Genomic DNA, 52,735 nt, shown 5'->3' with positions numbered 1-52,735 from the left:
CCGACGAGAAGCCATACCGGCGCCGTGATGCCGGCGAGGCCCGCGACGAATGCCGTGAAGACGCCCGCCAGTGCTCCCGTGACACCAGCCGCTGCGGGCACAAGAGCACCGGACGCAGCGGTCATGCCTGCAATCATGCGCGTGGATGCCGCGGCATTGCCAACGCCGGACATGCCGGCAATCATCCGCGCCGATGCGGCGCTTGCCGCCGCAGCCTTGTCCGCCGATCGCGCCGCCATCGAGAATCCGGTGAAGGCTGCCTGCCCCGCCGCACGACTCCGGCGACCGAACAGGCTGGCCGCCGCCGTCACGGCGCCGAGCGCGCCGCCGATGCCCTTCAGGCCGGCTATTGCCGTGGCGAGATATGCCCCGCGCATCCAGAAGAAGCTGAATTGCGCTGCCAGCGACGCGACCCGCAGGGCGACAAGACCGGCGGTCAATGCGACCACCGTCGACGTCAGGCGGGGGTTGGCGTCGGCGAAGCGGGCGATGGCAAGCGCTAGCGGGCCGAGAGCGTCCATAACGCCATTAAGCGCCGGAAGGAGCGCCGAGCCTATAGCGATGCCTGCAGCCGTAGCTTTGTTCGCGAAAAGCTGCATCGCGTTCGCTGAGGTCTTTGCACGCTCCTCGTATTCCCGCTGTGAAGACCCGAGGTAGTCGGACCGACGTGATACAGCGGCCAACGCCTTGTCATACAGCTCGATGTTGGCGATCAGCGGCATGAACCCGCGCGCTTCCTCGCCGAAGGCACCGAACGCCGTCGTCATGCGCTTGGCCGGATCTTCGATCTTAGACAAGGCTACGAGGACTTCGCGCAGCGCGGCGACTGGATCCTTGCCGAAGGCCTTGGCAACGTCGGCTTCGTGCATGCCGAGGTCACGGAAAGCCGCAACCTGACTCTTCGCTGCCGAATTGCCTCTCGACATCATCTTGACGACGTTGCGGAACGATGTCGCGGCCACCTCCGCTTCGGCGCCGGACGCGATCATCGCCGAGCCGAGCGCGGCCGTCTGGGCGGACGTGAAGCCGCCCATCTCGCCGACAGAGGCAATCCGCTTCATGTACTCCACGAGGTCCGGTGCGGCCGATGCCGATGTGTTCGACAGGTGGTTGATCACGTCCGCCAACTCGGACGTGCCCGCGACGGACAACGAAAGTTGCGTCTTGATCTCTGCCAGGGCCTTGCCGGTATCTCCGGCCGCCATATCCCACGCGACGGAGACTTTCGACGCGATCTCTGCGAAACCCAGAAGCTCCTCACGCGCGATATCCGACTGCCCCGCCTCCGCGACGATGGCTGCAATGCCCTCGGCCGCGATGGGCAACCGTGTCGACATCTCAATGATGTCAGCGCCCATCTCCTTGAAGGCGGTAGGCGTAGGGAAATCGACGACCTTGCGGACGTCGGCCATGGCACTTTCAAATTCCATTGCCGCCCGGATGGGGCCGCCAATGGCGTAGGCGAGTGTCCCGGCTACAGCCACCGCCTCGACCATGCGGCCACGCATGGCGTCCATCTGGCGGTTGTTCGCCGCTAGGCGCCCCTGCAGATTGTCGACGGCGCCGGCGATGCCGCGCGCGGGGGCAGTCACCCGGTCGATCAGACTGAGGATCAACTGGGAAGTGAGCGTGGCCATGCGAAATCCTTGACGCTCAGTGCTGAGCACTTACCCTGCGGAAAAACAGGAGAGGTTCATGTTCAAGTCGATAATCATCGCCATCGCGCTTCTTGTCTCCGCACCAGCTTGGGCAGATGCTCTCTCAGAGGGGCGTGACGCGATCGAGCTTCATTTGGTAAAGGCAGGGCGCTGGAATGCGGTCGTCTGCAACTCGCAGGACATCGGCGGCAACCAGTTTGTGTATTGTCATCCCGTCTTGGACGACAGCTTCGGCGGACTTTTTGCTGTTACCGCTGATGGGGATCGACCGGTCGTGCACCCGGTCAATGGCAAGGCCAAGCAGTATATGCCTGATGAGGCCATCAGCGCAGTGGACGGCAGCAAAGTTGCCGTACGGCCATGGACAGGTGAACCCGTGTCCATACCCGACATTCTCAGCGGCTTTCAGAGCTAACCTCGCCGGCCCTTCGGCGCCTCAGCCTTAAGCACCCGCCCGAGCGACCGTTGGTATGCCACCAGCTTGTCGATGTCCCATTCCTCGACGGCATCGATAGACGTGTTCAGGTGGCGGGCGATCGACGTGATCAGATCCCGCCACTGGAACGCTACGCCGTCGCCTTCGCCTTCTCCATCGCCGCCCTTGCCGACTTTCCCATCAGGGGAACGATCGCCTCCCCGACCTTCTCGATGTCCTCGATGTCGAGCTCCTCAGTCACCGCGACGTCGACCCCGGCAAGCGCGGCGAACATCAGGTAGCCAGCCCGCGCCTTGTTCGGCTCGTCCTCGGCCACCAAAGCGTCCTTCGCCTTCATCCGGCGGAAGGTGAGAGAGCCGATTTCGCGCCCGTCGAAGGTGACGGGAAAGTCGAGATCGACGGTGACGGACTTCTGCTTGTCCGCCATCGGTCAGGCCCCCAGTGCCGAGCGTACGCCGGCGAACAGATCATCGCCGTTGCGGCGGATCACCCGCTCCCAGAAGTCGAAATAGATCAGCTCCTCGCCGTCCAGCACGAACTCGAAATGGGTCACCTCGTTGAAGGCGTAGTTCGAGCCCTGCATTTCGGCGGGGTCGCTCTCATCCGGCTCCCACGACGTGACCGCGCCCTCGATGATGCCGCGCGCGGGAATGTCGCGGTTGGTCTTCTTGTCGCGATACGCGGCCGCAAACGTCCAGCGGTCGACGACGCCCATGCCGCGGAAGACTTCCCGGTCGATGCCCTTGGCCGAGAAGGTCGGCTCGAGCGCCTCGATGCGCGGCTGGGTGAAGTTCACCGCGCCGACGCCGCCACCAGGCGAGTGCTCGCTGGTGACGAAGTTGACCGGCGGGATGGTGAGCGTCGCGATCGTGGTCGCGCGCGACGTTCCGGTTTCGGTGGCACGACGAATGTCGACCGCCGTGAGCATGAGAAGGGGCTGCTGTGCCATGGATCTGTTCTCCTTCAGGCGACGGTGTTGAGGCGGGAAACGATCTCGGCGACCAGGCCCTCGACCGCCGGGCGATACCGGCGAATGTCGGTGTCGGCGCGCTTGAACACCGGCGCCGGCTCGATGCCGAGATCGAGCTTGATGCGGCCGAGCCGGATCTGCTCCGGCGAGTTCTGGTCGGGGATGAAGACATCCTTGTTGTAGCCGAGGATGTCGTCCGCCGCCTTGTGGTCGCGGAGCATGAACAGGATCGAGTTGATATAGGCCTCGACCAGGTCGGCGGTGATCTTGCGGCCGAGGAACTGCCGGGTGATCTGGATGAGCTTCACCGTGATGTAGTCGGCGCCGCGCACCTGGTGGATCTGCTGCCACAGCTCGCCGGTGTCGGTGTTGTCGATACCGATGAAGACGAAGCCGCCATCGGCGACCGCGCCGTCGACATTGACCTCGCCGGAGGCGACGATCGAGACATTCGCCTCGAGCATCATCTGCCCCTCGGTCGAACCGTCGAGCAGCGAGAACGGCAGCTTCCGCGACAGGCCCGCCAGACCGTAGATCTGCTGGTTGGCGATCGGGTCGAAGGGCCGCCCCTCGTTTTCGTTGTCGATGCGCATGAACAGGCCGAGCACCCGCGGGCCCATCGGCCGGGTGACGATCTCGGTGCCCTCGTAGACGCGGGCTGCGATGCCGACCGGGATCAGCCGCTGCGAGGCCATGGTCTCGCGATCGTCGATCGCCAGCGCCGCCGACGTCGGGTCGACGTCGACGACCGCAATCGCCAGGAGCGTCTCGGCGGCGATCGGCAGAGCCGCGACAACCGGATTGGTCGTCTGGGGATCGGCGCGCCAGGCGGTGCGGCCCGCCCAGATCAGCCGCGGCGTGCTGTTGGTCTCCGACGGGATCGAGGCGACATCGGCAAGCGCGGCAACGATGTTGGCGGCGGTCGCCGGAACGTCGAGGCCCTCGGCGACGCGCACCACCGTGACGTCGGCGCCGCGATTGACGCCGGTGAGCTGGGCGCCGATGCCGGCAACCGCATCGGCGAGCGGCCCGGTGCCGAGCGCGGCGATATAGACCGGATCGCTGGTGGAGAACCGCACGGCCTGGCCGAGCGGGAAGATGACCTCGTCGGCATCCTCTGACGTCTCGATCAGAAGCGCGCGGGAGAAGTCGGCGCCGAGAACCGGTACCGGCTCGTCCATGGGACGGGAAAACTGCATGCCGAAGATGGGGGCCGACATTGGGCGCTCCTTTCAGATTGATGACCAGGCAAAGAAAAGGGCCCCCCGATTGGCGAGCCCTTAGTTTCGTGTGGCGGCAGGTTCAGCGCTGCCGGCGGTGGAAGATCCAGCCGAAGGCCGCGACGCCGGCGAGCATCACTGCCGCCATCGGCCATCCGACAATCGACGCGACGCAGAGCGCCATCTCGATATCTGCCTCGAGGCGGTCGCCGCCGAGCCCGTAGGCGAGATCATGCGCGGCACAGCATGCCGACCAGTCGACGTCGCCCAGGCGGTCTGGCCAGAGCGTGCAGTGGTCAATCGCCGGACGGGGCATCGGGCTGCCACGGCGCCATCACGTCGGCGAAAGCGTCGTCGATCGCGGCGGCCGTGACCACGGCACCGGAGACGATCGCCGCCTGCACTTCGCCTTCCCGCTGAAAACAAGCGAGAACGTGCAGGCGCGCCGCGACCGCCATCTCCTGCACCTGGGCATTCGTCACCAGCTCGAAACCATGCGGGAACTTCCAGGGGCTGGGATCATCACGCACGTCGAGTCCGACGGCCTGCAGCTCGGCCATGTATTTTGCCTGGCTGCGTTCGTCCGTCGGCAGATCCCAGCCGTTCCAGACGGTGCCGGCAGTCTCGGTGCGCCAGCGCCGATCGGCGGCATGGGCAAGAGCCGCCTCCGGCGACAGCTCATCGGACGCGGCAGCGGGCGGGACGAAGAGGCCGTCCAGCCGGGTCCAGCCCTGCCTGGCTTCATCGGGCACCTCTTCCGAAGCCGCGATGATGTCGGCATGGAAACTATCCTCGAGCGCGAACCCCTCCGGCGGCACGAGGAAGTCGACGATCATATCGTTGACGACGTAAGCGATCTTCATCGATCAATACTCCAGAATGAGCTGGCCCGGGCCGCCGGCCCCGCCCGTGTTGACGCCGCCGGCACCGTTGCCGCCGAGACCGGGATAGAGGCCACCGATGCCGCCGCCTCCGCCGATGGGCGGGAGGTTGACCGCAGAGATGTTGAAGCTGCCGCCGCCGACGCCGCCCTGGGGGCCGCCGAGCGTGCCGGTGCCACCGACACCGCCCTGCATGTTCACCTGACCACCCGAGGCGAAGCCCGGCCCCACCGTCGAGTTGGGCGAACCGGAACCCGCCGGCGCGCCGATACCGCCCGGCGCAGACGCAAAGGATGCGAAGGACGTGAGGCCGCCATTGCCACCTGGGGAGCCGGCGGGCGCCGCGGCGCCCGCCGCGCCCACGACGATCGCGTAGCTCGTCCCCGGCACGACGGGATAGACGCCGTCGAAATAGGCGGCACCGCTGCCGCCGGAGGCAGCCCACGACGCGTTGCTGCAGCCGCCGCCGCCGCCGCCGCCGCCCCGGCCGTAAACGCGGACAAGCGTCACGTCATCCGGGCAGACCCATACGTGTGTGCCGGGGCCGTAGACGATCATCAGCCCCTTTGCGATCTTCCGGACTTGCTCCTTCAGGCCGCCCGGGGTGACGGCCCGGCCGAGATCCGCCATCGCGGCCGTTTCAGCCGGCGTCGCCAGCTCGACAAGACCGATGCGGGTCTCGGTCGCCGTTCTTGCCAGAAGCGAGGCGGGCGTGATCCCGCGACTCGCGTCGGTGCCGGCGACCACTTCGGCGGCTGTCGCCAGCTCGACAAGGCCGGTTCGCGTTTCCGTCGCGGTCCGGCTCGAGAGAGCTGCGGGCGTCAGCGCCTTCTCAGCATCCATGCCGGTCTGCGCATCGGTGTTGGACGCCAGCTTGACGTCGCCGAGAGAGTTCGCGGTGGCCTGTAGGCCCCCGATCACAAACCAGCCTGAGCCGCCGGCATAGACCAGTTCAAGGATGGCCGTCGGCGGGATAGCACCTGACTGAAGGGTGAACGGCGCGTTCGAGTTGCTGACGTTCTGAGCGCCAAGACCGTTGACGTTCAGCGTCACGGCGCCGGTATTCTGAGCCGTCACCCTCACCCGCAGAGACATGCCGATGTAGAGTTCGGTCGGTGCCGGGTCCAGCGTGACCGTCAGCGCGTTGGCGGTACCGCCCGCAGTGACATATTCCATCTTGCGCCGGGCATCGGTGAGGCCGAGCGGATGGACCCCTAGGGCCTGCGAGGCCCCGGCAAGCGCCTCGGCCCGCGTCGCCAGCTCGACCAAACCCTTCCTGGTCTCACTGGCCACCAGCTCGGTGAAGACGCCGGACAGCCGCATGAAGACGCGACCGTCGGGCAGGCCGACGCCGACGCCGTTGCGCGGCGTGATCAGTGCCCAGCCGGCGGACGTGAACTCGGCAACCTTGTTGGCATGCCCTGCCCAGGATCCGGTGGCGCCGGTCGGGATGACATAGGTGTCGCCGATCGCCGGCGAGGCCGGCGGCGCCGCCGTCGTCACCGAGATGACCGGGATCCACGGCAGCACCGAGAGCCGCTGCAGCGCGACCGCCATCGAGGGGTCGACGGTGATCGCGACCGCGGTCGCGTTGGCGACCTGGATCTGGATGCGCAGCGTTCCCTCGACGACCTGGCCGCTGGAAGGGATCGGCTTGTTGATCGCCGGATTGACCCGGGCAATGGCGATCAGCGCGCCGGTGTCGTCGAAAAGCCCGGCCTCGGTGATGGTGTAAGGACCATCCGCCGCCGCCAGATAGATATCGGCATAGAGCGTATTGAGCGCGCCAGCCACGACGCCCTGCCCGGAAATCGACTTCCGGGCGACCTCGCTGTAGAGGGCGGTCTCACCGCCAGACGGCGCGGTGGCGCCGGAGCCGATGGCAATCGAGACGAGATTGATGGACGTCTCGGCAGCGAGGGCTGCCGCGATCTTCTGCGCGCCAACCGTCGTGATGAGGGCATAGCTGATCTGGGCCATTGCGCGCTATTCTTTCGGATTGATGGTGTGCGTCAGGAGGCCCGCGGTGATAGCGCCAGCGAACAGCTGGCCACCGATGGTCTCCCCGGTGAACTGGAAGGGCTGCACCGTCCATGCGAGCGACGTCCGCTCATGGGCATGGAAGCCGAGAGGCCCGGCGAAGGGGATGGTCGCCCGCGTCGTGAAAATGCGGCTCTTCGGCTTCGACGAGCGCACCGCCTCGATGGCCTGGATCTGCGTCGCAAGGTCGAAGACGGGGCCGCCGTCTGCGTAGATGATCTCGACCCGGAACGTTCCCCGGCGAGACGGCGGGGTCTCCTCCCACCATTCGACGATCGTGGAGTCGAGGTCGAAGGCATCGAGCGCCCGGCGCACCGCGCCACGCGTTCCCTTCAGCCGATGCACCATCGGCGAGGCGGCGATCATCTTGCGCTTGCGCGCCTCCGGCCAGGCCGGATCCCAGACATCGACCGATAGCGCCCAGGCGAGCCACGGCAGCAGAACCGTCGGGCACCGCCACGGATCCCAGGCCGTGGCGATGACGCGCGGATCGGCATCCGCCAGCGCCAGAAGCTCGACCGTCAGCAGCGCCTTCTCGATCGGCGAGGCTTCCCGCGGAAGGATGGCGGCAGCGACCGCACCGGCGGCCGTGACGCGCTCGGCCGTCGTCACGTCCACGACCCTTCCGACTGCACCGCATGGATGGTGACGCCGGTACAATTCGGCGCCTGCTTGGATCCGCCGGCGACGTCGGTCGTCGGCGAGATGCCGGTCACGGCCTCGACGCCAGAGACATAGGCCGCGCCGAAGATGCCATGCACCTCGGCCTTCACGCCGACCCGCCGCCGCTTGTCGACATAAGACCGGACCGCCACCTCGGCCGCCGCGATCAGCGGTGCCGGGTCGGCGCCCCGCGCATAGGTGATGGTCATCTCCACCGCATAGTCGACGACGGCCGCCGGCTCGATCCGGACATTGTCACCGATCGGGCGCACGTCCCGCGCCGAGGCCGCCGCATAGGCGCGGTCCAGGAGGCTCTGGTCGCACGGCCCATAGGCGACGGCGGGAAGGATCACCACCAGGACTTCGGGCGCGATGACCGGATCGCCATTGCCGCGCCCGGCAAAGGGCGTCGAGCGCGCTCCGACCGAATAGGCATCGGCGTGGAGGCCGGCGCTATAGGTGGCCGCGTCTTCTTCCGAATAAGCCCAAGCGTCGGCGATGTCGGGAACGCCGTCCAGCTCGAGCACCTGGAACACATAGGCGCCGAGCGGGCCCGCGGTGGAGAATGCCTCCGAGGCGAGCGCGACGCGATCGCGAAACCGGTCGTCGCTTTCGACGATCACGTTCCCCTGCTCGTCGACGTCGCTCTGCCGGGAAAGCAGCTCGTAATAGGTGGCGGCTATATGGTCGAGATCGCCGCCGCCGGCATTCGCCAGCGAAACGGCGCGGACCTTCTCGTTGACCAGCTGCCGGAACAGCATTTCCTCGTAGCCGCCGCCGCGCGCCACGGCGACCATCAGCGGCGAGGCCTCGATCGTCGTCACGTCGTAATCCAGCCCGAACTCCGACAACGCGAGCTTCAGATACTCGCCCCGCCGCGCGCGGATTTCCTCGAAGTCGACCTCGAGCACCGCCGGCATGGGGCCGAGGGCGGCGAGGTCCGCCTGGACGAAGCGGCTCATGTCGTTACCTCGATAATTCCTGTTGCACCCGCCGTGAGCGCGAAGCTGCGCACGCCCTCGACCGTCTCGTCGCCGAGGTGCCCGCGCGGGCGCCAGTCGACCTCGATGCCGATCGTGGCGATGCCGGCGCGCAAAGCGTCGACACCGCCCTCGACGTCGACCCGGCGGACCCGGAAGCGCGGCTCCCAGAGATCGATGGCCGCGGCGAGCAGGACGCGGAACACCCCGAACAGCTGCGGCGTCATCAGCCGCCCGAGCAGCGGCAGGACCGCGGCTCCGAACTCGCGCAACATCACCAGCTCGCCGACGCGGGTGGTGAGGATGACCTCGACCGACTGCAGCGCCGAGGCGTAGTTATCGATGACCGCCCCCGTGCGCCGATCGAAATCCATGGCGTCAGTCGGCCTTCTTGTCGGCCTGGGGCTTGGCATCCCAGGACTTCGGCCGCTTGCCGCCCTTCAGCGCCAGTCGCTCATGCTGCAGGTCGTAGGCGGCAGCCTTCGGCGACAGCTCCATCTCGGTGCGCTTGCCGACCCGCTCGCCGGCAATCCACGGGACGCCAGGCTTCACGTCGTACGTCTTGCGCCCATCGTCGGTCGCGGCGGTGCTGCCCCCGGTTTTTGCCGTGGTCCGTTCCATTGCAAAGCTCCTAGCTTGGCTTCGGGTGATGCCCGCGGGAATATCCCTACGGGCCGATGAAGACGTTCGGGCTGCCCCCGGCGGCGGCGCTTCCGCACGCCACAGGATCGCCGGTGCGGGCCGCCTGCTTGCCGTTGCAGAACACCGTCGGCGAGCCGGCAGCGAGAACGCTGGCGTGCGTTTCAGGGATCTGCGGACAAGTGTGCGCATTCCAGGCATCGCCCTGCCGATGCAGCGCAATCCCGTTGACGAATACGTTCGGGCTCGCCGCCGCGTTGGGTCTCGGCGGCCAGCACCCATGGCCGGTGCAGGCCATCCCGAGGACGTGAGCAGCGGGCATCAGTTCAAGTCGATCCGCGGCGAGTTCATCACTATGCCGTCCGACGAAATGACGACGGACGTCCCTCCGGTGGTGATCGTCAGCGCCCCGCCGGCGACCACGATCCGGACGCCTGCGTCCTCGAAGACGTTGGCTGCCATGTTCTGGTTCGGACTGGCGTTCTCGGCCGAGTAGCCGCCGCGGAAGACGAGGCCCTGACGCATGTCGCCGGTCGGGCTCATCACGCCGACGATCTGCCCCTTCTTCAGGGGAACACTGGTCTTGCCCGTCTCCGGATGTGGTAGCCACGGCGATAGCCACGGCTCGCCATCGGCGCCCTCCCCCAGCTTCAGGCGATAGCCCTTGGCAGCGTCGATCTCCTCGACCGGTCCTAACTTCAGGCTGTTGCCGAACGCTGTTTTCAGGGCTTCGATGTCGGCCTTCATCCCGATGATCTCGGCGAACATCAGACGATCTCTCTCTCGTCGCCGACGCCGTCCACCTCCACCGCGCCAACAATGAACTCCGGCGTCTCGCGCAGCTCGTCCTGCGCGATCGGCCCGCGTCCCAAGGCCAGTAGCTCTGCCGCCGTCATGCCGTGCCGGCGCTGCAGTATTTTCCAGTCGGGATCGCTACCGCCGACAATGTCGAGCATGGCCTGTGCCTGTGCCTGGTAGACCGGGTCTGCCGACGCATCCAGCATGGCGAAGAACCGCGCCAGGGGGGTGCCGGGATCAATCGGCTCGCCGCGCACGGGATCGTCGATCAGGTCGACGGTGATCCGGGTCTGGTGGCCGGCCAGCCGCTGGCCGTCATCGGAGTTCCGCTTGCCTCCGATCTCGACCTTCGTGACGCGGTAATGCAGGCCGCGATAAATCTCCGCCCACTCGTTGTCCGGGTCAGACAGCGCGTCGATGATCTGCCGCTGCACGAGGTCGAGAAAGAATTCGAAGTTCTGATCGGAGGCGGGGATGGCTACGCCGACGATCTGCGAGACCCCGGTCTGTTCATCCGTTTCGGTCATCGCCATCGAGATGCCGGCCTCGATGACCAGGACGCACGATCCGTTGTCGACCAAACTGCGACCCGTCATCCCTTCGACGGTGCCGTTGTCGGTGTAGACGCTGACGAAGGGACGATCCTCGTCCGTCCGCATCGTACCGTCAGCGGCGATGTCGAGGGCGCCGTTCGGACTGTCGAGGACCTTGGAACCGACGAGGGTGTGGCCCTTGATGGCTTCGACGGCGGCAATGCGTAGTGCGATCCGTGCAAGGCTCATATTTCGCCAAGCTCCATTACAAGGCGCGTCTCGCCCCGGTCATCGACCCGAAGAACCTCGAACCACGGTTGCCCGCGGCGGGAGATCGCCCGCACCCGGTCGCCAACCTTGATCGCCGGCCCCGCGTAAAGAGCGGCGTCAATGGACAGCTCCGCCTTTCCAGCCGCAAGCTGGGTGCGCCAGCCCTGAGCCCAGCCTCCCGCCACGTTCGTTTCGTTGCCGCCTCCGACACGAAGAAGCGCCTCGACTTCGACAGCGGGCCTCGCGGGATCAACGGCGCCGCTCTTGAGGAACGACAGCCGCACCGGCTCCGCGAATACACTGTCCACAGACGCGAGAACTCGATCGCGGATGGAGTGATGACGCGCAACGACGGGCATGGTGACCTCCGGATCGAATGGAAGGGCCGGCGCGAACCGGCCCCGCCGCTACTGCGCTTCGAGCGCCTTGATAATCTCGGCCTTGGTGTCTCCGGCCTTCACCTCGACACCGCGCTTCTCCGCCTCGGCGACGAGCTCGTCCTTCGTCATGGCAGACAGATCGGCCGAGCCATTGCCCGAAGAGTCCTGCGACTGCACCGAAGGATCCGCGACGGCTTTGTCCGCATCGACGTTGACGTGCTTGTGGGTGCCGGCGGACACGGCCGCAGCCGCTGCGCCGTAGCGCATCGTCTCGACCTCTCCCGACTTCTTGTTCTTCACCTGCATGGGATCATCCTCCTCAGTTGCTCGTCGTCAGCTTCACGAGAAGCTTCGGACGCTTGACGATGGGGAGCGGGTTCGACTGGCTGTGGATCTTCACCCAGCGCTGGAATTCGGGATCGATGGCCGTGCGGACATAGATCTCGTCGCCCATCGTGTTGACGGTGTCGATGAAGTCCGCTGGCGCCCAATAGGTCCGGAACATGTCCGTCGTGCCGAGCGGGAAGGCGATGGCCTCGCCAGCCGGAACGAAGCGCCGGGTGGCGTAGGTGCCGTCTTCCTGCAGGTAGGTGGCCGAGCCTCGGTATTCCTCGATCGTGAGACCCTGGAACGGGAAGCCGCGGCGAACGTCCTGCCGAAGCGGATTGTTGGCGCCATCGTAATATTTGAAGATGTCCTCGACCTTCGCGTGGCCGATGAACTTCTCGTACCATTCGGGCGATGCCAGGACATGAACGCCCGACATCACCTCGCCCATGAGGTTGTCTTCGATGTAGGTAACAACCTCGCGGGCCTTCGCCTTCACATCGGTGGCCGCAGTGCCAAGCACGAAGTCGACCGTCTTCTGCGTCACGCCGAACTCGTTGAAGAGGTTCAGCAGGGACGAGCCGTCGTAGTCGAGGATCTCGCCGCGAAGGGCGCTCATCCGCATGTGCTCGAGCGTGATCGCGTGCTTGCGACGCATCGTGATCTGCTTGCGGTTGACGAGGCTCTGGACCGACTCCAGGACGCCGTCCGCCGCAGTGCGGGCGATGATGTTCTGCACGTCGTCCGCCCGCACGAAATCGTCGTGAGGGATGTGGAACGTGGAGAACTGGCGGGCGCTGCGCTTCTCCGGCATCCCGAGCGAGGACGGCGCGCCGCGCTCGCGGGTGGGCAGGAGGTTGAGCGTGCCGTTCTCGAACTGCACCGCCACGGTGGTCGTGGTGATGGGCTCGCCGACGAACAGGCCAAGATCGTTGATCCGGCCGTAGTCGTTCGGGACGATGTTGATCGCCGCCGTCAGCGACGTCGACGAGAACGCCGCGTTGCCAAAAATGTCGAGGATGGGGTTCATCGGTTATGCTCCTTCGCGCACGAGGATCGGCGGATTGAGCGCGCCGAGAGCTGCATGGATGGCGGCCCGCTCGGCGGACGTATCGACGTCGGCGCCGTACTTGAGGCCCTGGTGAACGACCTTCGCCTTGCGGGCGACGATCACGGCAGCGGCGTCGGCCGAGGTGGCGTCGACGAGACGCATGACGATCCCGGCGGCATTTTGGCTGCCATCGACCGCGGCAACGGTGACCACTGCGTACTTGCCGGAGGCCGTGATCTTGCCGACGACGGTGCCGCTGTCGACGATCCCTGCGCCGGAGGCGATGATCACCTCCTCCACCGAGTAGTCGTGCTCGTATTCCTTCAGCCAGTCGCTGGGGTACCGGCCTTCACTGATGAGAACGGACATTTATGCGACCTCCTTCTGGCCGAGCAGCTTGCGCATGTTGGCGACCATCGAGGGCGCCTGCGCAGTGGTGGGGGACGTCTTGCCGGTGAGACCCTGACCGTTCAGACGGCGTGGCTCATTCTCGGCTTCGACCTTGCCGGACGCGGCGAGGATGGCCTTGGCGGCCTCGGCCTTCACACCGGCATCCGCCAGCGCCTTGGCCTGCGGCTCGCGCCCCTTGGCCTCTTCCAGGGCCATGATCGCGTCGGTGTTCTCACGGGCCTGCTTCTCGGCGCGGAGCGTTTCCAGCTCTTCCTGAAGCGACGCCGTGGTGTCGGCATCCTTGGATGCCTTCATCTCCGCCTTCAGGGTCTCGATCTCGGCGGCGAGTGCGTCCGCCCGATCCTTATCGGTCATGGGGATCTCCTGTGATTGACCGGGTGTTGCCGCGGCGGACGCCGTCGGCTGCTTGGCCGCGCGAAGCGTCCAATCCTTCTCCCGCGCCCGCGCAACGAGGCGGTCGGGCGCGTGGGCGAATATCTTCTGGTCGGCATACGGGAAGGCTGGCGCGGCTTCGGCAAAGTCGATGACATCTGCCGACTTGCGGTCGGCGAAGCCTGCCTCGATCGCCTCGTCCGCACCGAAGTAGGTGGTCGCGCTCATCCAGGCGCGGACCTCTCCGTCCGTCTTGCCGGTACGCTCGACATAGACCTCGGCATAGGCATCGAGGACCAGGCGCTGGTACTGCGCAGCGCTCTCGACGCCTTTGCTGTCGGCGAAGAAAAGGGTGATCTGCGGCTCGTGCACCATCCACAAGGCGCCTTGGCACATGACGATCTCGTCGGCGGCGCATGCGATGATGGTGGCTGCTGACATGGCAACGCCCGTCACGACGACGGTGGTCTTGCCTGCCCTCATCTTGATCGCGTTGGCGATGCCCTCGCCCTGGTCGGTGAACCCGCCCGGGCTGTTCAGGTGAATCGTCAGATCGCTATCGCGACCGGCACGGGCGAACGCCAACAGAACGTCGGCGTGCGTGAAGTAGTCGTCGAAAATGTCGAAGCCTACGGCCCCGACCAGGTGAAGGTCGGATCCGTTGAGAATGCAGGCCATGCGGCCCTCCTCGTCAGTAAGGCCGCGCCCTTGCGGCGAGAGCGTATCGCGACCGCCTGCCCTGCGACTTCGCGCACTGGCGCTCGGCGTATTGGATCGCGGCCTGAAGGTCGGCCGCCGATACCTTCGTGTAGCGGGCCATGTCGGCGCCGAAGCGCGCTTCCTCGAGCATGTCGCCGGAGACGCGGGCGAACTCGATCTCGCGGAGCTGGGCCACCCGCGCGCACCAGTCGATGTCGTCGGCCATCAGGCGTCTTCCCTTGCAGGCTCGCGACGGCCAGGCGCAGCCGCGCCATCGGGTCCAGCACCGCCGCCGCGAGGCCGCCCAAACGGTACCGGGATGCCCGCGGCTTCCATCACCTTGATCTCGCGCTCGATGGCAGTGAGCAGTTCCTGCGGGTTCTTGCCCCGGGCAATCGCCTCGTCGGCGTGCGACGACAGGCCGAGCTCCATTAGGATCTTCGACGCCAACGCATCCTTGTACGGATCGGCTGAGGGCTTCTCCGGTCCCTGGAACTCCGCCTGAAATACCGCCTCGGGATCGCGCAGGAACGCCTGGTAGCCGCCTTTGAAGGCGATACGCCCTTCGTAGATGCTCTCCTCGAGCCACTGCTCGAAGATCGCCTGGACGAACGGCACCACGATGCGCTGGCGACGCCGCATCACCATAGGCCATATCGACGCGACAGCCATGCGGACCGAGGAATAGTTTGCGTTAGAGTGGTCCCCGGTGAAGCTCTCGAACGTAACGCCGAGGCACCGCGCGATCTCCCGCTGCAGGTTCTGGGCGAACGGCACGTAATTGTTCTGCGGCGCCGAGGCCGTCACCATCTGCAGATCTTCGCCGGGGCCGAGATGAGCGACGCGCGCCGGGTCGGTGAGCGACAGGGTGCCGCTTTTCAGCGCCTCGAAGCGGGCTGCCCACACCTCGACAAGATCGGCGCGGACGCCGTCGACCGTCCGGGCCCACACGATCGGGTCATAGCCTTCAGGGACATCTGTATCGACGAGCGACTGGATGGCCTCGAAGGCTTCCGTGCTTGCCTCCGGGCTTTTGATAATCGCCGCGAAGGCTTGCTGCATCAGCGCGACAGCCAGTGTGGCGTCGGCGAGCTGGTCCGACTGTGCCGCCACCTTCAGGATCGGCGACATCGGCGAGATGCCGCGTCCGGCGTTCAGATGTTCACCTCGGTCCATGACGTGAATGACATCCTGCGCCGGCACGTCATGGTCGATCTCGAGCCCGCCCTCGCGGATGCGGAACCGGTACTTTTGGGGACGACGGACCGCGTCTCGGAATATCCCGCCTTCCAGCCCCTCGAACTCACGCGTCGTGCGTGGGCAGCGATGCGGGGCGACCAGCGAGACCTTCAGGCCGGTGCGGGCGCCCATCGCCCGGCGCTGGCTATTGGTGAGCCGATCCAGAACTCCGAACCCTTCGCCATAGGCGAGATAGGATCGCAGGATAGCGTCGCTCATCTCTGCGATCGTCATCTCGCCGCCGAGGTCGCATTCCTTCGGGTTCCACGCCCACTGCAGCCAGGCTGCCTCGACCGCGCGACACCAGGCGTTCGCCTCGTCGTCGCTGTAGCCGAAGCCGGCCAGCCGGGCGCGGCAGTTGAGCTTGAGCTCGACACCGATCGTGTCACAGACGATCTGGGAGACGGCACCCGACAGCCACCCGCTGTTGTGGATGAAGTCCAGCGCCAGCGCCGACGCACGCTCCGCGGCTTCGTAGACGTCGACCTTAGCGTCCCGAGTGACGGCACGGCGCATGTTGAGGAGGCCAGTTCGATCGCCGCGGAGGTGGCGGGCGGTAGCTCTGGCCGGCCGGGGCTGAACCGGCACCAGCGCCGTCGAGTCCGCACGCGGAGAAGCTGAGGCCCCCGCTTTCACGCGGACCCGAGGCTTTGCATCGCTCATTCAGGGTATCCTATCGGTACATGTTCCAGCGTGGCCGCTGGCGAACAGGGCGCGGCGGCGGCGTTATCTGCACCGGCTCTGCGCGATCGGCCTCGGTTTCAGGCGCTTCCGGTTCGTCGGTCGCACGTTCGGGCACTTTGGGCGTAGCCGGCTGAGACCGGAGCTTCACCGGGAGCGAGAGACGGGCTGCAAGTGCGTAGACGAGGCAGTCCCATGCCTCATTCCGGCGCCCGACCGTTTTCGGCTCCCACTTCCTATGCGGGAGCTTGTTGACGTACTTGATCACCGCGTGCTCGGCGGTCAGCTGCTCGAAGTAGTCGCCGCTCAGCCCCTCTGCGGGGAAGTGGATCGCCCGCGGGTTCGGTCGGTCTTCCTGCGGCAGTATCGCGAGTCTCGACGAGAGATCGTCCTTCGCCGTGTCGACGCCCACCGTATACGGCTTGTCGCCGCTGTTCTTGGTGCGCGTAGGGGTCTTCGACCAGATCTGCCGCGGCTGCTTCGGGTTCGCATTCCCGCGTCCGATGATCGGATAGACCCGGCGCCGTTTCCGATCCCTGCAGAACTTGTAGACCATCTCGGAGCGATGGCCGGCACTATCGATGCAGCCGGCCTGCGCCACCAGCACCCGGCCAGATTCGGTCTTGAAACGGGACGATATCACCGCGTCAAAGCGGTCCCACACGTCGATCTTGGACGTGTCGCCGATCTCGACATGGTGAACCGCGACCCACGCCTCGTCATCCATGCCCCAGGCGACGAAGGTGATTTCGATGCGGTCGTTCTGTGTGTCGGCGCCGTAGGTGATCAGCCTCACATCGTCAGGCAGCGTCTCGTCATTGTACGGCTCGCACCGCGCCCGCAAAGCCTCAGGGTCGGTGATCTCAAAGGCTTCCTGGTGCGGCTCCCCGAGAACCAGGTTCGTGAACGTCTTGCGCTGCGACGGGTCGCGGTAGACCCGCAGCCACTCCTCGGCCAGATACTGCCAAGCCGCGTTGGGGAACAGCGAGTAGGCCGCCCAGATGTGGAACCCTGCATGGCCGGTGGATGGCTTGGCGGCTACCCACTCGCCGTTGTCGATCATCCGGGGCTTGTCGTGCTCCTCGATCCGGCAGCCTTTCGCTTCGCAGCGGAAGTGCGCGGTCTTCGGAAGATGCTGCCCGTCCTCCGCCTTGTCCCATTTAAGGTTTTCCCAGCGCAGCGTCTGCTTGTGACCGCACCTGGGGCACGGCACGAAGTAGCGCCGCTGGTCGCTCTCCTCCCAGGCTTTCTGGATGCGGCTGACGCCATCGATCGTCGGGGTGGATCCCAAGATGATCTTCCGGTTCCAGAACGATTCCGATCGCTTTGTTCCGAGCGCGATCTGGTCGCCTTCGTCGCCGGCCCCCTGCGCTGGGTAACCGTCAACTTCGTCGAATGCGATGATGCGCGCCGTGATGCGCCGAAAGCCGCCCGGGCTGTTGGCGCCGACGAAGGAGACCGACGAGCCGTTCCGGAACACCCGCTTCAGGATGCGCTGATTGGAATCCTTCGCCTTCAGATCGCCTGCGATCTCCGCCAACACGGGCGTATCGCGCAGCATGGGAGCGACTTCTGTCCGACTATAATCCTCCGCGTCCTCGACACGCGGCTGCACCACGAGAACCGGCGAAGGGTCCTGGTGAATGAAGTACCCGACGATGTGGTCGAGGATCTTCGTGTACCCGACGCGGGCGCTCTTCATCACGCTGATCTGGCGCACCGACGGATCGGTCACCGCGTCCATCATGCCGTTCTGATAGGCGAAGGCGACGAACTTGCCGGCGTCCGCGCTCGTCTCAGGCGACAGATAGGCGAACTCGTCAGCCCACTCGCTCAGCGTCAGGATCGGCGGGCGACTGAGTGCCTCCGCCCGGCCCCGCCGAAGTCGGTCACGAAGCCTTTGCAAGCCTCCGCTGCATGTCTCTTCGTAACTCGTCAGAGCCAACGCTTCCATGACCGTCAAGCGTCAACTCCTCGAGCGCGGTCGCGATCTCACCGTCGATCAGCGCTTTGATTTCTTCCGCCGATCGAAGAGCCGCGGCACGGGGCGCAATCTTCGATGAAATGTTCAGCAGCTTGTTGCGGACCAAGCTGTATTCCCCGACGACGGCCATCACGACGTCGTCTATCTCGACGACTGCGGCGATGGCCTTGTCCAGTTCCAGCCGCCGCATCAGCGCGAGGCTGTTCTCCTTGATCCGCTCCGCTTCAGCCTTGGAAAACACCGACCGGCCGTCAAGACTGAACTCCCGCGCAGGTTCTGTCGCCTTCTGCTCCTTGCGGGCAGCCGCGGCATTTTTGCCCGCAGTGCCCGCACCTGCCCGCGTTCGCGTTCGCCAGTCCGTTCCGACTAAAGCGGGATCGAGCGAACCGTCTGTAAAGGCGACGAGATGGCCGCTCTTCAGCTTGCGGCGGACGATGCTGTCGTCGCACCCGTCACGCCTTGCGAACTCGCGGATTGAGATGCCTTCAGCCATTCCTGAACCGTCCGAACATCGCCCGCCACTTCCTGAATTTCGCGAGGAAGCCCGACGGCGCGATCAGTCGTCCCCAGCGATTTCTGAATCCCCTACGCTGCAAGGTTTTGCGGGCACCAATTAGAGGTCGGCACCTAGACGAATTCGGCGGGTCGCCGCCGTATAGGGCCATTTTCGATGGGCACGGTCCCTGATCCGGGGGGGTATGCTGCATTGCACTCCACCCCGTCACAGGTCACGTCAGCACCCCCTTGGTGACGAGCCGGATGTGCCGAGCGACCTTCTCGCTCAGCTTGGCCTGGCCTATCCGCTGGAACGCATCCGCTGTCGCGCCCTTCACCATCTCGTCGGGGATCCGGACGTCTGACTTCATCGTTTCGAAGTCTCGGCCCCATCGTGTGCCGCGGGTCGGGCGGAAAACCTGGCCGCCCAAGCCCAGCTCCTTGCGGCCAGGGAACAGGCCGCCCTTGATGAAGGTGTGCGCTAAGACCTGGCGCTGGCCGAAGGGAGCGGCGCTGACACCCCTACGAGTTTCTCTGGCGCCGAAGTACTTTAACCGGATGAAGCCGCCCTTGCCCTGCAGCTCGTATTGCAGATCGGATGCGCTGGCCTTCTTCACCCTCAGCGCCTTCCGGGCAACGCCAACCTTCAGCCCCGTCTGCTCGGCGAGTGCACGCTGGGTTGGTGTCTTGGTGTCGCGTCCGGCCTCGTTGATGGCGCGACGGTAGGCGTTGCGGGCTTTCTTCTCGCCGAGTGCTTCGACGGCATCCTCTAGGCGCGGGAGACCGTTGCCGCGGACGGTGAGCATCAGGGACATCGGATCTCCTTCAGCACGCCCTTGATGCCGTCTCGCGCCTCGGCCTCGGCTCGAATGCGGAGGCGCACTTCACAGGGGCGGCAGGGCATGCGAGCCTCCGCGCTGCAAACGAGGTAGGAATCGAATAATGGCCATCTTCGAGGACAAGCAACTGCCCCCTCACGGGGCTACCGGCGACGACAAGCGCGACTTCCGCATCGCTTGGCTTCATCGCCGCGTAGAAAACCTGGAAGCGATCATCTTTGAGTTGCTCCGCGATCGCGCGCAGTACGAGGATGTCCAAGGCTACAAGGCTACCCTTGACAACCCAGGGTTCGCGCCGTCGAGTTCATCAATCCGAAACCGCACCAAGACCATGGCACATGCTGTGCACGCCGGCTGGAAGAAAGAGAATTTGGGATGGCCCGACCACCCCAATTCCGCGTCTGCGCCATCTTCCGACGGCAAAGTCGGGAAATAACCTCCCTGCGGGCTACAGCCTTGGGATTGGTAGCCCGCCAGCGTGTATCCGCCGCGCCACCTCGACTAGATCGACACCGGCCAGCCGCGCATATCGCTGCAGCCCAAGCACCGCGCTCTCCTCAGCCTGCCAGTGCGGCCAGTAAGCTCCGGCGGCGACACCCTTGACCGTCAGAGAATGCGGTAGGCCGAGGACATGGGCGAGGATAGCGTGCCCTGCCTCGTGCTCCCGGCTCATCTGCACCAGGTCATCCCATGTCAGGGACGCGTCGTCCTTCGCATAGCCGAGAGAGACGGCGCGGGCGCGGTCCTCGGCACTATCGCCGGGCCATGCCTTCACGAAGCTGCCGTCGCCGAAGAGCGTGGTGGTGAGCCCGGAGGCTTCCATCTCGATCGAGGAGCCGGCGAGGTGCAGGGCTAGCATTGTGTCCTGCTCCCCGCTTGTGGCTGCCCTAATTCCAGGCCGACGAATCCAATGGACGAAAACCATGTCCGACGATCGCTACACGCTTCGCAAGGATCCGGACGGCACATGGAGCGTCGTCGACATCTTCACCGACCTGCCCGCGGTCGTGAATGACCAGGTGATGATCCTGATGGACATGGAAGAGGCTGAGGAGGTTGTCGGCCTGCTCAACGGGCTCGATCGTGCCAAACGAGCAGCCGCAGCTATGAGGCACTAGGACGGGAGCGGGCAAGGGACGAATCCGTGGGGCCGCGAAAGCTGGCGTACCCGCTCCCTACTCGTGCGACATGCTTGCTGCCCCTCGAAACTGCCAGTCGTCCCACCGACCGCCAGCGTGAGCCAGCGAGGCAAACAGCCCGGCGATTCGATCGGTTGGTGCTCAACCAGTTGCGGCTTTTTGTGGAACCGTCTCCCGCACCGCCTCTTTATCGACCATCATCAACAACAACAGGGATCAGGAAAATGTCCTATCGCTTTACATCCGTGATCGCGGCGTCGCTGCTCGGTACGACCGCACTGGTAGCGTCCGCGTATGCACAGGATGCTGCGCAGACCGAGGCTAACGTTGAGGCTTGTGAAAACCTCCGCACCCTCAACGATGAGAATGCCGAGCTCTTCAACGAAGAATTCGTCGTCGGTGCCCGGCAGGTGGTGGAGCAGGACGATCCGGCCGTTTGCGGCCCGTGGCTTGCAGAAGCCGAACGTGCCCTTCAGGAAAATGAAGGCGCCGATCTATCCGCCACCGGTGGCCGTATCGTCGTGACGCAGCCTGAGCCGACGGTCACCGTCGACCAGGCCGATCCGCAGGTTTCCGTCAGTCAGGAAGATCCGACGGTGTCGGTCCAGCAGGCGCAGCCGGAAATCATCGTACGTCAGCAGCAGCCGACCATTCGCGTCGAGATGCCGCGTCCGACGATCACGATCGATCAGCCGCAGCCGCAGATCATCGTCCGCATGCCGGATCCCGAGGTCAACGTCACGACACCTGAGCCGCAGGTCTCGGTCAGTCAGGCGCAGCCTAAAGTCTCTGTCGAGCAGGGCCAGCCGCAGATTGCGGTCGAGGAGCCGACGGTGGATGTCGAGGAGCAGGGCTCCGCGAACATCCAAGTTCAGCAGGGCCAGCCGATCGTGACCCAGGAAGGCGGCGATTCTGACGGCGCTACGGTGAACATCGAGGAAAGCCAGCCGGCTGTCAGCTACGAGCAGGCAGAGCCGAAGATCGAGTTCTCCGAGACCGGCGAGCCGAACATCCAGTACACTCAGTCGGGCGAGCCGGACATCCAGGTGGAAAAGATGGACGGAAACGCTGCTGCAGCGCAGGGCGCCGCTGCAACCCAGGGCGCTACCGCCGCTGAGGGTGGCGCCGCAACGGAGGGCGCCGCTGCCACCGGCCAGCCGCAGGGCCAGGACCAGTTCGCCAGCCTGCGTGCCGGGGATGAACCGCTGGAGGCCGGCGAGCCGACGAAGGTCGCCGCATCCGAGATCATCGGTCGCAACGTCGTCAATGGCGCCGACGAGGACCTGGGTGAGGTCGAGCGTCTGGTGTTCGTCGACCAGCGCATCTACGCCGTGCTGGCCGAAGGTGGGTTCCTCGGACTTGGCGAGCGTGAGGTCGCACTGCCGTTGGACGCCATGTCCATGCGGGGCGACGAGCTTCTCCTTCGCGGCATGACCGATGAAGACATCGAGGCACTGCCGGAGTTCGACGCATCATCGGCCCCGGAGTATGCGGCCGACGAGCAGGTCGAAATCGGCACGCTCTAAGGGGAAACCCAAAGGGGCCGTTCAGGCTGAGCGGCCCCTTTTTAGATCGGGCCGCTCGGCCATTTGCCGGCGGCGCTCCGTTTGACGCTCTGCCCATCTCGTATCGCGATTTGCGGGATCGTCGACCGGTCTGAGTGCTGGGTCGGATCGCCAGGAGAAGTCTCTGGGCCCCTTGGGCGCTTCATCCTCGACCGTATCTGCAAAGTATGCCGAAATGGCCCCTTCGAACAACACCCCTGAACCCTGCATTTCCTTATGCTGCAACACGTTGCCGCCTAAAGCCGATGCAATTTGCGAGATTGCCCGATCTTTTCGGCGCCGCCCGGTCTCTGGATGGATGCCCTCTACCTTGAAGCACCACGACGCGAAGGTCTGCCCGCCGGCCTTCGATTTGGCCCATGCCCATAGCGCACGTCGATTGTCGGGACTGGAAACGAGAACTGCGGTCCAGCGCTCGCACTGCTCTAGGCAGGAGATGGCAGCCGCGCTTGGCCGGGTGGTCTCGCCTTCCCAGAACCGCCGCCGCTCCTCTGCCAACGGATCGTCACCGGGCAGCAGATGATCCCCGTGGCTTCGGCCCCAGCCGTTCATGTCGGCGCGGGTACGGACGTATTCAGGCATGGCAGAGCCGTACTCCGTCGGCTTCGTCCCTTTCACCTGGCGCTTCCGGTTAGTCTCCGCGGCGGCTATGAACCGTTCCGCGATCTCTGCCTCGTTCATGCTTGTCTCCGATCGTCGAGAAGGTCCAATTGTCCGGCGTTCGGGCCAAACCGCCGATAGGCCCGTTCGTAGAGCATCCCGACTAGTGCCGGCCGCTGGTGCACGATGCCGGATAGGTCGCGGGTCACCAGCTGCAGTTCACCCACCGGGGTCGCGTCGAACAGCTCGAGGAATGCTGTTGCGTCGTTCTCGATGATGGACGAGCAGGCCCGGATCATGTCGGAAGCCGCCCAGAAGCCGACCTCGTCCATGCACAGACCGTTGTTTGCCGTCTCCGCCAGCGTTGACAGGACCATCCGGACGTGATCCTCCCCGAACCGCCGAAGGATGCGCCCCACGGTCTCCGGTGCCCGAGTTTGACCCGGTCTTGGGTATGCGGACTTCCCGATCACCTCGATGCCGTATTCTGACAGGAGAGCGAGGACAGCGGTGTTCGTCATCCGGCCTCCCTCTCCCGTTCGATCTCATCCTGGATTCGGGAGGCATATCCCAGTGAAGCGCGGTCTCGCTCCACGTCGAGGACCTGCTCCAGGACACCGTCCCGGCCGATCGCCGCCAGTTCATCGGCGCGCTCGTTGCCGGCGGTGCCGTTGTGTCCCCTCACCCATTCCAGCGTGATCGGCACCAGGGTCAGAGCCACGTCGAGCTCCCGCCACAGATCGACGTTGGCGAGCTCCTTCTCGACACCGCGGCGCCAGCCCTTCTTCTTCCAGCCGTGCCGCCAGTCGTTGCAGCCCTTCACGACGTACTGGCTGTCGCAGATCAGCCGGGCCGGCTCGACGATGCGGCGCTCCACGAACCACCGCAGCGCCATCAGCGCGGCGGTGATCTCCATGACGTTGTTCGTGGTACCGGCCGCGCCGCCGTGCTGGGCGTGGATCTCGACATCGTCGCGATAGACGACGAAGCTCCAGCCGCCAAAGCCCGGGTTTGGTTCACAGCCGCCGTCGCAGAAGACGACGAGGCCCGTGTCGAAGTCCGTTGCTGAGGTGGCGACGGGCCGCGGCGGTTTCGGCCGAGAGACCTTGCCGCGCTTGGTCTTTGAGCTGGTGACCAGAGATGTCCGATTTGAGCGGGCAGATGACTTGCCCGATGTGCTCGCGGCGTCGGCTGCGGCCTTCTCCATCCGCTGCAGAAGTGTAAAGCACGACGTGCCCTTCGGCGGGAACTTGAGCCGGGTGCCGAGCAGCTGCTGAGCCATGAACGCCGCCTGGCGCTCGGATTTGAACGCGGTGACGTCGGCGCCGAGGCTGACCAGCTTGCTGCGGAGCGCGACGAGCGATTGAGGAAGCTGGTAGGTCATGCCGCCCTCCTCCGCTTCCTGCACCGCTGGAACCACGTCGAGGCGAGCCCCTTCCACGCCGGGCAGCCGTGGGTCGCCGCAAACCGCTTCGCTTCGGCGTCGGCCGCGGTACCCATCGCGAGGACTGTCGCCGTGAGGTCCTCGCCATCGATGACGCCGCAGAACTCGTCGGCCATCATCAGGTGCTCCACCGCCTTGATGTGCGTCGCGGTGATCGGCGCCAGTTCGGCCTTGGCGAGGATCTCGAGGAGCTGCCGGGCCCGCATGGCGCCCCGCCGGCCGATGATGGCTTGGATGGCGGCAACGGCGATGCAGTCACCCGGCTTGTAGACCTGCGGGTGCTTCGGGATCCTGATGCCGGCCCGTTCGCACACCTGGCGAACTGTTTCCGCATCCTCGTCGCCGGTGGCGAGATGGGCGAAGAACAGCTCGAGCGCGCTGGTGTTCTTCCGCTTCGCATTGATGCCGACGAAGCTCGCCGCCTCCTCGGCCACCCCGTCGGCCGTGATGATCACCGCCGGCACGACAGTGACGCTCGGGTGCAGCTGCGCGGCGCGCGCCCGGTGCTGACCGTCGATGATGCTGAAGCGGCCGCCCTCCTTTGGAGCGACGACGAGCGCGCCGAACCGGTCCCAGCGGAAGCCCTCGGCGATCTTCGCCACCCGCTTTTCATCCTCCGGCCGCTGGTACAGAGGATCCACGTCGAGCAGATCGACGTCGAGCCAGTCGAGGACCGGCACGTCGCCAGGATCGGGCATGTTGGTCGAGGCGCTCATGCTTCCCTCCCGAAAATGTGCGGCAGAGCGCGGTGGATCTTGGCCAGCCCATCGGCTCGGGTCTTCCGAGCAAATTCGGCCATCACCCGGGCCGTCTCTTCCTCAATCGCGCGATCGGCTGCGACCCCGATGCCGAAGAGCTTGTCGCGCAACGCGACGATCTCGCCCTCTGTCGACGCCGCGGCGACCACTTGATCGCGGAAGCGACGGCCGGGCTCATCGAGGACCGTGAACGTCTTCGGCATGACGCGTGCGACATGGAGGACGTCGAACTGATCGGCCGGCCGGTTGAGGCAGGTCCAGCCCGATCCTTCATAGACGAGGCGATCGAGCGCCTCGCGCAGTTCGCCGCTGCCGGGGAAAGGACCATATCCTTCCTTGTAAGCCAGCACCCACTGGCCGGGCTCGATGTGGACGAGGGAGTTCATGCGATCCTCCGAATTTCGGTGATGACCCCGTCACCCTTCGGTCGTGGGATCCGGTAGGCCGTTTCCATCGCTGCCTTGCGGATCAGCGCCGGCAGTGCGTCGATCACGTTCGACGGTTGAGCCGCGGCCCAGGAGAACAGATCAAGCTGCTCGGCCATTGCGGACCTCCGTCTTCCACTCGGCAATGTCGCAGGGGAACAGCGCTTCCCGGATCAGCCGCTGAAGGGCTGTTTCCATTCGATGCGCAGGTACGCCCATCTGGACGAGGAACTTGCGGTTCTCCTCCAGCGACGGCTTCGGCTCGAACGCGAATTCCTGCGCGTCGAAAGCCTCGCGCGTAGGCACTAACCTTTCATCGTCGAAGCGGATCTTGTTTTGTCCTTCTCCTAGATCCTGGTCCTTCTCCTTCTCCTTCTCCTTGCTTCGAAGGCCCTCCGAAGCCCCTTCGAAGCCCCTTCCCGACGACCGCTCGAAATCCTCCAGACAGAGCGCATCACGAAGGTTGAAGACGTCCCGGTAGCGGGCATAAAAAGCGAGTGTTATCTGACAGATAGGAAGTTGCGCGAGCTGCTTGGCGACGGCCAAGACGCGGTTGTCTTTCGGGCTCAGTCTCGGCGCCACCTGCGAGATCGCCATCTCGTGCACCCAGACGATCTCGTGTTCTTCGTCGTAGGAAGCCAAACCCTCCTCAATGACCCTTCGAAGCCCCTTCGAAGCCCCTTCGAAGGGTATCCCCAGATCGATCGACAGGTAGTGCAGATCGAGCGCGTAGATGCCGATCATTGTCGAGTGCGGACTGGTCGTCAGGTGGTAGTAGACGGCGATCGCTGTCGGGTCGCCGCGGAGCTTCTTGATGTCCATCTGCCAGACGACAGGCGGAATGGCGGCGAACGATCTCACATCGATCTCCTTCTGATCGAATTGGCCTCAGTGATCGCCGCACTGTGCTCGTGATCGTAGCCGGTGCTGCCGCCGGCTGGGATGGTGGTCATAGCTCACCTCCGCAATGCGGGCAGATCTTCTGCTCGTGGCGGCTCGACCTGGCTCGCTGGTGAGCCACCTCCAGAAGGTTGAGTCGGTGGATCGTCGCTCTCGACCATCCGCTCGAACTCATGCTCTGGGATTTCGGCGATCTTCTTCGCCTGCCAGATCTTGCGCCTCGACATGCCGGTGATGGCCGAGATGTCCCTCTCGCTCGCATCCTTCGCGATTGGATCACCCCGCTGGGGCCTCTGCTTCTTTGCGCTCATCGGTCCGGCTCCTGAGACGAGCGGTCGATGATCCGGCAGCCGACGTCGCGGGCCCAGGCAACGGCAGCCTCGTCGGCCTTGGCGCAGTCGGTGCCGACATAGTCGTGAAGGACACCTCCCTCCTCATCGACGAAATCAACCATGTGGACCCACCGCCCAATCAGGTGGCGGTCGTCTCCCCCGGTGCATCGACCGGAGGAGATCAGGACGTGGGAAGGGTTGAATGCGACGACGGTGCTCATGCCTTACCCCCGATCGCTTTGCGGATAACTTCGCCGTCGATCGTTCGCTCGACCCGCTGCCACCATCTCTTGGCTTCCGCCCGGTCCGCGATCACCCATGCCTCAGCGGCGATCGAAGTCGGTACGCCCATGTCCTCGACAGCCTTCATGCCGTCCTCGCCACGGGCCATGGCTTCGGCCGCCACCTTGGCGAGTTCGTCGAGCACTTCCTCTCGTGTTCGGTTGATCATGCCGCGGCCCTCCCTTCCAGGAAGACCGTCACCGCCGTCAGGACGTTCTCGATCAGCGCCGGCTGATAGCCGCCGCCAACAGATTCCTTGCGGACGAGGCGGATGGCCTCGATCGCGCCGGCATTGGTCGTTGGTGCTGGAGGCGCCGTGCAGAGGCGATCGTAGGAGGCACGCCACGTCGCGGCCGCCAGCGCCTCGTTCTGTTCGTCCGGCAGATCGCCGGAGGCGCCGTAGGTGGCCACGCCCTTCCCGTACCGAATGACGAGCGCCAGCATCGGATCCTGCGCCGGCTCCGCATATTCTGCGTTAACGGCCGCGTTCCAGCCGTTCGACCACTCGGTAGCGACCCGGCCGCTGGCGGCATAGTTCTCGCCGATCAGGTGAATGAACGCGGCCTTCTGTTCATCGGATAGGACGTGGCCGTCCTCGACCAGGGTCAGCTGGCAGAAGCATTGGAGCGCGTTAGCGTGATCCAGCGCCTCGTAGATCGGGCCCTCAACTTCGAACATTGCGTCTCGGTAGGTGGTGCCGGTCATGACGCCCTCCGCTGGCTGAAGGCGAAGGTGTTCGCGTCGTCCCATGCAAGGTGCGCCGCTTCGAATAGCGCCTGCGTCTGATAGATCGCGAACGTCAGCGCCTCGGCTGAGTTGTGCTGGATGACGAGGCACCGTTGCCCGAGCACCTCCTCATAATTGACGTGCTCGATCAGCTGACTGACGACCCGCGCCATATTCACGGCGTCGCACAACGGTGACTCGAGCCGGTTGACGGCATCGATGATCGCGTCGGGACCGGCTGGCGTCCTGGCGCCGGCGGTGTTATCTTGCTGCCTGTTCACAGCGTTCTCCTCTCGGGGATTGTTGGGACCATGGCTCGGCGAGGCTGCACCCTCGGCCGGGCCTTTTGCTTTCTGAAGGGCCATCAAAGGATCGCCCTCCGATCCTGCGAGCGCCGGACGATTGAGCTTGTCCGAGCCTTCGCCTTGTCGATGACGCGCCGAGCGCGCCATGCCCCAGAACCGGGCCTGAAGCGGATCGAGCCATCTCACGCTGCGGTCTCCATGAAGAAGGCGATCAGCTTGCCGCGCTCGGCGACCCATCGCGATCCGACCTGCTTCGCCGGCAAATGGCCGGACGCGAGCATGTCGTACGTCTGCCGCTCGTTCCTCCCGATCATTTTCGCGATGGCTGCGATGCCCCAAACGAGATCGAGCGAAGCTTCCTCAGATTTTGTCATTTTCCGTAACCCTTTCTTCATAAGACGGTAATAGGGGTACTACCGTCTTATGGTTGACGTCAAGCGCGACCAAAGACAGTGCTAGGGTAAATTTGGGGATCAGGGGAAATGGCGAAAGCGGGTCGCGGCGCGGATCAGTACATGCTGCGGTTTCCGCCGGGTTTGCGGGATCGCGTAAAGGCCTACGCGGAGCTTCAGGGCCGCTCCATGAACGAAGAGATCATCCGCATTCTGGAAAATGAATTCCCTGAGCCCGTGGGAATCGAAAGCAGGGTGTCCTACATCCTCGACCTGCTGAGGATATTGAAGGCGGGTGCGGAAAAAACTCCTCTGAGCCAACTTTCCGGCGAACTCCTTGATACCGTCCGAGCAATCGCTGACGGGACAATTCAAGGCGTCGATGAAGATTCTCGGGAACGGATCAGGCTACGGCTCGATCGCTGGGAAGAGGAATTCGCCGACGATGAAGCCGAGCTAAGCACACACGGTCTTGATCAAGTCGAGATCGAAGCGCTTTCCACAGGGCGCTCCACGGCGAAGTATCCGCTGGATCCGGAATGGCGCTCCATGGTGCGACGGCTCGAGCGCGGCGACGCCATGTCGGACGAACAGTTCGAGGTATATCGGGAAGGCTACGAAGCCGGCTTGAAAGCGCGCTATGAACGGATATCGGCGGTCGACCTCGACGACGAGAAGGACGTCGAGCCGTGAGCGTCCGGAAGCGCTCCTGGACAACAGCGAAGGGCGAGGCGAAAACCGCCTGGGTCGTTGATTACGTGGACGGCGCCGGCAAGCGCCGGCTGAAATCCTTCAAGCTCAAGAAGGCTGCTGACGCCTTCGCCGCCACTGCGACGGTCGAGGTCCGGGAAGGAATCCATGTCGCGGACAGCGCCAGCGTGACGGTCGAGACCGCGGGCGAGCTCTGGATCACCTCGGGTCTGAACGCCGGCCTCGAGCAGTCGACGATGAAGCAGCGGCGGTCGCATCTGGACATCCACATCAAGCCCCTGATCGGCAGCACCCTCCTATCGAAGATCACCGTGCCGACCGTCCGGGATTTCGAAGACCGGATGCGCAGGGACGGCCGGTCGGCGATCATGACGCGGAAGGTGCTGACGTCTCTTGGATCGATCCTGTCGGACGCCAGCGAGCGCGGGCTCGCTACTCGGAACCCGGTGCGCGATATTCGCAGCGGCCGGAAGGGACGCGACCGGCGAGCAGAGCGGCGCCAGAAGGGACGTATCGAGGTCGGGGTAGACATTCCCACTCGCGAGGAGATCAAGGCGCTTGTCGGTGCCCTGGACGATGCCTGGCGCCCGCTGCTGATCACCGCGATCTTCAGCGGCATGCGCTCCTCAGAGCTTCGCGGGCTCCGCTGGCAGGACGTCGACTTCAAGCGCAACCTGATCAGCGTGAACCAGCGGATCGATGCCTATGGCGTGGTCGGGGCCCCGAAGTCGGAAGCCGGCACGCGCAAGATCCCCGTCCCGCCTCTCGTCTTGAATGCGCTGAAGGAACATCGGCTGAGGAGCGGCGGCAACTCCCTCCTCGTCTTCGGCAATGATGACGGCGCATCCCGGACACATGCCAGCATCGTCCGCTCGGGGCTGATCCCCGCCATGATCCGAGCCGGGGTCGTGGTCGCCACGGGCGAAGTCAGGAAAGGCGAGCCGGCCATGGCCGCGAAATACACCGGCCTGCATTCGCTTCGGCACTTCTACGCCTCCTGGTGCATCAATCGCCGGGAGGATGGCGGTCTCGGGCTGCCGGCCAAGATGGTCCAGGAGCGGCTCGGCCACGCATCGATCGTGATGACGATGGACGTCTATGGACATCTGTTCCCGAGGGATGACGCTGAAGACGAACTGGCAGCCGCAGCAACTGCCCTTCTGTCTTGACGCGACATGGACGCGACATGGCGCCATAAATCTCAATTAAATCAATGGTCCTCAGGGGACTGCAAATCCTTGCACGGGGGTTCGATTCCCTCCGAGGCCTCCATAGCCACACTCGGGCATCCGATCTGATCGCCGAATTCGGTGTGGTAAAACGAGCCTGGCCACACGCTGAAAAAGTTGTGGCATTCTGTTTCGGCAATACCCTTCGCATGGACTGTCGGGCGTTCGGCACCGACGTGATATGGCCGGGCTTGCCCTGCCCTCCCGGCCGAAGGAATCATCCATGCCCGTCAGCAAGCTCTTCGTCGTGCAGCAATTCGTGAAACAGGGACGCCGGCTCATGAACGGGCAGACCATGCAGTTCAAGACGGCTGCGGAAGCCAAGCTTCGAGCTGACCGTGACGGCGCCCGACTCGGCAATGTGGTCGGCGTCGTGGCTGTCGAGCAGACCGTCGACGTCGAGACGGGCGAAGTCCTGGAAGAGCCGATCGTGCTCGTGCGGCACGGCGAGGTGCCGGCGGAGGTCGCAGGAGATTGAAGTCCCCTTGCCTGTATCGGCCACCTGCTCGGACCTTGGCTTTCGTCCAGTTTCGGCGTCGCCGATGTTTATGGACTTTCAGGGAAGGACGGTGTGCGCGGATCCGGCGCCTGGTGGTCGCTCAAGTCACGCGCGGTAAGCAGCCTTCACGAAGATTGACCGGAAACCGACGCCGGAAACCGGCCATCGCCCGGGATTTTGCCGGATCGCGTCGTGTGTGTGACGCAGCGAACACCATTGGTCTGGCTGGTCGGCGTACAGGGAGTGATCCAGACATCACCAAGACGAGCGGGCCAAGCCCATGCAGACCGACAACGCCAAGACCGACGCGTCGCGCAAGAAGCCGCCGCTGAGCCCGGAAGACCGCCACGATCCGTTCGAGAGCCGGTCGAAGTCGCCGGCCAACGACAACGGCTGGTACGACAGCTTCGACCACTGACCGAACCGATTGGCGTGGTGCCGATCGGCTTTTCCCCTCCCTTATGCCGAAAAGCTGACCGGCGGGCAGAATGGCCTCAGGCCGACGACCGGGACTGCAGACTTGCCCGCTTCGGCCGCATCTCTCCGGGCAGCGTGGCGATCAGATCGTCGCGGAGTACCTTCACGGCGGGCAACATGCCGCGCCGCGAGGTGACAGCAGGTACATTGCCGAGTCGCCGGCGTGATGTTTCGGCAGCACCCGTTCGAGCCCGTCGGCCGCAAAGGCATCCAAACAGATCGCTTCCGGTAGCATCGCGCCCCCGAGCCCCTCGACCGCGGCCTCCCGCGTCACCGCGAATTCATTGCAGATAATCCGGCGTTCGTGGCGGATCCGCGTCGGCGCGCCGTCCGGGTCGTAATATTCCCAGAGATCCTGATCGGCGGCCTTCGGGTAGGTGATGGTCGGCAGCGCCGAAAGGTCCCCGCACGGCGATCGGCGGATGGGCGGCAGGAAAGGCACGGCTGGCGGCCAGCACCATGGCGACAGGCCCGAGCCGGCGCGCGATCAGGTCGCGATTTTGATCGAGACCGGAGTTCGCCCGGATCACCACGTCCGCCCGCTCGGCCAGGAGATCGACCTTCGCCAGCGAGACGAGAAGCTGCTGTGTTGCACCGCACATGATCCGTCGGTGGAACCCGCTACGATTGCCAATGCGACAACGAAGGATGATCAGGATGAAAACGCTTCCGCTCCTCGCAGCCGGCCTTGCCCTCGCAATCGCCGCCCCCAATCCGGCCGCTGCCCAGTTCGCCTCGACGGGCGACGGGATCTTCGGCAATTTTTATGGCACCGACCGGAACGTCGAAACGCAAGACGCCACGCGGCCGAAGCCGCAGCCGCGCCAGCCACTGGCCTACCAGGCGCAGCCGAAGATGAAGTCGACGGTTTCGTTCGAGACACCAGCGCCCGTCAATGGCGTCGGCCCCTGGACGCCCTCCTGGAAGCGCGTGAACGACGAAATCGTCCGCTGAGGGTGCCGAGACAGGCGCTCCAGTGCCCCGAGCCTTTTTCGGCTTGACGATGTTCATGCTTTGTACCAGTTCGCAGGGATGGTGGCAAAACGAACAGTGGGCGAAGCCGCCCGGGCGGAAATGCTGGTGACGGCGCGATGTCGGGGATGCGGGCATGCCGCTTCCTTCCTGGCGAGCGACCTTGCAAGTGTTGCCGATCCGGCCCTTGCGCTTGATCGGCTGCCGTTCAGATGCCGCGAATGCCGGCTTCGCGACTGCGAGGTCAATGCGGAGGAGATCGAACGTGACCGCCGGCCGGGCATCGTCATCTGGCGGCCAACCCGGCTGCGTTGACCGGCGTCGGTCAGTCGCTCGGGTCCCGAGGCAGGCCAGCCGACGTTTTCCCGCCGTCGGTACGGGGCTGCTGCTCAACGTTGTTCGCCTTGCCGTTGGCGCGCCAGCGGCCCCATTTCACGGCCGTCCGGCGCCGGGCACGGCGGACGATCGCGAAATCAACCGACAGGATGATGAGGCCGAGCGGGATCATCCAGAAGCCGAGGATCGGCAGGAAGCCCAGGATGCCGCCGATGGTCAAGGCGATTCCCAGGCTGACGCGGGTTGCCCGGTTTGCCGGCAGCGTGAAGTCTCGCCCGAACAGCCGAATGCGCTGCGGTGCTGTGCCCGGCACCGTCGGCTCTTCCTCGCGGTCAGTCATGCGTCGCGCCGGGCTCTGCCCGTCCCTTCAATTGCTGCTCTGCCTCACATGGGGTCTGCGGGCGGCAGGACAAAACATCCTGGCACTGCAGCCCCGTCCGGTTTTTTGCCCGGCGCGGCTTGGCAAGTCGGGTATAGCTTTGCTATAGGCACGCCAACGCTGAGACATGCGTATTCCCCGGTAGCTCAGTGGTAGAGCACTCGACTGTTAATCGATCGGTCGCTGGTTCGAATCCGGCCCGGGGAGCCACCGTCCATTCATCACTGATCGAATCGAATGCCCGCCGCGATGATTTTCCGGCGACGGGCAGCGCTTTGTCGCACCCGCCTCGCCCCGTCGCGCGCCTGCTACAGCTAAGCCCGCGACGAGAGGGACAGGCATGAGTACCCGAGATGCATCGACGAACGACCGACGTCCGATCGTCGTATGGCTGCGCGACGATCTGCGGCTCGACGACAATCCGGCACTGGCCGAAGCCGCCGGCACCGGCCGACCCGTCGTGCCGCTCTATGTGCTCGACGACGAAACCGACGGCGTCCGTGGGATCGGCGGCGCGCACCGCTGGTGGCTGCATCATTCGCTGGCGGCATTGACGCAATCGTTGAAGGGTATCGGCGCCGATCTTGTGCTTCGCCGCGGCAAGGCGGCGGTCGAGGTCCCCGCCATCGTCCGGTCGGTCGGCGCGGGAGCGCTGTTGTTCAACCGCCGTTACGACGAGGCCGGGCGCGCGGTCGACCAGGCTGTGGCCGACGCCCTCGAAGGCGACGTCGCCGTCAGGGCCTTCACCGCGAATATCCTCCACCGGCCGGAACGTGTGACCACCAAGACCGGCGGCTACTACAAGGTCTACACGCCGTTCTGGAAGAACGTCTCCGAGACAGAGCCGCGCAATCCGATCGACCCACCCCGCAGCCTGGCGATTCCCGATGAACTGCCGCGCTCCGACACGCTCGACAGCTGGCAGCTCCGCCCGACGCAGCCCGACTGGTCCGGTGGCCTGGCTTCATTCTGGGAGATCGGCGAGGCCGCAGCCCACCGCCGCTTTACAGCCTTCTGCGACGAGCGCCTCGGGACCTATGACGACGGGCGGGACCGCATGGCGATCGACGCGACCTCGCGCATGTCGCCGCATCTGCGCTGGGGTGAGATATCGCCCTATCGCCTCTGGCATGCGGCTATCGCGCGCGCCGCCGAGGACGAAACGATCAGGCCGGAGGCGATCCAGACCTTTCGCAAGGAGCTGGTCTGGCGGGATTTCAGCTACCATCTGCTCTACCATTTCGGTCCGCTCGGCACGGAGAACTTCAACGCCCGCTTCGACCAGTTCCCCTGGGAGACTGACCGTTCCGTGCTGCGGGCCTGGCAGAAGGGGATGACCGGCTATCCGATCGTCGATGCCGGCATGCGGCAGCTCTGGCAGACCGGCTGGATGCACAACCGCGTGCGGATGATCGTCGGGTCGTTCCTGACCAAGGACCTGCTGATTGACTGGCGCGAGGGGGAAGCGTGGTTCTGGGATACCCTCGTCGACGGTGACGTCGCCTCGAACAACGCGCAGTGGCAGTGGATCGCCGGTTCCGGCGCCGATGCCCAGCCGTTCTTCCGCATCTTCAATCCGATCACCCAGAGCGAGAAGTTCGACCCGGACGGCGCCTATATCCGCCAGTACGTTCCGGAACTGAATGACCTGCCGGCGCGCGTCATCCACGCACCCTGGACGGCGGCCGCAAGCACGCTCCATGAAGCCGGCGTCGTTCTCGGGAAGACCTATCCGGCGCCCATCGTCGACCACGGCAAGGCGCGCGACCGCGCCCTCGCTGCCTATCGTTCGGTCCAGGGCTGAGCCGCGACGGCGGGGGCAACCCGAGGACCGACGGGAGTCACAGAAGAACGTGGAGCCGAACTACGGCGCGCTCCCGGCCGGACGGCGTCGGTATTCCCTCCGACGTTTCATGGCCGTCCTCCGCCTGCAATGCCGGTTTGTCACCGTCGCATGGGACCCGCGTTTGCGAGTGGACGCGACAATGCGGCACGGGTCCCCTAGATAAGGGATACGATCCGGCGCGTCGCTCAGGTGAGTCGAGCGTGTCGCCAACAGCAGGACAAGGCACCCGCATGGACGATATCGACTTCACCCTTCCCGCCGACATCTTCTGGGCGCGCTCCGCCCGCCGCGTGCTGCCCAAGGGCGGCCTTGCACACAAGCGCTTCGATACGCTGGCCGACGCGATCTGCCACGTGATGCAGGGCGACGAAATTCCGCGCTACAGCCTCTCGATCGACACGGATGATGCGTCCTTCACGCTGCCGGAGATCGAGGAGATCTTCAAAAGCGAACCGTTCGCGCCGTATCGGCAGGGAACGGACACCGTCGCAAGCGCCAAGTAGGCTGGCGGTCGAGGTTCGATCACTCGGCGGGTGGGTCCGTCGCGATGCGGTCATACGAGCCGGCAGCCACGTCTGCGGCACCCAACGCTAGTGCGCGGCAAGCGCCAGGATGCAAGCAATCGCGATGACCATGCTCAAGCCGCGCCTCTTCGACAGCTATTCCGGCGACCACGTCGCCCATGTGCTCGATACGCTCGAGCGGCGTATCGAGGCCGACTCGCGTGAGGCACCGGCCAGCGAGTTTCACCAGGGTCGCCTCTCGGCGATCCTTGAGCTGCGACGCATCCTTTCGGAAGCCCACTACCGGGAATAGTTCCCGGTCCGGGCTCCGCACCCTCACCCGCAACCTGGGGTTCGCCAGATGCCGTGAGAGCATGTGCCGTTGTGCTCTGCCACGTTGACAGGCTTGGGCTAAAAGCGTCATTTGCCCGGGTTACGTATCGTCAGCAGCAAGAAACCATGCGCTGCCCCAGCTGTAGCACAGAGAACCCGGCCGGCCGCACCCACTGTGAAGACTGTGGGGAGCCTGTTGTCGTCTCCTGTCCCGGCTGCGCGGCGGAGAGCCCGGCGGCGGCGGCCTTCTGCAGCGCTTGCGGGACCCGGCTTTCCGATCGGCCCCCGGCCACCGCCCTCAAGCTGACCGCGAGCGGCGAGTTCAAGCAGGCCACCATCCTCTTCGCCGACATCGTCAGTTCGACCCGGCTCTTGGCGCGGCTCGACCCGGAGCAGGCGATGGATCGCCTCAGGCCGGCGATCGCGGCGATGTGCGACGCGGTGACGCGCTTCGACGGAACGGTCGTGCAGACGATGGGCGACGGCATCTTCGCGCTGTTCGGCGCGCCGCGCGCCCAGGAAGGCCACGCTTTTCTCGCCTGCGAGGCCGCGCTGGCGCTGCAGCAAGCCTTCGCCCAACGCGAGGACGGGCTGAAGATCCGCGTCGGGCTGCATACCGGCGAAGTGGTCTTTGGCCCGCCGGGCGCCGATCCGCAGGGCCGACGGGATGCGCATGGCGTGGCCATCCACCTCGCCAGCCGGCTTCAAGCGCTGGCTGACGCAGGCGGAATCTGCATTTCCGAACAAAGCTATCGCCTCATCCGCTCGAGCTTCGTCACAGGTTCGCTTGGAGCCCGGAGGCTGGAGGGCATTCCCGAACCGGTCTCGGTGTTCCAGTTGCTGGCCCGGCGGCGCGGTCCGGCCAGCCGCGAGTTTCGCGGCGCCACCCTCACCGCCTTCTGCGGCCGGACGACCGAGATCGGCGCGCTGCGCGACACGCTTTGCGCCATCGAAAGTGGCGAGACCCGTGTTACCGGCATCGAGGGCGCGCCGGGCAGCGGCAAGAGCCGCCTCTGCTACGAATTCGCCGAATGGTGCCGCGGGCGCGGCCTGCCAGTCTACGAGGCCCGAGCGCAACCCTACGGCCACGCAACGCCATTGCAGCTGGCGCTGGATTTCCTGCGGATGATCCTGCAGGTCTCCTCGTCCGACGACCCCGAAGTGACGCGGGACCGGATTGCCGAGCGTCTGACCGAGATCGGCGCGACCTTTGAGGCCGACCGGGCGCTGCTGTTCGAATTTCTCGGCCTTGCCGACGAGCAGCAACGTTCCCTGGCCAGCCCCAAGGCTAGGCAGACGCGGCTCCTGGACATTCTGCGCGACCTCGTCCGGCAGATCGGCCGTCAGCCCTCGGTGATCATCGTCGAAGACCTCCACTGGGCCGACGCGGCGAGCGGCGAGTTTCTCGCCGCGCTGGTCGAGGCGGTGGAATCGACGCGGACCATGCTGGTCTTCAACTACCGGCCGGCTTATCGCGCGCCGTTCATGCGCACGCCGCACTATCGCTCGATGTTCCTGGCCGAGCTCAGCAACACCGAAACCGACGCGATCCTCGACACGCTGGTCGGCACCCGGCCGGAACTCAAGGATATCCACCGCCGCGTCGCCGAACGCAGCGGTGGCAACGTCTTCTTCATGGAGGAGCTGGTGCGCTCGCTGTCGGAGAACGGCACGCTGCTGGGTGCACCGGGAAGCTACACGCTCGGCTCGCCGGCCAACGACAACGCCCTGCCCTCGACCGTCCAGGACGTCATCGGCGCCCGCATCGACCGGCTCGATCCGGTCGAGCGCGCCGTGCTGCAGATCGGCGCGATGATCGGCAAGCAGTTTCCGCTCAACGTGCTGGAGAGCGTCGCCGAGGTACCGCAGGCGGACGTCCAGACGGCGCTCGACCGGTTGAGCGCAGCGGAAATGATCGAGCCGCAACAGGGCGCCGGCGGCCGCTGCTATGCCTTCCGCCATCCGCTGATCCAGGAGGTCGCCTACCGGACGCAGCTCAAGTCGCGCCGGGCCGTGCTTCACGCCGCGGTCGCGGAGGCGATGCAGAGCTATTCCGAGGGCAGGCTGGACGAGGACGCGGCCCTGATCGCCTATCACCACGAGGCGGCGGGCCACACGCTCGCGGCTGCGACATTCGGTGCGCGGGCAGCCCGCTGGGTGGGCGCGACCAGCACCGGCGAAGCGATCAAGCGCTGGCGGAAGGTCCGCACGATGCTGCTCGGGGAAATCCGCTGCCCCGAGGTCGACCAGCTGCGCATCATGGCGAGCGCCCAGATCGCGTGGCTCGGCTGGCGCGAGGGCGTGACCGTCGAGGAAGCGCGGCCCTATCTGGCGGAGGCGCTGCAGATCGCCCGCGAGACCGACGACGCGATGGTCGCGCTGCTGCTCTTCGTCGAGGCACGGCTGGCCGGAGCCAGCGGCGGCCCGGCCGACGACTATGCCGCCCAGATCGAGCAGGCGCTGGCCCTGGTGGAGCCGACCGGCGACCGCGGGCGTGCCGCGACGCTCAACGCCTCGCTCAGCCAGGCCTATGGATGGGCGGGCCTGTTCACCAAGGCGCTGGCGGCCAACGACGCCGCGCTCGAGCGCATCCCGGCCATCGAGCCCTTCGACCACCAGTTCCTCGGCTATAGTGTCGAGCACTGGGTGCTCAGCCTCAGGGGCCGTATCCTCGTCCATCTCGGACGCCCGGACGAGGCGCGGGCCTGCTTCGACCAGATGCTCGCGCTCGAGCCGGCCCTCGTCGATCCGACGGTGCTGTTCATTTCGCATCTCGGCATGATCGAGTTAGCCTGGTTCCAGCAGGACGCGTCGCTGGCTGCCGAACACGCCGCCTCCGTCGCGGCGCTCGCAGAGCGACACGGCAGTCCGTATCTGTTGGTCTTCCGCCATTACTGCAACGGGCTAGCGACCGCGATCGGTGGCGATCCAGTCGCCGCCCTGCGGGATCTGGAAAGGGCGCTCACTTCCATCGTTACGATGAAGGCCGCACGCGACCACGCGGCGGATACTCTGGCTGTCATTGCGGAGTGCCACTTCCAGGCCGGCCAGGAAGCGCAAGCACTTGCCGCTGCAGACCAGGCGATCGACGCCGCGCGGACGCTTACCGCCCGCATGCCCGAACTCCGAGCCATGCTTGTGAAGGGGGCGGCCTATCTTGCCCGCGATGGGTCCGCGCGGCTACTCGAGGCGGAGGATCTGTTCGATGAAGCCGACAGGCTCATCCAGCAGACCGGTGCGTTCGTGTTCGAACCGATGCTTGCGCAAGGTCGAGCGATGATGGATCCCCTGCGAGATTTCCCCCTATACGGTTACAAGTAGAGTGAATTCACGCATGCCATATCCTGTCACCAGTGCAACCCGCGCCTGGAGTTCAGTTTCGCAGTAGGTCGTCCATCGCTCCGGGCTGGTACTGTAGAGACCCGGCTTCGCCTCAGCCGAAGCGGGCCGCGCCGCGACGAAGTTGACCGCAAAGCCGATCCGGCTGGTCGCCCGCAGATTGTCGAGGACGGAAGCCACATAGGCCTCCCAGCGGTCCCGCGGCGCATCCAGCGCAACGTTGAAGATGCCGCTGGCGAACGAATAGTCCGCGACACGCGGGCAATCGCCGCCCGTTGCAAAGGCGATCGCGGGCTGGCCGCGCCACAGGCGTTTCGCCTGCGCGATCATCGCCGCCGACAGGTCGACGCCGAGATAATCGAGCGCGATGTCGGGATGGCGCCAGCCCAGATAGGCCAGCAGCGCGCCGTAGCCGCAGCCAAGGTCGTTGAGGACAAGCTTCTTCGAGGTAGAGAGATCACAGAGCTTGAGCAGCTGCACGAACCGCATTTCCTGGGTCGGCACGCAACTCCAGTCGACCCCCAGGGGTGTGGGACCAAAGCGGGCGAGTCGACGCGAATAATAGGCATCCACCGTCTCGCGAAGATCGGCGAACGCGTCTTCGCCTCCAGCGCCCGGTCCGGCGTGCGGTGGCAGGCCCTGCCCGCCACCGGGTTCGATTGTCGTGCCGTCCACCGGATCGGCCTAGGCTGATCGCGGCTTCATGGGCAGCGAGATGATCAGGTAGTCGGCCTCGATGAAGAACCCCTTCACCGGGCCCTTCTCGATCAGGACGCGCTTCTGGCCCTCGACGCGGGAATCATGTGCCTTGAAGTAGACCGGCAACGGTTTGCTGGAGGCAAGGTTCTCGACCAGCGAGGACACGATCGCCTCGTCGCCGTTCATGCCGTCGATACTCGACTCGTAGGAGTTGAGGTCCGCCAGCATCCGGTACCAGCGGTTCTTCGACCGGGCGTTCCAGAAACCGCCGAGATTCATGATCGCAGCGCTTTTCTGGAAGCTGCGACCCTTCTGGAAGATCGCAAATTCCTGTTGCAGCGCGACCATCTCCTCGATCCCGCCAAACTCTTCCGGAGCGCCACTCTGCGGCGGCGCGAAGCGAATATTCAGCAACTCGAAGAGGTTGTTGATGTAGACATCATCCTCTCCCATGATTTTACCCATCGACTGGCTCTTTCACTCAGTTGAAATCGAAAGTTTAGCGAGATGGCCGCCGTAAGCGGACGGTCATGATTATCAGTTGATTCAGGGGAAGACGGCGAAGGGTCTTTTACTGCAGGCGCCGTGCGACCTTCGCCGTCTTGGATGGCTATGCGCCCAAGGAAACGCCTTCGGGGCGCAGCTCCCCGGAAGAGACGAAAGACGTGCTTGTCTCGACGTCTGCGCGGGCGGAGTTTCGCGGCCGCATGGGAAGCGAGATCGTCAGGTAGGGAATGTCGATGAAGAAGCCGGCGATCGGGCCACTCTCGACGATGACACGCCGCATTCCTTCTACCCGGGAATCATGTGCCTTGAAGTAGACTGGCAGGGGCGCCCTGGAGGCGAGGTTTCTTATCAGCGAAGCGACGATCGCTTCATCGCCGTTCACGCCCTCGATATTCGACTCGTAGGAGTTCAGGTCGGCGAGAACGCGATACCAGCGGTTCCTCGCGCGGGTGTTCCAGAAGCCGCCCAAATTCATGATGGCGGCACTGTCGCGCAGGCTCCGCCCTTCCCTGAAGATTGCGAACTGCTTCTGCAGAGCGACCATCTCCTCGATCCCGCCGAAATCGTCATCTCCGTGACCCTGCGGCGGCGCAAAACGAAGATTCAGCAGTTCGAAGAGGTTATTGATGTAGACATCATCCTCTCCCATGATTCTTCCCATCGGACACCTACCTTCCTGTGGTTGGATAGACCAAGTTTGGAGAACGAAGACTATCTACCATGACGCAGGGGCATATTAAAGACTGTCGCGCGATTTTTGTTACGAGCGGGCGATGTACTCTTTCTTCGCCGAGTGGTCGCCATGCTCGGACACCGCTGCGCGCGCCGGCCGCGTTTCGCGCGCCGACGCACCGTCGTCGAGACCACCTTCTCCGCCCGGGACGCGCTGTCGACGGTTCGTCGGCTTGCCTCGCCCCGCGCCCGACCATAGGTTCGCGGCAGCGTTCCTTGCCCCCACGATCTCCGAGTCCCCCCATGCCCCGATACAACTCTGTCCTCGACGCCATTGGCAACACGCCGCTGATCCGGCTCAAGCGTGCGTCGGAGGAGACCGGCTGCGAGATCTACGGCAAGGCCGAGTTCCTCAATCCCGGCCAGTCGGTGAAGGACCGCGCCGGGCTCGCGATCATCCGCGACGCGGAGGACAAGGGCCTGCTCGACCCGGGCGCGATCATCGTGGAAGGCACGGCGGGCAATACCGGCATCGGCCTGGCGCTGGTCGCCAATGCGCTCGGCTACCGCACGGTCATCGTCATTCCGGAAACCCAGAGCGAGGAAAAGAAGGATGCGCTCAGGCTGATGGGCGCCGAGCTGATCGAGGTGCCGGCGGTCCCCTACAGGAACCCCAACAACTACGTGAAGCTGTCGGGGCGTCTCGCCGAGCAGCTGGCCCGGACCCATCCGCAGGGCGCCATCTGGGCGAACCAGTTCGACAACGTCGCCAATCGCGACGCGCATGTGGTCACCACCGCCGAGGAGATCTGGCACCAGACCGCCGGCGAGGTGGACGGCTTCATCTGCGCCGTCGGCACCGGCGGCACGCTGGCCGGCACGTCGATCGGGCTGAAGCGCCGTTCCGGCCGGATCAAGATCGGCATCGCCGACCCCATGGGCGCCTCGCTCTACAACTATTACGCCCACGGCGAGCTGAAGGCCGAAGGCTCGTCGATCACCGAGGGCATCGGCCAGGGCCGCGTCACCGCCAATCTCGAGGGCTTCACCCCGGATTTCGCCTATCAGATCCCGGACGAGGAAGCGCTGCGGATCGTCTTCGCGCTGGTCCACGAGGAGGGCCTCTGCCTCGGCGGCTCGTCCGGCATCAACATCGCCGGCGCGATCCGCATGGCCCGCGAGATGGGACCCGGCCACACGATCGTGACGATCCTCTGCGACTACGGCAACCGCTACCAGTCGAAGCTGTTCAACCCGGCGTTCCTGAAGGAAAAGGGTCTGCCGACCCCGGACTGGATCGAGGCGAAGCCGGCTGAGTTCGACATCCCCTACGAGAGCGTGTCGTGACCGAGCGCGTCTACCAGGAGGATTCCTACCTTTCGACGATGGAGGCCCGGCTCGAGCGGATCGAGCCGGCGGCCGAGGGGGGCCTTGCCGGCCTGGTCTTTCCCAGCACCAATTTCTTCGCCGCCGGCGGCGGCCAGCCGGGCGACAGCGGCTTCGTCGAGACCGAGGACGGGCGCCAGATCCGGGTCGTCGACACGGTCTATGCGCCGGACAAGGCGACGGTGCTGATGCTGGCGGAGGCCGGCGCCGTCCTGCCCGAGCCCGGCGCGACGCTGGTGCTGCATGTCGACTGGCAGCGCCGCTACAGGCTGATGCGGATGCACACGGCCTGTCACCTCCTCAGCGTCGTCTGCCCGTTCCCGATCACCGGTGCCGCCGTCGGCGAGGAGGAGAGCCGCGTCGATTTCGACATTCCGGACGCCTCCGCCGACAAGGCCGAGATCACCGCCAAGATGATGCAGCTGGTGAGCGAGAACCACCCGATCTTCACGCGCTGGATCACCGATGCCGAGCTCGATGCCAATCCCGGCCTGGTGAAGTCGGCCAATGTCCGCCCGCCGCGCGGCACGGGCGGATCCGGCTGGTCTGCATCGGGGAGGACGGTGCGGTCGACACCCAGCCCTGCGGCGGCACGCATGTGCAGGAGACCGGCGAGGTTGGCGAAATCCACATCGGCAAGATCGAGAAGAAGGGCAAGATCAACCGCCGCTTCCGGATCCGCTTCGGCCCGCTCCCGGCTTGAGATTTCGCCAGAACGATATGCCCGCCTTGCCTTTCGCTCCCGCCCTGTCCGGGACTATGCTGACGTGCTGCGCCGGCTGTAGCCGACGCAGCGGCGCACAGATACGAGACCATCGCCATGACCCAGAACCCCTTCCTGATCAGCCCCGAGCAGCTCGCCGAGACCCTCGGCCGACCCGGCATCGCCGTGGTCGACGCCTCGTGGTATCTGCCGGCGCAGAACCGCTTTGCCCGCGCCGAATATGACACGGGCCACATTCCGGGCGCGGTGTTCTTCGACCAGGATGCGGTGGTGGATCCCGCCTCCAGCCTGCCGCACGCGTTGCCGAAGGAGACGGTGTTCGCGGAAGCCGCCGGGCAGATGGGCATTTCCGACACCGACACGATCGTCGTCTATGACGGCATGGGCCTGTTCTCGGCGCCGCGGGTCTGGTGGCTGTTCCGGGTGTTCGGTGCGGAGGACGTGCGCCTCCTCGACGGCGGCTTCCCTGCCTGGCAGGCGGCCGGCCTGCCGGTCGAGACCGAAACGCCCTCGCCCACCCCGGCCGTCTTCGACGCGCACCTCGACCGCGACGCCGTCGCCTCGCTGGACGAGATGAAGGACTGGGTCGAGATGGGCGGGCGGCAGATCGCCGACGCCCGTCCCGCCGACCGCTTTGCCGGCGAAGCAACGGAACCCCGCGCCGGCGTCCGCGCCGGCCACATGCCGGGCGCCGCCAGCGTGCCGATCGGCCTCGTCACCGAGGGCGGCAGGCTGAAGTCGCCGGAGGCGCTGCGCGAGACCTTCGCGGCGGCCGGCGTCGATCCGGACGCACCGGTGGTGACGAGCTGCGGCTCCGGCGTCACCGCCGCGGTGCTAAGCCTGGCGCTCGCCAGCCTCGGCAATGCCGACGTCAAGCTCTATGACGGCTCGTGGACCGAATGGGGCTCGGCCACCGACACTCCCGTCGAAACCGGGCGCTGAACCGATGGCGCTCCTCACCACCACCGTCACCAGCCTGCAGATAAGCACCCGGCCGCAGCAGATGGTTCCGCCGCCGGCCTTGCCTGAGCCGGTCGTCGTCGAGGAAGTGCCGCTGATGCCGCTACCCCGCTACCGCGCGCTCTACCGCGCCGTCGGCGAGGCGCATCACTGGACCTCGCGGCTGCTGTCGGACGAGGCTCTGCGCCGGGAGATCCACGGGCCGGCCATCCGGATCTTCGTCGCCACGAGCGGCGCGGCGACAATCGGCTGGTTCGAGATCGAGACGCGGCCGGCGATCGGCGAGGCGCGCATCGTGCATCTCGGCGTGATGCCGGAATTCCGCGGCCGCGGGCTCGCCGGCTTCCTGCTGTCGCAGGCGATCCAGGCCGGGTTTTCCGAGGGCATCAGCTGCGTCTCGATTGAGACCAACACGCTCGACCATCCGGCCGCGCTGCCGCTCTACCTGAAGCACGGCTTCCAGCCCTTTGCCACCCGCCAGGTACAGACGCCGGCGATCAACCCGGCGCCTGCCCGCGCGTCGGAAACCACGCCGTGAGAGTGATCTCCTTTGCGGATGCCGACGGGCTTTTGTCCTGGACGATGGTCGCCGACGCGATCGCCGCGGGCCATCGCCTGCCGGCGCCGCAAATCGGCGACATGCTGCTATCGAGCGATGGCCGGAGCCTGTTGAACCGGGCAGCCTGGATTCCCGGCCTCGGCATCGCGCTGAAGTCGGTCACCGTCTATCCCGAGAACCCCCGCTGCGATCCGCCGCTGCCGACCGTGCAAGGCAGCGTCCTGGTGTTCGACGAGGCGAGCGGCGCGCCGGTGGCGCTGGTCGACGGCATCCTCGTCACCAAGTGGAAGACGGCCGGCGATTCCGTTCTCGGCGCGCGCCTGCTCGCCCGGCCGGATTCTTGCAGGCTGCTGATCTGCGGCGCGGGCACGCTGGCGCGCTCGCTGGTCGAGGCCTACCGGGAGGTGTTTCCGCAGCTGGAAGAGATCCGCATCTGGAACCGCACGCCGGAAAAGGCGGCGCAGCTGGCTGCCGATTGCCAGGCGCCGGGCGTCACTGTCCGTGCCGTCACCGACCTTGCCGCCACCGTGGCCGAGTCGGACATCGTGTCGACCGCGACGATGGCGGTGGCGCCATTCCTCAAGGGCGAGTGGCTCCGGCCCGGCACCCATGTCGACCTCATCGGCGCCTACCGGCCGGACATGCGGGAGGCGGACGACGCGGTGCTGACGCGCGGCGAACTGTTCGTCGATTCCCGCCGCACCACGATCGGCCATATCGGCGAGATCGAGATTCCGCTTAAGCAGGGCGTAATTGACGCCAGCGACATTCGCGGCGACCTCGCCGAGCTGGTGGCAGGCACCGCCGGTCGCAGCGGCCCGGCGGCGATCACGGTGTTCAAGAACGGGGGCGGCGCCCATCTCGACCTGATGGTCGCCGACCTCATCCGCCGCACCGTCACGGCCCAAGGCTGAGCCGCCAAGGCCGAGGACGCGATGGCGGTTTCGCCAACGCGCGAGACGCGATAGAGCTTCTGGCCTTCCGCCGCCAACCGGACGGGTACCCGTGATCCTACGCATAGTCCTCGCTGTCGTCTTTCTCCTCGCCCTCGCCGTCGCGGCCGTCTGGTTTGCCGGACCGCGCGAGCCAGCCGACCTGACCGCGACCTTCGATCCAACCGCCATCGGCAACGACCCCGAAGCCTATCTCGCCCGCAGCGAGGCGGACGTGCCGAATTTGCGGCCGAATGCGCAGAAGGAGATCGTCTGGGCGTTTCCGGCATCGAAGGCCCGCACGCCCTTGGCGATGGTCTATGTCCATGGCTTCTCGGCAGCCAAGGGCGAGACGCGCCCGCTCGCCGATGACGTCGCGCGGGCGCTTGGCGCCAACCTCTTCTACACCCGCCTTGCCGGCCACGGCCGCGATGGCGCCGCCATGGAACAGGCGAGCGTCAACGACTGGATCAACGACCTCGCCGAGGCGGTCGCCATCGGCCGGACGATCGGCAACCGCGTCGTCGTCATCGCGACCTCCACCGGCGCGACGCTCGCCGCGACCGGCGCGGCGCATGGCGGCTTCATGCAGCACGTCGCCGGGCTGGTGCTGATCTCGCCGAATTTCGGCCTGCTCGACCGCTGGTCCTTCGCGCTCGACCTGCCCTTTGTCCGCGAGATCCTGCCGCTCTTCGGCGGCGACACCTACAGCTTCGAGCCGAGCAGCCCGGCACAAGCCGAGAACTGGACGACGCGCTATCCGATCGGCGCGCTCGCCCCGATGGGCGCGCTGGTCCGTGCAGCACGGGCCGCCGATTTCCAGGCCGTGCTGACGCCGCTGCTGGTGCTCTATTCGAAGCGTGACGCCATCGTCGACCCGGTCGCCACCGAGGCCGTCGTCGCGGAATGGTCCGGCCCGGTAGAGGCGGTGGAGATCACCGGCAGCGGCGACCCGGCGAACCACGTGCTCGCCGGCGACATTCTCTCGCCGCAGACGACGGCGGACGTCGCGGCGCGGATCACCGCGTGGATCGAGGCCCTGCCAACCGGCTGAACCGGCCTATCGCGTCCTTAGGTCACGGCTGAAGGCGTAGGCCGCGAGACCTGCGGCGAGCAGCAGCGCGTAGAACCCGAAAAGGATGGTGTAGGCGCCATCCGGCGAGGTGCCGCCCGTGGCGGTGGCGAAGACGCCGCCCGACAGGAACTGGATGATACCGGCGCCGCCGATCGAGAAGAAGTTCATCAAGGTGACACCGCGGCCGACGAGATGGGCCGGCACCATCGCTCTTGCATGCGCCATGATCAGCGCATAGCCGGCGCCGAAGAATGTCACCGCGGTCATCAGGATGATGGCGATGGTTGGCGAGCCGCCGCCCGCCGCGGCAAGGCCGGCAAGGCTGATCGCGGTGAGCGCGATGCCGACGAACGGCACCCATTTGCGCGTGTTGAACAGGACGTCGAGCGGCCCGTAGCTGATCGTGCCGAGGATCAGGGCAATGGCCATGACGAAGGTCGCCCCGCCGATCGCCTCGATGTCGTAGCCGTGGATTTCGGCGAGGAACGGACCGGCCCAGAGCCCACGCAGATTGGCGGCCGGCGCGTAGGCGACGATGGCGATGGCCATCAGCGGCCAGAGCTGGCGCATTTTCAGCAAGGTGAGCAACGAGCCGCTGCCCTTCGGCGCCTTGGCAGTCGGCGGATCACGCACCCAGACCGCCACGGTCACCGCCGCGACCAGCGTGACGCATGCGAGCCCCGCCATCACGGCGCGCCAGCCGAACGCCTCCGTGGCGAGGGCCAATGGGGCTGATCCGAGGACGCCGCCCGAGAGGCCGAACGCCACGATCCAAGAGGCGAACATGGCGAAGCGCTGCGGCGGAAACTGCCGCGCCAGAAGGTAGAACGCCGCCATCAGCACGGCCGAGCAGCCGACGCCAATCAGGCCCATCGCCGCGATGATGGCTGCGGGTCCCTCGGCGATCGAGAACAGCGCCGCGCCGGCGACGGCGGCCAGCAGCACCAGCGACGCTGTGCGACGCGGTCCGTAGTGGTCGAGGGCCCAGCCGACAGGAAACTGCATCAGCGCAAAGGCGATGAACCAGACACCCGATGCCGTCGCCAGCACCGCCTCGCCGACCCCGAGATCGGCCACCAGCACCGGTGCTAGCACGGCCAGAAACGACCGGAAGAACTGCGACAGCACGTAGGTGACGGCGAGAATGGCGATGCCGCTCACGATCCCGCCACCCGTTCCGGCACCGACCCGCCCTGCCCGATGGTCATTCGCCGCGTCCGGTCAGATCAGCAGATCCGCCAGGATCTGGTTGTCGGTGATGTCCTGGTAGCTGACACCGGCTTCGTCGAAACGCCCCAGCAGGCCGGCAAAATTGGCGGCATTCTTTGTCTCGATGCCGATCAGGATCGACGCGAAGTCGCGGGCCGACTTCTTCAGATATTCGAAGCGGGCGATGTCGTCGTCCGGGCCGAGATAATCGAGGAAGTCCTTCAGCGCGCCGGGGCGCTGGGCGAGCCGCAGGATGAAGTATTTCTTCAGCCCTTCGTAACGCAGCGCCCGCTCCTTGACGTCGGGCAGGCGCTCGAAATCGAAATTGCCGCCCGAGACGACCAGGACGACGGTCTTGCCGCGCACGCTCTCGCCGAGGTCGCGCAGCGCGTCGATCGCCAGCGCGCCGGCGGGCTCGAGCACGATCCCCTCGACATTCAGCATCTCCAGCATGGTCTTGCAAAGCCGGCCTTCCGGCGAGAGCAATACGGCGTCCGGCGGAAAGCCCGACAGCGTCGCGTAGGGCAGCGCGCCGATCTCGGCGACGGCGGCGCCGTCGACGAAGCCGTCGAGCTGCGGCAGCCGCACGCGCTCACCACTGACCAGGCTGGTGCGCAGGCTGGGCGCACCCAGCGGTTCGACGAAGCGGAAATCCGGCCGGGCATCGCCCTCGAAATAGCGCACCAGACCGGATGCCAGCCCGCCGCCGCCGACCGGCAGCACCAGCATGTCGGCGATCTCGCCATCCAGCTGCTCGACGATCTCGAGACCGACGCTGGCCTGGCCCTCGACGATGTCCTCATGGTCGAAGGGCGGCACCATGGCGGCGCCCGTCTCAGCCGAGTAGGTCCTCGCCGCGGCGTAACAATCGTCGAAGAAATCCCCGACGAGCTCGATCTCGACGGCATCGCCGCCGAACACCCTTGTCTTGTCGATCTTCTGCTGCGGCGTCGTCACCGGCATGAAGATGCGACCGTTCAGGCCGAAATGCCGGCAGGCGAAGGCGAAACCCTGGGCGTGGTTGCCGGCCGAGGCGCAGCAGAAACGGCCGGTGGCCGTGCCCTCGGCGATGCGCTTGCGCATGAAGTTGAAGGCGCCGCGGATCTTGTAGGAGCGGACCGGTGTCAGGTCCTCCCGCTTGAGATAGATACGGGCGCCATAGCGCGCCGACAAATGCTCGTTCAGTTGCAGCGGCGTCGGCGGAAACAGCGCGCGCAAGGCCTGTTCCGCGGTGGCGACGCGGCTGCGAAATTCTGACTGGGACATGGACTGATACTTTGACAACGGTGGCCGGCCGCGATGCGGCTGCCTGGAAACTCAACGCCGGCTGAGCGGCGACAGGAAGCGGCGGCCCTGACGGGACGCCGCAGGCCGGACGCGTCTAGCCGAGGGAACGCTGCGGGGCAGCGAACGCGGCACACGCGCCGGCGCCGATAATCGAGGCGGCAACTCCACCGATCGATGTCGTCATAGCCATCGCACGCCCCTTTCTTTGCTCGTTTGCCGTCGTTGCACCGGCAGCCATCGGCCATCGTCGGCGTTTTGTAAAGTCGCGACCATGGTCTTGGGTCAGACGAAGAGATCGACGAGTTCGAAGCGGTCGACGTCGACGATGCCCTTGTCGGAGATCCTGAGGCTCGGGATCACCGCCAGCGCCAGCAGCGAGTGCTGCATGTAGGCGTTGTTGAGCGTACACCCGGCTTCCCGCATCGCGGCGATTAGACCGTCGGCCTTGGCGGCGACGATCTCGGCGCGTTCGTTCGACATCAGGCCGGCAATCGGCATCTCGATCAGCGCCCGTTCCTCGCCATCGGCGAAGAACACCACCCCGCCGCCGACTTCGCCGAGCCGGTTGGCGGCGAGCGCCATGTCTTCGTCCGACGTGCCGACGACGATCATGTGGTGGCAGTCATGCGCCACCGTCGAGGCCATGGCGCAGCGTCCGCGATAGCCGAATCCCGAGACGAAGCCGTTGACGACGTTGCCGGAGCCGCGATGCCGCTCGACCAGCGCGATGCGGCAGATGTCATGAGCGGGATCCGCCATGGCGACGCCGTCAGCAACGGGGACGTGGGCCGTCAGCGCCCGCGTCGGCGCCTGGTTCTCGACCACGCCGATAACGCGTGCCGGAACCGACACACCGGCACCCGCCGGTGCCCTGACTTGGAAGTCGGCTGCCTTCAGGGCCTTGCCCAGCCGCACCGTGTCGGTGGCGCTTGCCGGATAGGCGTAGGACGGCATGTCGGCTTCCAGCCGGCCCGCCGAGGCCAGCCGGATGCCGCGGCCATAGACTTCGTCGATTTTCAGCTCGGCGAGATCGGAGACGATCAGAAAGTCGGCGCGGCGGCCCGGTGTCACAGACCCGATCTCGCGCTCCAGCTTGAAATGCTCGGCGGTGTTGATCGTCGCCATCTGGATCGCGGTGATCGGCTTCAGCCCCCGGCCGATGGCGTGGCGCACCGCCCGGTCCATATGGCCGTCGCGCACCAGCGTGCCGGAATGGCAGTCGTCGGTGCACAAGATGAAATGGCGCGAGTCGAGGCCGAGCTCGGTGATGGCGCGAACCTGTGTCGCGACGTCGTACCAGGCCGAGCCCAGCCGCAGCATCGCCTTCATGCCCTGGCGCACGCGCGCTACCGCATCCTCCATGCGGGTGCCCTCGTGGTCGTCCTCGGGCCCGCCCGCGACATAGCCGTGGAAGGCGCGGCCCAGATCGGGCGAGGCGTAGTGGCCGCCGACGGTGCGGCCGGCGCGCCGCGTCGCGGCGATCTCGCCGACCATCGTCGGATCATTGGCCGCGACGCCCGGAAAGTTCATCACCTCGCCGAGTCCGATGATCCCCGGCCAGCCCATCGCTTCGGCGACGTCGTCCGGGCCGAGCACGGCCCCACCCTCCTCCAGCCCCGGCGCCGACGGCACGCAAGACGGTATCTGCACCCAGACGTTCACCGGCTGCGCCAGCGCCTCGTCATGCATGAGCCGGACGCCGGGCAGGCCGAGAACGTTGGCGATCTCGTGCGGATCGATGAACATCGAGGTCGTGCCATGCGGGATGACTGCGCGGCAGAACTCGGTGACGGTCACCATGCCGCTCTCGACATGCATGTGCGCGTCGCAGAGGCCGGGGACGACGTAGCGCCCGGCAGCGTCGACCACCTTGGTCCCCTCGCCGATTGCGTGGGACGCGTCCGGCCCGCAATAGGCGAAACGGCCGGAAACCACGGCGATGTCGGTGGCGGGAATGATTTCGCCGGAGTGCACGTTCACCCAACGGGCGTTGCGGACGACGAGATCGGCCGGGCCGCGGCCCATGGCGACGTCTACCAGGCTCGATGCCACTACCTCGAAGGGTGGAAAAGGATCAGCCACTGTTTCGCCTCCATTCGCGCCTGCCGATCCGATCAAGCTTTCGTGACCGCGCGCCAAGGTTGTGTTCCGCTTGGCGTTACCACGTCGTCGGCGGTGTCGTCACTGAACAGATTAATCCGACGTCCTGCAAATCCGGCGTTGGCTGGTGCGGGCGGCGGGACTCGAACCCGCACGGGACGAAGCCCGAGGGATTTTAAGTCCCTTGCGTCTACCATTTCGCCACGCCCGCGCACTGCGGCAAGTCATCCGAGCCGGCCGTTGCTGTCAAGTTGCGTGGGCTTGCGGCAACAGGACGCAAAGAATCCGATGGCGAAATACGGCGAAAATGCGTAGGGTCAAGTTCAGCAAGAAGCCGACAAGGCCAAGGCAGGGGGCGGGAAAATGGCAGGCAGTTTCAGCCGTCACGACGGACCTCACTCGAACGAGGACATGTCCAACGCAGACATGTCCGAGGTCGGCGGCATGGACCTTCTCGCGCGGCTCCGTAAGCAGAACTTTGCCCTCGAGCGGCTGCGCAACGCGCTGGATTTCGAGGACGATGTCGCCGGCCCGCTGCAGCGCGAGCCGCTGCCGGTGTGAGGCGTCCCACGCGGCTCCAGGTCCGAGGCGAGACTCCATCGAACCTTGCCATGAGCGCCTTCAGTTCATCAGCATCTTGCAAGCGGCCCGTCGGGCCGCTCACGTTTGTGAAGCTGCTTATTCGGCCGCCTTCGGCGACCGACCGGTCAGGCCGTGAGCTTACCGGCAATCTCGGCGATGTGCTTGCCCTGGAAGCGCGCGCCGTCGAGCTCGATGGCACTCGGCATGCGCGAGCCGTCGCCCTTGGCCATGGTCGTCGCGCCGTAGGGTGAGCCGCCGACGATCTCGTCCATGTTCATCTGCCCGGCGAAGGAATAGGGCAGGCCGACGACCATCAGCCCGTGATGCAGCAGCGTCTTGTGCGCCGAGATAAGCGTCGTCTCGTTGCCGCCATGCTGCGATGCCGAGGACGAGAAGGCGCCGCCGACCTTGCCGATCAAAGCGCCGGTCGCCCACAGCGGACCGGTGCGATCCCAGAAGGACTGCATCTGCGACGCCATGTTGCCGAAGCGGGTGGGCACGCCGATGATGATCGCATCATAGTTTGGCAGTTCCATCGGATCGCAGACAGGATAGGGATGGTCGGTCTTGAAATGGGCGGCCTCGACGACCTCCTGCGGCGCCGTTTCCGGGACCCGCTTGATGTCGACGCTCCCGCCGGCGCTCTCGGCGCCCTCGGCCACGGCTTTCGCCATCGCCTCGATATGACCGTAGCTCGAATAATAGAGAACGAGAATCTTCGCCATGAAGCACTATCCCTTGTCGTGAAAATTCAATTGGCCGGCCGTTCGGCCGCCCCTGGATGCATATCGTACTTCGCCGTCGATTTGTCTGGCGCCCTTCGGTGACGAACCGTCACTGGCGGCGAAACGATATCTGAGAGCCCGATTCGAAAGTTGGTCAATGATATGAGGGTCTTGCGATCCTCCGGGTTAGCATGCGGATGGAAGCGATATTGGCCCATGCGGTTGTGCTTTCGATGGATTTCTCCCAGTCCTTAGCCAGT

General features: G+C 65.7%; 66 protein-coding genes, 2 tRNA genes and 2 pseudogenes (1 of these 70 cut by a window edge). 21 read left to right on the top strand and 49 right to left on the bottom strand.

Features of this window, described 5'->3' with window-relative positions; translation table 11 throughout:
• Positions 1–1,637 carry the 5' portion of a phage tail tape measure protein gene (locus tag GTW51_RS19130; RefSeq protein ID WP_163045661.1) on the bottom strand. 1,285 nt of this gene lie to the left of the window's left edge, so only the first 1,637 of its 2,922 coding nucleotides appear in the window; it begins with the start codon at positions 1,635–1,637; the stop codon falls past the left edge of the window.
• 58 nt (positions 1,638–1,695) lie between these two features.
• On the opposite strand from GTW51_RS19130, the gene GTW51_RS19125 reads away from it, so the two are divergent.
• Entirely contained in the window at positions 1,696–2,073 is a 378-nt protein-coding gene (locus tag GTW51_RS19125) for a hypothetical protein (RefSeq protein ID WP_163045660.1), read from the top strand.
• Between the two features lie 151 nt (positions 2,074–2,224).
• Here GTW51_RS19125 and GTW51_RS19120 read toward each other — a convergent pair whose 3' ends face one another.
• The 23 genes from GTW51_RS19120 to GTW51_RS19010 form a co-directional block, all read right to left on the bottom strand.
• Positions 2,225–2,521: a phage tail assembly protein gene (locus GTW51_RS19120; RefSeq protein WP_163045659.1), complete on the bottom strand. Its 297-nt coding sequence runs from the start codon at positions 2,519–2,521 to the stop codon at positions 2,225–2,227.
• Between the two features lie 3 nt (positions 2,522–2,524).
• Positions 2,525–3,043: a phage major tail tube protein gene (locus GTW51_RS19115; RefSeq protein WP_163045658.1), complete on the bottom strand. Its 519-nt coding sequence runs from the start codon at positions 3,041–3,043 to the stop codon at positions 2,525–2,527.
• A gap of 14 nt (positions 3,044–3,057) precedes the next feature.
• The gene (locus GTW51_RS19110) at positions 3,058–4,284 is read right to left on the bottom strand and encodes a phage tail sheath protein (protein WP_163045657.1); all 1,227 of its coding nucleotides are present in this window, start codon (positions 4,282–4,284) and stop codon (positions 3,058–3,060) included.
• A gap of 82 nt (positions 4,285–4,366) precedes the next feature.
• A complete protein-coding gene (locus GTW51_RS19105; protein WP_163045656.1) occupies positions 4,367–4,600 on the bottom strand; it encodes a hypothetical protein in 234 nt (77 codons plus the stop codon).
• Positions 4,581–5,147: a DUF4376 domain-containing protein gene (locus tag GTW51_RS19100; RefSeq protein WP_163045655.1), complete on the bottom strand. Its 567-nt coding sequence runs from the start codon at positions 5,145–5,147 to the stop codon at positions 4,581–4,583. Before GTW51_RS19100 ends, GTW51_RS19105 begins: the two co-directional genes overlap by 20 nt.
• 3 nt (positions 5,148–5,150) lie before the next feature.
• Positions 5,151–7,145 carry a phage tail-collar fiber domain-containing protein gene (locus tag GTW51_RS24385; RefSeq protein ID WP_163045654.1) on the bottom strand — a complete coding sequence of 665 codons (1,995 nt, stop codon included), beginning with the start codon at positions 7,143–7,145 and terminating at the stop codon, positions 5,151–5,153.
• Positions 7,146–7,151: 6 nt separating this feature from the next.
• The gene (locus GTW51_RS19090; RefSeq protein WP_343034064.1) at positions 7,152–7,823 is read right to left on the bottom strand and encodes a phage tail protein I; all 672 of its coding nucleotides are present in this window, start codon (positions 7,821–7,823) and stop codon (positions 7,152–7,154) included.
• Positions 7,814–8,830, bottom strand: a complete 1,017-nt coding sequence (locus tag GTW51_RS19085) for a baseplate J/gp47 family protein (protein WP_163045653.1) — start codon at positions 8,828–8,830, stop codon at positions 7,814–7,816. The genes GTW51_RS19090 and GTW51_RS19085 overlap by 10 nt, the downstream gene beginning before the upstream one ends.
• Positions 8,827–9,222, bottom strand: a complete 396-nt coding sequence (locus GTW51_RS19080) for a GPW/gp25 family protein (RefSeq protein WP_163045652.1) — start codon at positions 9,220–9,222, stop codon at positions 8,827–8,829. The genes GTW51_RS19085 and GTW51_RS19080 overlap by 4 nt, the downstream gene beginning before the upstream one ends.
• A 4-nt stretch (positions 9,223–9,226) precedes the next feature.
• A complete protein-coding gene (locus tag GTW51_RS19075; protein ID WP_163045651.1) occupies positions 9,227–9,469 on the bottom strand; it encodes a hypothetical protein in 243 nt (80 codons plus the stop codon).
• A 46-nt stretch (positions 9,470–9,515) separates the two neighbouring features.
• A complete protein-coding gene (locus GTW51_RS19070) occupies positions 9,516–9,809 on the bottom strand; it encodes a PAAR domain-containing protein (RefSeq protein ID WP_163045650.1) in 294 nt (97 codons plus the stop codon).
• A complete protein-coding gene (locus GTW51_RS19065; RefSeq protein ID WP_163045649.1) occupies positions 9,809–10,255 on the bottom strand; it encodes a phage baseplate assembly protein V in 447 nt (148 codons plus the stop codon). Before GTW51_RS19065 ends, GTW51_RS19070 begins: the two co-directional genes overlap by 1 nt.
• Entirely contained in the window at positions 10,255–11,067 is an 813-nt protein-coding gene (locus GTW51_RS19060; protein WP_203566182.1) for a hypothetical protein, read from the bottom strand. Before GTW51_RS19060 ends, GTW51_RS19065 begins: the two co-directional genes overlap by 1 nt.
• Positions 11,064–11,447, bottom strand: a complete 384-nt coding sequence (locus GTW51_RS19055; RefSeq protein ID WP_163045648.1) for a hypothetical protein — start codon at positions 11,445–11,447, stop codon at positions 11,064–11,066. Before GTW51_RS19055 ends, GTW51_RS19060 begins: the two co-directional genes overlap by 4 nt.
• Positions 11,448–11,495: 48 nt before the next feature.
• The gene (locus GTW51_RS19050; RefSeq protein WP_163045647.1) at positions 11,496–11,774 is read right to left on the bottom strand and encodes a hypothetical protein; all 279 of its coding nucleotides are present in this window, start codon (positions 11,772–11,774) and stop codon (positions 11,496–11,498) included.
• A gap of 13 nt (positions 11,775–11,787) precedes the next feature.
• Positions 11,788–12,825, bottom strand: coding sequence for a major capsid protein (locus GTW51_RS19045; protein ID WP_163045646.1), 1,038 nt, complete (start codon positions 12,823–12,825; stop codon positions 11,788–11,790).
• Between the two features lie 3 nt (positions 12,826–12,828).
• Positions 12,829–13,215 (bottom strand): head decoration protein, encoded by a 387-nt coding sequence (locus GTW51_RS19040; protein WP_163045645.1) that lies wholly within the window; start codon positions 13,213–13,215, stop codon positions 12,829–12,831.
• Entirely contained in the window at positions 13,216–14,307 is a 1,092-nt protein-coding gene (locus GTW51_RS19035; RefSeq protein WP_163045644.1) for a Clp protease ClpP, read from the bottom strand.
• A 13-nt stretch (positions 14,308–14,320) separates the two neighbouring features.
• On the bottom strand, positions 14,321–14,554 hold the full coding sequence (locus GTW51_RS19030; RefSeq protein ID WP_163045643.1) for a hypothetical protein: 234 nt from the start codon (positions 14,552–14,554) through the stop codon (positions 14,321–14,323).
• Positions 14,554–16,083, bottom strand: coding sequence for a phage portal protein (locus tag GTW51_RS19025; RefSeq protein ID WP_246233271.1), 1,530 nt, complete (start codon positions 16,081–16,083; stop codon positions 14,554–14,556). Before GTW51_RS19025 ends, GTW51_RS19030 begins: the two co-directional genes overlap by 1 nt.
• Positions 16,084–16,240: 157 nt before the next feature.
• Positions 16,241–18,202, bottom strand: coding sequence for a phage terminase large subunit family protein (locus tag GTW51_RS19020; RefSeq protein WP_246233278.1), 1,962 nt, complete (start codon positions 18,200–18,202; stop codon positions 16,241–16,243).
• Complete coding sequence (locus tag GTW51_RS19015) at positions 18,138–18,725, bottom strand: hypothetical protein (protein WP_163045640.1); 588 nt, start codon at positions 18,723–18,725, stop codon at positions 18,138–18,140. Before GTW51_RS19015 ends, GTW51_RS19020 begins: the two co-directional genes overlap by 65 nt.
• Before the next feature lie 235 nt (positions 18,726–18,960).
• Positions 18,961–19,542, bottom strand: a complete 582-nt coding sequence (locus GTW51_RS19010; RefSeq protein WP_163045639.1) for a hypothetical protein — start codon at positions 19,540–19,542, stop codon at positions 18,961–18,963.
• 127 nt (positions 19,543–19,669) lie between these two features.
• Here GTW51_RS19010 and GTW51_RS19005 point away from each other — a divergent pair, with 127 nt between their 5' ends.
• Positions 19,670–20,002, top strand: a complete 333-nt coding sequence (locus tag GTW51_RS19005; RefSeq protein ID WP_163045638.1) for a hypothetical protein — start codon at positions 19,670–19,672, stop codon at positions 20,000–20,002.
• Between the two features lie 12 nt (positions 20,003–20,014).
• On the opposite strand, the gene GTW51_RS19000 is transcribed toward GTW51_RS19005, so the two are convergent.
• Positions 20,015–20,425 (bottom strand): hypothetical protein, encoded by a 411-nt coding sequence (locus GTW51_RS19000; protein ID WP_163045637.1) that lies wholly within the window; start codon positions 20,423–20,425, stop codon positions 20,015–20,017.
• A 64-nt stretch (positions 20,426–20,489) separates the two neighbouring features.
• Between GTW51_RS19000 and GTW51_RS18995 the strand changes: the two genes are divergently transcribed.
• On the top strand, positions 20,490–20,684 hold the full coding sequence (locus GTW51_RS18995; RefSeq protein WP_163045636.1) for a hypothetical protein: 195 nt from the start codon (positions 20,490–20,492) through the stop codon (positions 20,682–20,684).
• Between the two features lie 245 nt (positions 20,685–20,929).
• Positions 20,930–22,231 (top strand): PRC-barrel domain-containing protein, encoded by a 1,302-nt coding sequence (locus GTW51_RS18990; RefSeq protein ID WP_163045635.1) that lies wholly within the window; start codon positions 20,930–20,932, stop codon positions 22,229–22,231.
• A gap of 21 nt (positions 22,232–22,252) precedes the next feature.
• On the opposite strand, the gene GTW51_RS18985 is transcribed toward GTW51_RS18990, so the two are convergent.
• The 13 genes from GTW51_RS18985 to GTW51_RS18930 all read right to left on the bottom strand — a co-directional run bounded on the left by GTW51_RS18985 (position 22,253) and on the right by GTW51_RS18930 (position 28,416).
• Positions 22,253–22,951: a hypothetical protein gene (locus tag GTW51_RS18985; RefSeq protein WP_163045634.1), complete on the bottom strand. Its 699-nt coding sequence runs from the start codon at positions 22,949–22,951 to the stop codon at positions 22,253–22,255.
• Positions 22,948–23,247, bottom strand: a complete 300-nt coding sequence (locus GTW51_RS18980) for a hypothetical protein (RefSeq protein ID WP_246233270.1) — start codon at positions 23,245–23,247, stop codon at positions 22,948–22,950. The genes GTW51_RS18985 and GTW51_RS18980 overlap by 4 nt, the downstream gene beginning before the upstream one ends.
• A gap of 140 nt (positions 23,248–23,387) precedes the next feature.
• On the bottom strand, positions 23,388–24,254 hold the full coding sequence (locus GTW51_RS18975) for a ribonuclease H family protein (RefSeq protein ID WP_163045632.1): 867 nt from the start codon (positions 24,252–24,254) through the stop codon (positions 23,388–23,390).
• Entirely contained in the window at positions 24,251–25,030 is a 780-nt protein-coding gene (locus GTW51_RS18970; protein ID WP_163045631.1) for a ParB N-terminal domain-containing protein, read from the bottom strand. Before GTW51_RS18970 ends, GTW51_RS18975 begins: the two co-directional genes overlap by 4 nt.
• Positions 25,027–25,458 (bottom strand): hypothetical protein, encoded by a 432-nt coding sequence (locus tag GTW51_RS18965; protein WP_163045630.1) that lies wholly within the window; start codon positions 25,456–25,458, stop codon positions 25,027–25,029. Before GTW51_RS18965 ends, GTW51_RS18970 begins: the two co-directional genes overlap by 4 nt.
• On the bottom strand, positions 25,455–25,616 hold the full coding sequence (locus tag GTW51_RS23615) for a hypothetical protein (RefSeq protein ID WP_203566181.1): 162 nt from the start codon (positions 25,614–25,616) through the stop codon (positions 25,455–25,457). The genes GTW51_RS18965 and GTW51_RS23615 overlap by 4 nt, the downstream gene beginning before the upstream one ends.
• The gene (locus GTW51_RS18960) at positions 25,600–26,358 is read right to left on the bottom strand and encodes a hypothetical protein (protein ID WP_163045629.1); all 759 of its coding nucleotides are present in this window, start codon (positions 26,356–26,358) and stop codon (positions 25,600–25,602) included. Before GTW51_RS18960 ends, GTW51_RS23615 begins: the two co-directional genes overlap by 17 nt.
• A gap of 95 nt (positions 26,359–26,453) precedes the next feature.
• On the bottom strand, positions 26,454–26,708 hold the full coding sequence (locus tag GTW51_RS18955) for a hypothetical protein (protein WP_163045628.1): 255 nt from the start codon (positions 26,706–26,708) through the stop codon (positions 26,454–26,456).
• Complete coding sequence (locus GTW51_RS18950) at positions 26,705–26,950, bottom strand: hypothetical protein (protein ID WP_163045627.1); 246 nt, start codon at positions 26,948–26,950, stop codon at positions 26,705–26,707. Before GTW51_RS18950 ends, GTW51_RS18955 begins: the two co-directional genes overlap by 4 nt.
• Complete coding sequence (locus GTW51_RS18945; protein ID WP_203566180.1) at positions 26,947–27,156, bottom strand: hypothetical protein; 210 nt, start codon at positions 27,154–27,156, stop codon at positions 26,947–26,949. The genes GTW51_RS18950 and GTW51_RS18945 overlap by 4 nt, the downstream gene beginning before the upstream one ends.
• A gap of 20 nt (positions 27,157–27,176) precedes the next feature.
• A complete protein-coding gene (locus GTW51_RS18940; RefSeq protein WP_163045625.1) occupies positions 27,177–27,716 on the bottom strand; it encodes a hypothetical protein in 540 nt (179 codons plus the stop codon).
• Positions 27,713–28,228, bottom strand: a complete 516-nt coding sequence (locus GTW51_RS18935; RefSeq protein ID WP_163045624.1) for a hypothetical protein — start codon at positions 28,226–28,228, stop codon at positions 27,713–27,715. The genes GTW51_RS18940 and GTW51_RS18935 overlap by 4 nt, the downstream gene beginning before the upstream one ends.
• Complete coding sequence (locus GTW51_RS18930) at positions 28,225–28,416, bottom strand: DNA-binding protein (protein WP_163045623.1); 192 nt, start codon at positions 28,414–28,416, stop codon at positions 28,225–28,227. Before GTW51_RS18930 ends, GTW51_RS18935 begins: the two co-directional genes overlap by 4 nt.
• Positions 28,417–28,524: 108 nt before the next feature.
• On the opposite strand from GTW51_RS18930, the gene GTW51_RS18925 reads away from it, so the two are divergent.
• From GTW51_RS18925 to GTW51_RS18910, 4 genes are all read left to right on the top strand, one after another.
• A complete protein-coding gene (locus tag GTW51_RS18925; protein ID WP_163045622.1) occupies positions 28,525–29,127 on the top strand; it encodes an Arc family DNA-binding protein in 603 nt (200 codons plus the stop codon).
• Entirely contained in the window at positions 29,124–30,314 is a 1,191-nt protein-coding gene (locus tag GTW51_RS18920) for a tyrosine-type recombinase/integrase (protein ID WP_163045621.1), read from the top strand. Before GTW51_RS18925 ends, GTW51_RS18920 begins: the two co-directional genes overlap by 4 nt.
• Before the next feature lie 241 nt (positions 30,315–30,555).
• Positions 30,556–30,852, top strand: coding sequence for a hypothetical protein (locus GTW51_RS18915; RefSeq protein WP_246233269.1), 297 nt, complete (start codon positions 30,556–30,558; stop codon positions 30,850–30,852).
• Positions 30,853–31,153: 301 nt separating this feature from the next.
• Positions 31,154–31,291: a hypothetical protein gene (locus GTW51_RS18910; RefSeq protein WP_163045619.1), complete on the top strand. Its 138-nt coding sequence runs from the start codon at positions 31,154–31,156 to the stop codon at positions 31,289–31,291.
• Positions 31,292–31,453: 162 nt separating this feature from the next.
• On the opposite strand, the gene GTW51_RS18905 is transcribed toward GTW51_RS18910, so the two are convergent.
• Complete coding sequence (locus GTW51_RS18905; protein ID WP_163045618.1) at positions 31,454–31,792, bottom strand: LysR substrate-binding domain-containing protein; 339 nt, start codon at positions 31,790–31,792, stop codon at positions 31,454–31,456.
• Positions 31,793–32,007: 215 nt separating this feature from the next.
• On the opposite strand from GTW51_RS18905, the gene GTW51_RS18900 reads away from it, so the two are divergent.
• Positions 32,008–32,304 carry a hypothetical protein gene (locus GTW51_RS18900; RefSeq protein WP_163045617.1) on the top strand — a complete coding sequence of 99 codons (297 nt, stop codon included), beginning with the start codon at positions 32,008–32,010 and terminating at the stop codon, positions 32,302–32,304.
• 343 nt (positions 32,305–32,647) lie between these two features.
• On the opposite strand, the gene GTW51_RS18895 is transcribed toward GTW51_RS18900, so the two are convergent.
• Positions 32,648–32,998 carry a hypothetical protein gene (locus tag GTW51_RS18895; protein WP_246233268.1) on the bottom strand — a complete coding sequence of 117 codons (351 nt, stop codon included), beginning with the start codon at positions 32,996–32,998 and terminating at the stop codon, positions 32,648–32,650.
• Positions 32,999–33,172: 174 nt separating this feature from the next.
• On the opposite strand from GTW51_RS18895, the gene GTW51_RS18890 reads away from it, so the two are divergent.
• The 5 genes from GTW51_RS18890 to GTW51_RS18870 all read left to right on the top strand — a co-directional run bounded on the left by GTW51_RS18890 (position 33,173) and on the right by GTW51_RS18870 (position 39,040).
• A tRNA-Asn gene (locus GTW51_RS18890) sits at positions 33,173–33,247 on the top strand.
• A 130-nt stretch (positions 33,248–33,377) separates the two neighbouring features.
• Positions 33,378–34,841, top strand: coding sequence for a cryptochrome/photolyase family protein (locus tag GTW51_RS18885; protein WP_163045616.1), 1,464 nt, complete (start codon positions 33,378–33,380; stop codon positions 34,839–34,841).
• Positions 34,842–35,113: 272 nt separating this feature from the next.
• Entirely contained in the window at positions 35,114–35,386 is a 273-nt protein-coding gene (locus tag GTW51_RS18880; protein ID WP_163045615.1) for a hypothetical protein, read from the top strand.
• A gap of 124 nt (positions 35,387–35,510) precedes the next feature.
• Positions 35,511–35,699, top strand: coding sequence for a hypothetical protein (locus GTW51_RS18875; protein WP_163045614.1), 189 nt, complete (start codon positions 35,511–35,513; stop codon positions 35,697–35,699).
• Between the two features lie 146 nt (positions 35,700–35,845).
• Positions 35,846–39,040 carry an ATP-binding protein gene (locus GTW51_RS18870; RefSeq protein WP_163045613.1) on the top strand — a complete coding sequence of 1,065 codons (3,195 nt, stop codon included), beginning with the start codon at positions 35,846–35,848 and terminating at the stop codon, positions 39,038–39,040.
• Here GTW51_RS18870 and GTW51_RS18865 read toward each other — a convergent pair.
• The 3 genes from GTW51_RS18865 to GTW51_RS18855 all read right to left on the bottom strand — a co-directional run bounded on the left by GTW51_RS18865 (position 39,023) and on the right by GTW51_RS18855 (position 40,925).
• Positions 39,023–39,733: a methyltransferase domain-containing protein gene (locus tag GTW51_RS18865; protein WP_343034063.1), complete on the bottom strand. Its 711-nt coding sequence runs from the start codon at positions 39,731–39,733 to the stop codon at positions 39,023–39,025. The two genes, GTW51_RS18870 and GTW51_RS18865, sit on opposite strands and share 18 nt — an antisense overlap.
• Before the next feature lie 9 nt (positions 39,734–39,742).
• Positions 39,743–40,222, bottom strand: coding sequence for a hypothetical protein (locus GTW51_RS18860; RefSeq protein WP_163045612.1), 480 nt, complete (start codon positions 40,220–40,222; stop codon positions 39,743–39,745).
• 145 nt (positions 40,223–40,367) lie between these two features.
• Positions 40,368–40,925, bottom strand: coding sequence for a hypothetical protein (locus GTW51_RS18855; RefSeq protein ID WP_163045611.1), 558 nt, complete (start codon positions 40,923–40,925; stop codon positions 40,368–40,370).
• A gap of 314 nt (positions 40,926–41,239) precedes the next feature.
• On the opposite strand from GTW51_RS18855, the gene GTW51_RS18850 reads away from it, so the two are divergent.
• The 6 genes and pseudogenes from GTW51_RS18850 to GTW51_RS18825 all read left to right on the top strand — a co-directional run bounded on the left by GTW51_RS18850 (position 41,240) and on the right by GTW51_RS18825 (position 46,551).
• Complete coding sequence (locus GTW51_RS18850; RefSeq protein ID WP_163045610.1) at positions 41,240–42,283, top strand: cysteine synthase A; 1,044 nt, start codon at positions 41,240–41,242, stop codon at positions 42,281–42,283.
• Between the two features lie 38 nt (positions 42,284–42,321).
• Positions 42,322–43,025 (top strand): annotated as a pseudogene (locus tag GTW51_RS18845) (alanyl-tRNA editing protein).
• Positions 43,026–43,142: 117 nt separating this feature from the next.
• Positions 43,143–43,988, top strand: a complete 846-nt coding sequence (gene sseA / locus GTW51_RS18840; protein WP_163045609.1) for a 3-mercaptopyruvate sulfurtransferase — start codon at positions 43,143–43,145, stop codon at positions 43,986–43,988.
• Positions 43,989–43,992: 4 nt separating this feature from the next.
• Entirely contained in the window at positions 43,993–44,544 is a 552-nt protein-coding gene (locus GTW51_RS18835) for a GNAT family N-acetyltransferase (RefSeq protein ID WP_163045608.1), read from the top strand.
• On the top strand, positions 44,541–45,479 hold the full coding sequence (locus GTW51_RS18830) for an ornithine cyclodeaminase (RefSeq protein ID WP_163045607.1): 939 nt from the start codon (positions 44,541–44,543) through the stop codon (positions 45,477–45,479). Before GTW51_RS18835 ends, GTW51_RS18830 begins: the two co-directional genes overlap by 4 nt.
• A gap of 91 nt (positions 45,480–45,570) precedes the next feature.
• Complete coding sequence (locus GTW51_RS18825) at positions 45,571–46,551, top strand: alpha/beta fold hydrolase (protein ID WP_163045606.1); 981 nt, start codon at positions 45,571–45,573, stop codon at positions 46,549–46,551.
• A 6-nt stretch (positions 46,552–46,557) separates the two neighbouring features.
• On the opposite strand, the gene GTW51_RS18820 is transcribed toward GTW51_RS18825, so the two are convergent.
• The 4 genes from GTW51_RS18820 to GTW51_RS18805 all read right to left on the bottom strand — a co-directional run bounded on the left by GTW51_RS18820 (position 46,558) and on the right by GTW51_RS18805 (position 51,379).
• Positions 46,558–47,733 (bottom strand): MFS transporter, encoded by a 1,176-nt coding sequence (locus tag GTW51_RS18820; RefSeq protein ID WP_343034062.1) that lies wholly within the window; start codon positions 47,731–47,733, stop codon positions 46,558–46,560.
• Between the two features lie 60 nt (positions 47,734–47,793).
• Positions 47,794–49,047, bottom strand: a complete 1,254-nt coding sequence (ilvA, locus tag GTW51_RS18815; RefSeq protein ID WP_163045605.1) for a threonine ammonia-lyase IlvA — start codon at positions 49,045–49,047, stop codon at positions 47,794–47,796.
• Between the two features lie 303 nt (positions 49,048–49,350).
• Positions 49,351–51,093 carry an adenine deaminase gene (ade, locus tag GTW51_RS18810; protein ID WP_163045690.1) on the bottom strand — a complete coding sequence of 581 codons (1,743 nt, stop codon included), beginning with the start codon at positions 51,091–51,093 and terminating at the stop codon, positions 49,351–49,353.
• A gap of 200 nt (positions 51,094–51,293) precedes the next feature.
• A tRNA-Leu gene (locus GTW51_RS18805) sits at positions 51,294–51,379 on the bottom strand.
• A gap of 200 nt (positions 51,380–51,579) precedes the next feature.
• On the opposite strand from GTW51_RS18805, the gene GTW51_RS18800 reads away from it, so the two are divergent.
• Positions 51,580–51,729 carry a hypothetical protein gene (locus GTW51_RS18800; RefSeq protein ID WP_163045604.1) on the top strand — a complete coding sequence of 50 codons (150 nt, stop codon included), beginning with the start codon at positions 51,580–51,582 and terminating at the stop codon, positions 51,727–51,729.
• A 146-nt stretch (positions 51,730–51,875) separates the two neighbouring features.
• On the opposite strand, the gene wrbA is transcribed toward GTW51_RS18800, so the two are convergent.
• Positions 51,876–52,475, bottom strand: a complete 600-nt coding sequence (wrbA, locus tag GTW51_RS18795) for an NAD(P)H:quinone oxidoreductase (protein ID WP_163045603.1) — start codon at positions 52,473–52,475, stop codon at positions 51,876–51,878.
• A 154-nt stretch (positions 52,476–52,629) separates the two neighbouring features.
• Positions 52,630–52,735, bottom strand: a pseudogene (locus tag GTW51_RS18790) (IS5/IS1182 family transposase); the annotation flags it as partial.

Origin of the sequence: Aurantimonas aggregata (assembly GCF_010500835.1) — a bacterium.
In the GTDB taxonomy this organism is placed as follows: Bacteria; Pseudomonadota; Alphaproteobacteria; order Rhizobiales; family Rhizobiaceae; genus Aurantimonas; species Aurantimonas aggregata.
This window is presented reverse-complemented; position numbering and strand designations above follow the sequence as displayed.

Excerpts from the sequence above, each read along its gene's own strand:
- GTW51_RS19125 (WP_163045660.1), top strand. The coding sequence starts at position 1,696 with ATGTTCAAGTCGATAATCATCGCCATCGCGCTTCTTGTCTCCGCACCA.
- GTW51_RS19120 (WP_163045659.1), bottom strand. The coding sequence starts at position 2,521 with ATGGCGGACAAGCAGAAGTCCGTCACCGTCGATCTCGACTTTCCCGTC.
- GTW51_RS19115 (WP_163045658.1), bottom strand. The coding sequence starts at position 3,043 with ATGGCACAGCAGCCCCTTCTCATGCTCACGGCGGTCGACATTCGTCGT.
- GTW51_RS19110 (WP_163045657.1), bottom strand. The coding sequence starts at position 4,284 with ATGTCGGCCCCCATCTTCGGCATGCAGTTTTCCCGTCCCATGGACGAG.
- GTW51_RS19105 (WP_163045656.1), bottom strand. The coding sequence starts at position 4,600 with ATGCCCCGTCCGGCGATTGACCACTGCACGCTCTGGCCAGACCGCCTG.
- GTW51_RS19100 (WP_163045655.1), bottom strand. The coding sequence starts at position 5,147 with ATGAAGATCGCTTACGTCGTCAACGATATGATCGTCGACTTCCTCGTG.
- GTW51_RS24385 (WP_163045654.1), bottom strand. The coding sequence starts at position 7,145 with ATGGCCCAGATCAGCTATGCCCTCATCACGACGGTTGGCGCGCAGAAG.
- GTW51_RS19085 (WP_163045653.1), bottom strand. The coding sequence starts at position 8,830 with ATGAGCCGCTTCGTCCAGGCGGACCTCGCCGCCCTCGGCCCCATGCCG.
- GTW51_RS19080 (WP_163045652.1), bottom strand. The coding sequence starts at position 9,222 with ATGGATTTCGATCGGCGCACGGGGGCGGTCATCGATAACTACGCCTCG.
- GTW51_RS19075 (WP_163045651.1), bottom strand. The coding sequence starts at position 9,469 with ATGGAACGGACCACGGCAAAAACCGGGGGCAGCACCGCCGCGACCGAC.
- GTW51_RS19070 (WP_163045650.1), bottom strand. The coding sequence starts at position 9,809 with ATGCCCGCTGCTCACGTCCTCGGGATGGCCTGCACCGGCCATGGGTGC.
- GTW51_RS19065 (WP_163045649.1), bottom strand. The coding sequence starts at position 10,255 with ATGTTCGCCGAGATCATCGGGATGAAGGCCGACATCGAAGCCCTGAAA.
- GTW51_RS19060 (WP_203566182.1), bottom strand. The coding sequence starts at position 11,067 with ATGAGCCTTGCACGGATCGCACTACGCATTGCCGCCGTCGAAGCCATC.
- GTW51_RS19055 (WP_163045648.1), bottom strand. The coding sequence starts at position 11,447 with ATGCCCGTCGTTGCGCGTCATCACTCCATCCGCGATCGAGTTCTCGCG.
- GTW51_RS19050 (WP_163045647.1), bottom strand. The coding sequence starts at position 11,774 with ATGCAGGTGAAGAACAAGAAGTCGGGAGAGGTCGAGACGATGCGCTAC.
- GTW51_RS19045 (WP_163045646.1), bottom strand. The coding sequence starts at position 12,825 with ATGAACCCCATCCTCGACATTTTTGGCAACGCGGCGTTCTCGTCGACG.
- GTW51_RS19040 (WP_163045645.1), bottom strand. The coding sequence starts at position 13,215 with ATGTCCGTTCTCATCAGTGAAGGCCGGTACCCCAGCGACTGGCTGAAG.
- GTW51_RS19035 (WP_163045644.1), bottom strand. The coding sequence starts at position 14,307 with ATGGCCTGCATTCTCAACGGATCCGACCTTCACCTGGTCGGGGCCGTA.
- GTW51_RS19030 (WP_163045643.1), bottom strand. The coding sequence starts at position 14,554 with ATGGCCGACGACATCGACTGGTGCGCGCGGGTGGCCCAGCTCCGCGAG.
- GTW51_RS19025 (WP_246233271.1), bottom strand. The coding sequence starts at position 16,083 with ATGCGCCGTGCCGTCACTCGGGACGCTAAGGTCGACGTCTACGAAGCC.
- GTW51_RS19020 (WP_246233278.1), bottom strand. The coding sequence starts at position 18,202 with ATGGAAGCGTTGGCTCTGACGAGTTACGAAGAGACATGCAGCGGAGGC.
- GTW51_RS19015 (WP_163045640.1), bottom strand. The coding sequence starts at position 18,725 with ATGGCTGAAGGCATCTCAATCCGCGAGTTCGCAAGGCGTGACGGGTGC.
- GTW51_RS19010 (WP_163045639.1), bottom strand. The coding sequence starts at position 19,542 with ATGTCCCTGATGCTCACCGTCCGCGGCAACGGTCTCCCGCGCCTAGAG.
- GTW51_RS19005 (WP_163045638.1), top strand. The coding sequence starts at position 19,670 with ATGGCCATCTTCGAGGACAAGCAACTGCCCCCTCACGGGGCTACCGGC.
- GTW51_RS19000 (WP_163045637.1), bottom strand. The coding sequence starts at position 20,425 with ATGCTAGCCCTGCACCTCGCCGGCTCCTCGATCGAGATGGAAGCCTCC.
- GTW51_RS18995 (WP_163045636.1), top strand. The coding sequence starts at position 20,490 with ATGTCCGACGATCGCTACACGCTTCGCAAGGATCCGGACGGCACATGG.
- GTW51_RS18990 (WP_163045635.1), top strand. The coding sequence starts at position 20,930 with ATGTCCTATCGCTTTACATCCGTGATCGCGGCGTCGCTGCTCGGTACG.
- GTW51_RS18985 (WP_163045634.1), bottom strand. The coding sequence starts at position 22,951 with ATGAACGAGGCAGAGATCGCGGAACGGTTCATAGCCGCCGCGGAGACT.
- GTW51_RS18980 (WP_246233270.1), bottom strand. The coding sequence starts at position 23,247 with ATGGTCCTGTCAACGCTGGCGGAGACGGCAAACAACGGTCTGTGCATG.
- GTW51_RS18975 (WP_163045632.1), bottom strand. The coding sequence starts at position 24,254 with ATGACCTACCAGCTTCCTCAATCGCTCGTCGCGCTCCGCAGCAAGCTG.
- GTW51_RS18970 (WP_163045631.1), bottom strand. The coding sequence starts at position 25,030 with ATGAGCGCCTCGACCAACATGCCCGATCCTGGCGACGTGCCGGTCCTC.
- GTW51_RS18965 (WP_163045630.1), bottom strand. The coding sequence starts at position 25,458 with ATGAACTCCCTCGTCCACATCGAGCCCGGCCAGTGGGTGCTGGCTTAC.
- GTW51_RS23615 (WP_203566181.1), bottom strand. The coding sequence starts at position 25,616 with ATGGCCGAGCAGCTTGATCTGTTCTCCTGGGCCGCGGCTCAACCGTCG.
- GTW51_RS18955 (WP_163045628.1), bottom strand. The coding sequence starts at position 26,708 with ATGAGCGCAAAGAAGCAGAGGCCCCAGCGGGGTGATCCAATCGCGAAG.
- GTW51_RS18950 (WP_163045627.1), bottom strand. The coding sequence starts at position 26,950 with ATGAGCACCGTCGTCGCATTCAACCCTTCCCACGTCCTGATCTCCTCC.
- GTW51_RS18940 (WP_163045625.1), bottom strand. The coding sequence starts at position 27,716 with ATGACCGGCACCACCTACCGAGACGCAATGTTCGAAGTTGAGGGCCCG.
- GTW51_RS18930 (WP_163045623.1), bottom strand. The coding sequence starts at position 28,416 with ATGACAAAATCTGAGGAAGCTTCGCTCGATCTCGTTTGGGGCATCGCA.
- GTW51_RS18925 (WP_163045622.1), top strand. The coding sequence starts at position 28,525 with ATGGCGAAAGCGGGTCGCGGCGCGGATCAGTACATGCTGCGGTTTCCG.
- GTW51_RS18915 (WP_246233269.1), top strand. The coding sequence starts at position 30,556 with ATGGCCGGGCTTGCCCTGCCCTCCCGGCCGAAGGAATCATCCATGCCC.
- GTW51_RS18910 (WP_163045619.1), top strand. The coding sequence starts at position 31,154 with ATGCAGACCGACAACGCCAAGACCGACGCGTCGCGCAAGAAGCCGCCG.
- GTW51_RS18900 (WP_163045617.1), top strand. The coding sequence starts at position 32,008 with ATGAAAACGCTTCCGCTCCTCGCAGCCGGCCTTGCCCTCGCAATCGCC.
- GTW51_RS18895 (WP_246233268.1), bottom strand. The coding sequence starts at position 32,998 with ATGACTGACCGCGAGGAAGAGCCGACGGTGCCGGGCACAGCACCGCAG.
- GTW51_RS18885 (WP_163045616.1), top strand. The coding sequence starts at position 33,378 with ATGAGTACCCGAGATGCATCGACGAACGACCGACGTCCGATCGTCGTA.
- GTW51_RS18880 (WP_163045615.1), top strand. The coding sequence starts at position 35,114 with ATGGACGATATCGACTTCACCCTTCCCGCCGACATCTTCTGGGCGCGC.
- GTW51_RS18875 (WP_163045614.1), top strand. The coding sequence starts at position 35,511 with ATGACCATGCTCAAGCCGCGCCTCTTCGACAGCTATTCCGGCGACCAC.
- GTW51_RS18870 (WP_163045613.1), top strand. The coding sequence starts at position 35,846 with ATGCGCTGCCCCAGCTGTAGCACAGAGAACCCGGCCGGCCGCACCCAC.
- GTW51_RS18860 (WP_163045612.1), bottom strand. The coding sequence starts at position 40,222 with ATGGGTAAAATCATGGGAGAGGATGATGTCTACATCAACAACCTCTTC.
- GTW51_RS18855 (WP_163045611.1), bottom strand. The coding sequence starts at position 40,925 with ATGGGAAGAATCATGGGAGAGGATGATGTCTACATCAATAACCTCTTC.
- GTW51_RS18850 (WP_163045610.1), top strand. The coding sequence starts at position 41,240 with ATGCCCCGATACAACTCTGTCCTCGACGCCATTGGCAACACGCCGCTG.
- sseA (WP_163045609.1), top strand. The coding sequence starts at position 43,143 with ATGACCCAGAACCCCTTCCTGATCAGCCCCGAGCAGCTCGCCGAGACC.
- GTW51_RS18835 (WP_163045608.1), top strand. The coding sequence starts at position 43,993 with ATGGCGCTCCTCACCACCACCGTCACCAGCCTGCAGATAAGCACCCGG.
- ilvA (WP_163045605.1), bottom strand. The coding sequence starts at position 49,047 with ATGTCCCAGTCAGAATTTCGCAGCCGCGTCGCCACCGCGGAACAGGCC.
- ade (WP_163045690.1), bottom strand. The coding sequence starts at position 51,093 with ATGGGCCGCGGCCCGGCCGATCTCGTCGTCCGCAACGCCCGTTGGGTG.
- GTW51_RS18800 (WP_163045604.1), top strand. The coding sequence starts at position 51,580 with ATGTCCAACGCAGACATGTCCGAGGTCGGCGGCATGGACCTTCTCGCG.
- wrbA (WP_163045603.1), bottom strand. The coding sequence starts at position 52,475 with ATGGCGAAGATTCTCGTTCTCTATTATTCGAGCTACGGTCATATCGAG.